Annotated in this window: 51 protein-coding genes (1 of these 51 running past the window's edge); 17 read left to right on the forward strand and 34 right to left on the reverse strand. The window is 68.2% G+C overall.

Annotated features, from left to right (window positions below):
• Positions 1 to 411: 411 nt before the first annotated feature.
• Both tyrS and AB4Z09_RS16585 read right to left on the reverse strand, forming a co-directional pair.
• Positions 412 to 1,689 (reverse strand): tyrosine--tRNA ligase, encoded by a 1,278-nt coding sequence (gene tyrS, locus AB4Z09_RS16580; protein ID WP_254622515.1) that lies wholly within the window; start codon positions 1,687 to 1,689, stop codon positions 412 to 414.
• Positions 1,682 to 2,326 (reverse strand): DNA-3-methyladenine glycosylase, encoded by a 645-nt coding sequence (locus AB4Z09_RS16585; protein WP_254622516.1) that lies wholly within the window; start codon positions 2,324 to 2,326, stop codon positions 1,682 to 1,684. Before AB4Z09_RS16585 ends, tyrS begins: the two co-directional genes overlap by 8 nt.
• A 115-nt stretch (positions 2,327 to 2,441) precedes the next feature.
• Here AB4Z09_RS16585 and AB4Z09_RS16590 point away from each other — a divergent pair, with 115 nt between their 5' ends.
• Genes AB4Z09_RS16590 through AB4Z09_RS16600 form a run of 3 tightly spaced genes read left to right on the forward strand, consistent with a single transcriptional unit; the run spans position 2,442 to position 4,557 of the window.
• Positions 2,442 to 3,188 carry an ABC transporter ATP-binding protein gene (locus AB4Z09_RS16590; RefSeq protein ID WP_174910498.1) on the forward strand — a complete coding sequence of 249 codons (747 nt, stop codon included), beginning with the start codon at positions 2,442 to 2,444 and terminating at the stop codon, positions 3,186 to 3,188.
• Positions 3,185 to 3,946 (forward strand): ABC transporter permease, encoded by a 762-nt coding sequence (locus AB4Z09_RS16595; protein WP_114722872.1) that lies wholly within the window; start codon positions 3,185 to 3,187, stop codon positions 3,944 to 3,946. Before AB4Z09_RS16590 ends, AB4Z09_RS16595 begins: the two co-directional genes overlap by 4 nt.
• Positions 3,946 to 4,557 (forward strand): TetR/AcrR family transcriptional regulator, encoded by a 612-nt coding sequence (locus AB4Z09_RS16600; protein ID WP_174910500.1) that lies wholly within the window; start codon positions 3,946 to 3,948, stop codon positions 4,555 to 4,557. Before AB4Z09_RS16595 ends, AB4Z09_RS16600 begins: the two co-directional genes overlap by 1 nt.
• On the opposite strand, the gene AB4Z09_RS16605 is transcribed toward AB4Z09_RS16600, so the two are convergent.
• The 11 genes from AB4Z09_RS16605 to AB4Z09_RS16655 all read right to left on the reverse strand — a co-directional run bounded on the left by AB4Z09_RS16605 (position 4,554) and on the right by AB4Z09_RS16655 (position 18,146).
• Positions 4,554 to 4,772, reverse strand: a complete 219-nt coding sequence (locus tag AB4Z09_RS16605) for a Trm112 family protein (RefSeq protein ID WP_174910502.1) — start codon at positions 4,770 to 4,772, stop codon at positions 4,554 to 4,556. The genes AB4Z09_RS16600 and AB4Z09_RS16605 overlap by 4 nt on opposite strands.
• A gap of 63 nt (positions 4,773 to 4,835) precedes the next feature.
• Positions 4,836 to 7,823 carry an acyl-CoA synthetase gene (locus tag AB4Z09_RS16610; protein ID WP_442240232.1) on the reverse strand — a complete coding sequence of 996 codons (2,988 nt, stop codon included), beginning with the start codon at positions 7,821 to 7,823 and terminating at the stop codon, positions 4,836 to 4,838.
• A 107-nt stretch (positions 7,824 to 7,930) separates the two neighbouring features.
• Positions 7,931 to 9,352 (reverse strand): argininosuccinate lyase, encoded by a 1,422-nt coding sequence (argH, locus tag AB4Z09_RS16615; RefSeq protein WP_442240206.1) that lies wholly within the window; start codon positions 9,350 to 9,352, stop codon positions 7,931 to 7,933.
• Between the two features lie 2 nt (positions 9,353 to 9,354).
• Entirely contained in the window at positions 9,355 to 10,554 is a 1,200-nt protein-coding gene (locus AB4Z09_RS16620; protein ID WP_114722867.1) for an argininosuccinate synthase, read from the reverse strand.
• A gap of 48 nt (positions 10,555 to 10,602) precedes the next feature.
• Positions 10,603 to 11,121 (reverse strand): arginine repressor, encoded by a 519-nt coding sequence (locus AB4Z09_RS16625; RefSeq protein WP_114722866.1) that lies wholly within the window; start codon positions 11,119 to 11,121, stop codon positions 10,603 to 10,605.
• Positions 11,118 to 12,059 carry an ornithine carbamoyltransferase gene (gene argF, locus AB4Z09_RS16630; protein ID WP_174910511.1) on the reverse strand — a complete coding sequence of 314 codons (942 nt, stop codon included), beginning with the start codon at positions 12,057 to 12,059 and terminating at the stop codon, positions 11,118 to 11,120. The genes AB4Z09_RS16625 and argF overlap by 4 nt, the downstream gene beginning before the upstream one ends.
• A gap of 3 nt (positions 12,060 to 12,062) precedes the next feature.
• On the reverse strand, positions 12,063 to 13,280 hold the full coding sequence (locus AB4Z09_RS16635) for an acetylornithine transaminase (protein ID WP_442240207.1): 1,218 nt from the start codon (positions 13,278 to 13,280) through the stop codon (positions 12,063 to 12,065).
• Complete coding sequence (gene argB, locus AB4Z09_RS16640) at positions 13,277 to 14,224, reverse strand: acetylglutamate kinase (protein ID WP_442240208.1); 948 nt, start codon at positions 14,222 to 14,224, stop codon at positions 13,277 to 13,279. Before argB ends, AB4Z09_RS16635 begins: the two co-directional genes overlap by 4 nt.
• The gene (gene argJ, locus AB4Z09_RS16645) at positions 14,221 to 15,459 is read right to left on the reverse strand and encodes a bifunctional glutamate N-acetyltransferase/amino-acid acetyltransferase ArgJ (protein WP_442240209.1); all 1,239 of its coding nucleotides are present in this window, start codon (positions 15,457 to 15,459) and stop codon (positions 14,221 to 14,223) included. Before argJ ends, argB begins: the two co-directional genes overlap by 4 nt.
• Positions 15,456 to 16,538, reverse strand: coding sequence for an N-acetyl-gamma-glutamyl-phosphate reductase (argC, locus tag AB4Z09_RS16650; protein WP_442240210.1), 1,083 nt, complete (start codon positions 16,536 to 16,538; stop codon positions 15,456 to 15,458). Before argC ends, argJ begins: the two co-directional genes overlap by 4 nt.
• A 57-nt stretch (positions 16,539 to 16,595) precedes the next feature.
• Positions 16,596 to 18,146, reverse strand: a complete 1,551-nt coding sequence (locus AB4Z09_RS16655) for a class I adenylate-forming enzyme family protein (protein WP_442240211.1) — start codon at positions 18,144 to 18,146, stop codon at positions 16,596 to 16,598.
• Positions 18,147 to 18,282: 136 nt separating this feature from the next.
• Between AB4Z09_RS16655 and AB4Z09_RS16660 the strand changes: the two genes are divergently transcribed.
• Positions 18,283 to 19,953, forward strand: a complete 1,671-nt coding sequence (locus AB4Z09_RS16660) for an acyl-CoA dehydrogenase family protein (RefSeq protein ID WP_442240212.1) — start codon at positions 18,283 to 18,285, stop codon at positions 19,951 to 19,953.
• A gap of 303 nt (positions 19,954 to 20,256) precedes the next feature.
• Here AB4Z09_RS16660 and AB4Z09_RS16665 read toward each other — a convergent pair whose 3' ends face one another.
• From AB4Z09_RS16665 to infC, 8 genes are all read right to left on the reverse strand, one after another.
• Positions 20,257 to 20,922, reverse strand: a complete 666-nt coding sequence (locus AB4Z09_RS16665) for a DUF6891 domain-containing protein (protein ID WP_442240213.1) — start codon at positions 20,920 to 20,922, stop codon at positions 20,257 to 20,259.
• Positions 20,923 to 21,135: 213 nt separating this feature from the next.
• Positions 21,136 to 21,573, reverse strand: a complete 438-nt coding sequence (locus AB4Z09_RS16670) for a PspA/IM30 family protein (protein ID WP_114722856.1) — start codon at positions 21,571 to 21,573, stop codon at positions 21,136 to 21,138.
• A gap of 67 nt (positions 21,574 to 21,640) precedes the next feature.
• Positions 21,641 to 24,130 carry a phenylalanine--tRNA ligase subunit beta gene (pheT, locus tag AB4Z09_RS16675; RefSeq protein WP_442240214.1) on the reverse strand — a complete coding sequence of 830 codons (2,490 nt, stop codon included), beginning with the start codon at positions 24,128 to 24,130 and terminating at the stop codon, positions 21,641 to 21,643.
• A gap of 62 nt (positions 24,131 to 24,192) precedes the next feature.
• Entirely contained in the window at positions 24,193 to 25,278 is a 1,086-nt protein-coding gene (gene pheS, locus AB4Z09_RS16680) for a phenylalanine--tRNA ligase subunit alpha (protein WP_442240215.1), read from the reverse strand.
• A 104-nt stretch (positions 25,279 to 25,382) separates the two neighbouring features.
• Positions 25,383 to 26,183 carry a TrmH family RNA methyltransferase gene (locus AB4Z09_RS16685; protein WP_442240216.1) on the reverse strand — a complete coding sequence of 267 codons (801 nt, stop codon included), beginning with the start codon at positions 26,181 to 26,183 and terminating at the stop codon, positions 25,383 to 25,385.
• Positions 26,184 to 26,206: 23 nt separating this feature from the next.
• On the reverse strand, positions 26,207 to 26,596 hold the full coding sequence (rplT, locus tag AB4Z09_RS16690; protein ID WP_114722852.1) for a 50S ribosomal protein L20: 390 nt from the start codon (positions 26,594 to 26,596) through the stop codon (positions 26,207 to 26,209).
• Positions 26,597 to 26,658: 62 nt separating this feature from the next.
• Complete coding sequence (rpmI, locus tag AB4Z09_RS16695) at positions 26,659 to 26,853, reverse strand: 50S ribosomal protein L35 (RefSeq protein ID WP_114722851.1); 195 nt, start codon at positions 26,851 to 26,853, stop codon at positions 26,659 to 26,661.
• A 54-nt stretch (positions 26,854 to 26,907) separates the two neighbouring features.
• A complete protein-coding gene (gene infC / locus AB4Z09_RS16700; protein ID WP_174914743.1) occupies positions 26,908 to 27,558 on the reverse strand; it encodes a translation initiation factor IF-3 in 651 nt (216 codons plus the stop codon).
• 365 nt (positions 27,559 to 27,923) lie between these two features.
• On the opposite strand from infC, the gene AB4Z09_RS16705 reads away from it, so the two are divergent.
• Positions 27,924 to 28,301, forward strand: a complete 378-nt coding sequence (locus tag AB4Z09_RS16705) for a DUF1844 domain-containing protein (protein WP_114722886.1) — start codon at positions 27,924 to 27,926, stop codon at positions 28,299 to 28,301.
• Positions 28,302 to 28,369: 68 nt separating this feature from the next.
• Positions 28,370 to 28,792 carry a DUF1801 domain-containing protein gene (locus AB4Z09_RS16710; RefSeq protein ID WP_442240217.1) on the forward strand — a complete coding sequence of 141 codons (423 nt, stop codon included), beginning with the start codon at positions 28,370 to 28,372 and terminating at the stop codon, positions 28,790 to 28,792.
• Between the two features lie 451 nt (positions 28,793 to 29,243).
• Here the strand turns inward: AB4Z09_RS16710 and uvrA are convergent, their stop codons facing one another.
• Positions 29,244 to 32,201, reverse strand: coding sequence for an excinuclease ABC subunit UvrA (gene uvrA, locus AB4Z09_RS16715; protein ID WP_442240218.1), 2,958 nt, complete (start codon positions 32,199 to 32,201; stop codon positions 29,244 to 29,246).
• Between the two features lie 157 nt (positions 32,202 to 32,358).
• Here uvrA and AB4Z09_RS16720 point away from each other — a divergent pair, with 157 nt between their 5' ends.
• Entirely contained in the window at positions 32,359 to 33,051 is a 693-nt protein-coding gene (locus tag AB4Z09_RS16720) for an MBL fold metallo-hydrolase (protein WP_114722848.1), read from the forward strand.
• Between the two features lie 26 nt (positions 33,052 to 33,077).
• Here AB4Z09_RS16720 and AB4Z09_RS16725 read toward each other — a convergent pair whose 3' ends face one another.
• Positions 33,078 to 33,950 carry an alpha/beta fold hydrolase gene (locus AB4Z09_RS16725; protein WP_442240219.1) on the reverse strand — a complete coding sequence of 291 codons (873 nt, stop codon included), beginning with the start codon at positions 33,948 to 33,950 and terminating at the stop codon, positions 33,078 to 33,080.
• 258 nt (positions 33,951 to 34,208) lie between these two features.
• Between AB4Z09_RS16725 and otsB the strand changes: the two genes are divergently transcribed.
• The 3 genes from otsB to AB4Z09_RS16740 all read left to right on the forward strand — a co-directional run bounded on the left by otsB (position 34,209) and on the right by AB4Z09_RS16740 (position 39,204).
• Entirely contained in the window at positions 34,209 to 37,904 is a 3,696-nt protein-coding gene (otsB, locus tag AB4Z09_RS16730; protein ID WP_442240220.1) for a trehalose-phosphatase, read from the forward strand.
• Positions 37,905 to 38,037: 133 nt separating this feature from the next.
• A complete protein-coding gene (locus AB4Z09_RS16735; protein ID WP_114722845.1) occupies positions 38,038 to 38,877 on the forward strand; it encodes a DoxX family protein in 840 nt (279 codons plus the stop codon).
• Between the two features lie 48 nt (positions 38,878 to 38,925).
• On the forward strand, positions 38,926 to 39,204 hold the full coding sequence (locus AB4Z09_RS16740; RefSeq protein ID WP_114722844.1) for a DUF7218 family protein: 279 nt from the start codon (positions 38,926 to 38,928) through the stop codon (positions 39,202 to 39,204).
• A gap of 180 nt (positions 39,205 to 39,384) precedes the next feature.
• Here AB4Z09_RS16740 and AB4Z09_RS16745 read toward each other — a convergent pair whose 3' ends face one another.
• A complete protein-coding gene (locus AB4Z09_RS16745; protein ID WP_442240221.1) occupies positions 39,385 to 40,836 on the reverse strand; it encodes an NAD-dependent succinate-semialdehyde dehydrogenase in 1,452 nt (483 codons plus the stop codon).
• Between the two features lie 232 nt (positions 40,837 to 41,068).
• On the opposite strand from AB4Z09_RS16745, the gene AB4Z09_RS16750 reads away from it, so the two are divergent.
• Together AB4Z09_RS16750 and AB4Z09_RS16755 are read left to right on the forward strand one after the other, a co-directional pair.
• Positions 41,069 to 43,294 carry a HelD family protein gene (locus tag AB4Z09_RS16750; protein ID WP_442240233.1) on the forward strand — a complete coding sequence of 742 codons (2,226 nt, stop codon included), beginning with the start codon at positions 41,069 to 41,071 and terminating at the stop codon, positions 43,292 to 43,294.
• A gap of 119 nt (positions 43,295 to 43,413) precedes the next feature.
• A complete protein-coding gene (locus tag AB4Z09_RS16755) occupies positions 43,414 to 43,842 on the forward strand; it encodes a DUF732 domain-containing protein (RefSeq protein ID WP_147283541.1) in 429 nt (142 codons plus the stop codon).
• 10 nt (positions 43,843 to 43,852) lie between these two features.
• Here AB4Z09_RS16755 and AB4Z09_RS16760 read toward each other — a convergent pair whose 3' ends face one another.
• From AB4Z09_RS16760 to uvrB, 3 genes are all read right to left on the reverse strand, one after another.
• Entirely contained in the window at positions 43,853 to 44,305 is a 453-nt protein-coding gene (locus AB4Z09_RS16760; RefSeq protein WP_114722840.1) for a universal stress protein, read from the reverse strand.
• A 200-nt stretch (positions 44,306 to 44,505) separates the two neighbouring features.
• Positions 44,506 to 45,378, reverse strand: a complete 873-nt coding sequence (locus AB4Z09_RS16765; RefSeq protein WP_442240222.1) for an SCO6745 family protein — start codon at positions 45,376 to 45,378, stop codon at positions 44,506 to 44,508.
• 21 nt (positions 45,379 to 45,399) lie between these two features.
• Positions 45,400 to 47,556, reverse strand: a complete 2,157-nt coding sequence (uvrB, locus tag AB4Z09_RS16770; RefSeq protein ID WP_442240223.1) for an excinuclease ABC subunit UvrB — start codon at positions 47,554 to 47,556, stop codon at positions 45,400 to 45,402.
• A 191-nt stretch (positions 47,557 to 47,747) separates the two neighbouring features.
• Between uvrB and AB4Z09_RS16775 the strand changes: the two genes are divergently transcribed.
• Positions 47,748 to 48,254, forward strand: a complete 507-nt coding sequence (locus AB4Z09_RS16775; protein WP_442240234.1) for a DUF402 domain-containing protein — start codon at positions 47,748 to 47,750, stop codon at positions 48,252 to 48,254.
• A 10-nt stretch (positions 48,255 to 48,264) separates the two neighbouring features.
• Here the strand turns inward: AB4Z09_RS16775 and coaE are convergent, their stop codons facing one another.
• Positions 48,265 to 49,488: a dephospho-CoA kinase gene (coaE, locus tag AB4Z09_RS16780; protein ID WP_217487222.1), complete on the reverse strand. Its 1,224-nt coding sequence runs from the start codon at positions 49,486 to 49,488 to the stop codon at positions 48,265 to 48,267.
• Between the two features lie 129 nt (positions 49,489 to 49,617).
• Here coaE and AB4Z09_RS16785 point away from each other — a divergent pair, with 129 nt between their 5' ends.
• Positions 49,618 to 49,830, forward strand: a complete 213-nt coding sequence (locus AB4Z09_RS16785; RefSeq protein WP_442240224.1) for a hypothetical protein — start codon at positions 49,618 to 49,620, stop codon at positions 49,828 to 49,830.
• 163 nt (positions 49,831 to 49,993) lie between these two features.
• Here the strand turns inward: AB4Z09_RS16785 and rpsA are convergent, their stop codons facing one another.
• The gene (rpsA, locus tag AB4Z09_RS16790) at positions 49,994 to 51,466 is read right to left on the reverse strand and encodes a 30S ribosomal protein S1 (RefSeq protein WP_013416161.1); all 1,473 of its coding nucleotides are present in this window, start codon (positions 51,464 to 51,466) and stop codon (positions 49,994 to 49,996) included.
• A 289-nt stretch (positions 51,467 to 51,755) separates the two neighbouring features.
• Here rpsA and AB4Z09_RS16795 point away from each other — a divergent pair, with 289 nt between their 5' ends.
• A complete protein-coding gene (locus AB4Z09_RS16795; RefSeq protein WP_174910567.1) occupies positions 51,756 to 52,604 on the forward strand; it encodes a class I SAM-dependent methyltransferase in 849 nt (282 codons plus the stop codon).
• Between the two features lie 9 nt (positions 52,605 to 52,613).
• Here AB4Z09_RS16795 and AB4Z09_RS16800 read toward each other — a convergent pair whose 3' ends face one another.
• The 4 genes from AB4Z09_RS16800 to AB4Z09_RS16815 form a co-directional block, all read right to left on the reverse strand.
• Complete coding sequence (locus tag AB4Z09_RS16800; RefSeq protein ID WP_442240225.1) at positions 52,614 to 53,384, reverse strand: amino acid ABC transporter ATP-binding protein; 771 nt, start codon at positions 53,382 to 53,384, stop codon at positions 52,614 to 52,616.
• Positions 53,381 to 54,364, reverse strand: coding sequence for an amino acid ABC transporter permease (locus AB4Z09_RS16805; RefSeq protein WP_114722883.1), 984 nt, complete (start codon positions 54,362 to 54,364; stop codon positions 53,381 to 53,383). The genes AB4Z09_RS16800 and AB4Z09_RS16805 overlap by 4 nt, the downstream gene beginning before the upstream one ends.
• Positions 54,365 to 54,384: 20 nt before the next feature.
• Positions 54,385 to 55,224: an ABC transporter substrate-binding protein gene (locus AB4Z09_RS16810; protein WP_442240235.1), complete on the reverse strand. Its 840-nt coding sequence runs from the start codon at positions 55,222 to 55,224 to the stop codon at positions 54,385 to 54,387.
• Positions 55,225 to 55,389: 165 nt separating this feature from the next.
• Positions 55,390 to 56,487 carry an isocitrate/isopropylmalate dehydrogenase family protein gene (locus AB4Z09_RS16815; protein ID WP_442240226.1) on the reverse strand — a complete coding sequence of 366 codons (1,098 nt, stop codon included), beginning with the start codon at positions 56,485 to 56,487 and terminating at the stop codon, positions 55,390 to 55,392.
• A gap of 19 nt (positions 56,488 to 56,506) precedes the next feature.
• Here AB4Z09_RS16815 and AB4Z09_RS16820 point away from each other — a divergent pair, with 19 nt between their 5' ends.
• Both AB4Z09_RS16820 and trxA read left to right on the forward strand, forming a co-directional pair.
• The gene (locus AB4Z09_RS16820; protein ID WP_442240227.1) at positions 56,507 to 57,034 is read left to right on the forward strand and encodes a 2'-5' RNA ligase family protein; all 528 of its coding nucleotides are present in this window, start codon (positions 56,507 to 56,509) and stop codon (positions 57,032 to 57,034) included.
• Between the two features lie 123 nt (positions 57,035 to 57,157).
• Complete coding sequence (gene trxA, locus AB4Z09_RS16825) at positions 57,158 to 57,529, forward strand: thioredoxin (protein WP_114722830.1); 372 nt, start codon at positions 57,158 to 57,160, stop codon at positions 57,527 to 57,529.
• A 44-nt stretch (positions 57,530 to 57,573) separates the two neighbouring features.
• Here the strand turns inward: trxA and polA are convergent, their stop codons facing one another.
• A protein-coding gene (gene polA, locus AB4Z09_RS16830; protein WP_174910580.1) for a DNA polymerase I crosses the window boundary here: on the reverse strand, positions 57,574 to 57,671 show its 3' portion. 2,641 nt of this gene lie beyond the right edge of the window; 98 of the gene's 2,739 nt are visible here — the last part of the coding sequence; its start codon lies off the right edge, out of view; the stop codon is at positions 57,574 to 57,576.

The following is a 57,671-nucleotide window of genomic DNA, read 5'->3' on the forward strand; positions in this document are numbered from 1 at the left end:
GAAACCCTCAGGCTCCTCGTTTCGGGGCAACTGTTCCAGCCGAAACCCTCAGGCTCCTCGTTTCGGGGCAACTGTTCCAGCCTAACCGAACCAAGTCTCGGACGCAAATCCGCTACTTTGTCGGCCACCCGAACGCGCTCCACCATCCTACAGGATGTTTCACACTCGGATTTTCAGGCGCTCTCCGTACAACCTCGTTTTCCCTCGCCGAGCTGCGAAGCTCGGCGGCGGGTCGGTGTCCGTGTCGCTCTGACCTGGAATAAGTTACGGGGCTTTGCACCGGAACGCCAAATTGCCTGGTCACAGGGCTTGCCCGGCCACTCTGGATCGAAAAGCCGCAGGTAGACCGAACGGGGCGGGGCGAACCCCGCCCCGTTCGGGCACAACTTGATCTTCGTGACGCCGGACACGTCAGCCGGCGAGCACCTTGATGCCACCGAAGTTCTTCCGTCCCCGTCGGATCACGAGCCACTTTCCGTGCAGCAGATCCGTCGCGCTCGGCGCCCAGTCGTCGGCCTCGACTCGCTGGTTGTTCACGTAGGCGCCGCCTTCCTTGACAGCTCGGCGCGCAGCGCCCTTGCTCTCGCACAGCCCGCTCGCTACCAGGAGATCGATGATCGTGTCCGGCTCACCTGCTCGAACCTCTGCGATCGACGCCTCCTTCAGCGCAGCCGCGAGCGTCGACTCGTCGAGGTCCGTCAGCTCGGCGCGGCCGAACAACGCCTTGCTCGCGAGCTCAACCGCGTCCGTATTTGCCTGTCCGTGGACGAGCGTCGTCATCTCGGCAGCGAGCCGGCGCTGCGCCTCACGAGCCTGCGGGCGCTCCGCCGTCGCGGTCTCGAGCTCCGCGAACTCCTCCTGCGTCAGGAACGTAAACCAGCGCAGGTAACGCATGACATCCGCGTCACCGGTGTTCACGAAGTACTGGTACCAGGCGTACGGGCTGGTCATCTCGGGATCGAGCCACAGGCTGCCGCCACCGGTCGACTTGCCGAACTTCTTGCCGTCCGCAGACGTCACGAGCGGGACCGTCATCGCGTGGACCGAGGCACCGTCGAGCTTCCGGTTGAGGTCGACCCCGGCGATGATGTTGCCCCACTGGTCGGAGCCGCCGACCTGCAACGCGCAACCGTAGTTGCGGCGCAGGTGCACGAAGTCGTTCGCCTGCAGCAACATGTAGCTGAACTCGGTGTAGGACATGCCGTCGGACTCGAGACGCCGCTTGACGGTGTCCCGCGCAAGCATGACGTTCACGGAGAAGTGCTTACCGATGTCGCGCAGGAAATCGATTGCCGTCAGCTTGGACGTCCAGTTGGCGTTGTTCTCGATGACCGCGCCGGTCGGTGAATCGTCGAAGTCGACGAAGCGCTCGAGCTGCGAGCGGATGCGATCGGCCCATTCGGCGACCGTGTCGGCCGAGTTCATAGTGCGCTCGCCGACATCGCGGGGGTCACCGATCATGCCGGTGGCGCCGCCGGCCAGGACGATCGGCCGGTGACCTGCGCGCTGGAAGCGCTTGAGGGCGAGCAGCGGGACCAGGTGGCCTGCGTGCAAGCTCGGCCCGGTCGGATCGAAACCGGCATACAACGTGACTGGACCGGCCTCGGTCTCACGACGCAGCGCGTCCAGATCGGTCGACTGGGCGATGAGGCCCCGCCAGGTCAGTTCGTCAAGGATGTTCTCAGTCACGCACCCGATCATCCCATCGCTCGGTGACCGCAGGTGCGCGCGGGCTGCGGCGGTACGCGGAAACGGCGGCCGAGCCCGGGATCCACAGCCGCCACGGCCGGTCTGCGGCAACGGCGATCCCGACCCGTGGGCCGCTCCGGTAGGGCGTCGGCTCCCCCAGTCCCAGGCGCGTGTCCGGGTGGGTCCCGAACAGGTCGACCCCGTTGTCGTCGAGGGTCAGGCCGAGTGCCGAACCGAGGTTGCCCGGTCCGCGGGCGGCGTCGGGGTGACGACTGATCCCCGGACGGCGTGAGGCGACCAGCTCGTGGCCGTCGATGATCTCGGCAGCGCGCAACAGCACGCCACCGGCGACGCCGTCCGGTCCGTACGAGACGTTCGCGCAGTAGTGCATTCCGTAGCTGCGGTAGACGTACAGATGGCCCGCCTCACCGAACATCACCGCGTTCCGCGGTGTCCGTCCCCGGAAGGAGTGCGACGCCGGATCCGGCCATGGGCCCTGTAAGTCGCCTCCATACGCCTCCACCTCGACTATCCGCGCCCGCACCGCGCCCACGGTCAGCGTCGCGCCGAGAAGGGCCCGGGCCGCCTCGATCGGGTGGTCGGCGTCGCGGAGGACGTCACGTCCAGGAGTGGTCACGGTGACGATTGTGCACCGACGTCGCGCGGTGGCGTCCGGAGCGTTGACGGGCGTCCCCGCGCGGGCAAATAATTCACCGAATGGTGAGTTCATCGCTCGATGAATCGAGGTCGACATGACCGGAACCTCCGCTTCGTCCTCCGCGGCGATAGAGATCCACGAGCTCAATGTCCGACGCGGTGGCGCCCCCGCACTGAGGGACGTGACCCTGGCGATTCCCCGCGGAACGGTCACGGGGCTGCTCGGTCCGTCGGGGTGCGGCAAGACCACTCTGATGCGGTGCATCGTCGGCACCCAGATCGTGGAGTCCGGCACGGTCACCGTGCTGGGCCGCCCGGCGGGCGCGGCGGCTCTGCGGCGTCGGATCGGCTACGTGACCCAGGCGCCGAGCGTCTACCTGGATCTGACGATCAGGGACAACGTGCGGTACTTCGCCTCGTTGTACGGCCGCGGCAACGACGCGGTCGCCGACACCATCGAGGCCGTCGGCCTCACGACCCACACCCACCACCAAGCGGGCGACCTGTCGGGCGGGCAGCTCGGCCGAGTGTCACTGGCGTGCGCACTGGTCGCCCAGCCGGAGCTGCTGGTGCTGGACGAGCCCACCGTCGGGCTCGACCCCGTCCTGCGCGCCGAGCTGTGGGAACACTTCGCCTCGCTTGCCGCTGCGGGCACGACACTGCTCGTGTCGAGCCACGTCATGGACGAGGCCGACCACTGCGAGAACCTCCTGCTGCTGCGGGACGGCCGGCTGCTCGCGCACGTGCCACCCGACGAACTCCGGCGCCGTACCGGCAAGGCAAACCTCGAGGAGGCGTTCCTCTCGCTAATCCGGGAACACCAGGTCGGAGTCCAGCCATGATCATCACGCCCCGTATCTACACCGCGAGTACGACGCGCATCCTGCGTCAGCTCCGCGTGGACCACCGGACCGTCGCGATGATCCTGGTGGTGCCGTCGTTGCTGATGGTGCTCCTGTACTTCCTCTATCAGAACGTCCCGACCCCGCCCGGCCAGACTCCGCTGTTCGACCGGATCGCGATCACGATGCTCGGCATCATCCCGTTCATCGTGATGTTCCTGGTGACGTCGATCGCGATGCAGCGCGAACGCAGTTCCGGCACCCTCGAACGCCTGCTGACCACGCCCCTGTCGAAGCTCGACCTGCTCGCCGGCTACGGCACCGCCTTCTCGATCGCCGCGGCGGCGCAGGCCGGCCTCGCCTGTGCGGTCGCCTTCGGATTTCTGAACCTGACCACCGAAGGCAGCGTGATCTGGGTCCTGCTCATCGCGGTGGTCAACGCCGTACTCGGGGTCGCGCTGGGCCTGCTGTGCAGCGCGTTCGCCCGCACCGAGTTCCAGGCCGTGCAGTTCATGCCGGTCATCGTGATCCCRCAACTCCTGCTGTGCGGGCTGCTGGTTCCGCGGGGTCAGCTGCCGCAGTGGCTGGAGTGGATCAGCAACGTGCTGCCGCTGAGCTACGCGGTGGAGGCCCTGCAGCAGGTGGCCACCAATCCCGGCACGACCACGTTGATGTGGCGTGACCTCGGGATCGTCGTGGCGTTCGTGGTGGTCGCGCTGAGTCTCGGGGCCGCGACACTGCGTCGGCGGACACCGTGATGGCGGAGCCGTCCTCGCCGACCCGTTCCGGGAGGCGTCCCGGGCGCTCGGGGACCCGCGACCGGATCCTGCAGGTCGCTCGAAACCAGTTCGCGAGCAAAGGGTTCGACCACACGACCATTCGCTCGATCGCGTCGGAGTCCGGCGTCGACTCGGCACTCGTCCACCACTACTTCGGCACAAAGCAGCGCCTGCTGGTCGACGCGATCGAGCTACCCATCGACCCCGCGACGATCCTCGGCGCGCTCGAGGCGGCCCCGGTGGACGCACTTGGCGAGACGCTCGCGCGGACAGTGATCGGAGTCTGGGACTCCACGCACCAGCCCGCGGTGGTCGCCGCGGTGCGGTCCGCGCTGACGGGCGGCGACGAGAACCTCGTCCGCAGCTTCCTCCTCGAGGTCGCGCTGAAGGGCATCGCCGCGAGAGTGGACTCCCCGACCGGAACCGGGGACCTGCGCGTCGCACTCGTCGCCTCGCAGATGACGGGCCTGTTCGTCACCCGCCACCTGTTGAGGATCGAAGCCCTGCGGACCTTGTCCACGGAGCAGACCGTCCAGCTGATCGCGCCCACACTGCAGCGCTATTTCACCGGACTGCTGGAACCGGTCTAGTCGGTGTCGGAGGCGACGCCGCGGGCGACGAAATCGTCGTGCTCGGCGTCGGTGACATCACGTGCCTCGTCGACCAGCAGCACGGGGATACCGTTCTCGATCGGGTAGGCCCGGTGCAGGCGCGGGTTGTAGAGCAACTCGTCACCGACCAACAGCAACGGCCCCTTGTCCTGCGGGCACGCCAGAATGCTGAGCAGGGTGGGATCAATAACCACTTCAGTCCTCTCGGGCCGTCCGGGATCTCGGCCGGTCCAGGCTACAAGTCTCCGCGGGAGTGCTCACGCGGGCACCCCACCCGGCTTCGCCGACGGGTCCCCGAACCTCGCCGCCGTCGCCTTGGTGAGGCGCTTGTACCGGCCGGTGTCCACGTCGAGGTACCACGCGCGCACGCTCGGCTTCGGGAGGCCCGCTGCCTGCAACTCGGACGCCCGAGGGCGGTACGAGGCGCCGAGCGGGATGCGGTCGACGACGTGCACGATGTCGGGGCACTGCTCGATCGGCAACTGCCCGAGTGCGGCACCGATCTCCGCCGCGCTGGGGACGCGTCCCTCGTGGACGGTGATCGCCGCGACCGCCACGTGGGACTCCCCCGCGGGCACCGGATACGCGACCGCCAACTCGACCTGCGGCATCTCCCCGAGGGCATCGACGATCGGCTGCGTGAAGACCGGTCCGCGCGCGGCGGCGACCACGGTGCGCTTGTGGTCGACCAGCCAGTAGTCTCCGTCCGCGTCCCGCCGGAAGAGGTTCTCGGTGGGCACCCAGGCGTCGCCGGCAGCGAAGACGCCCCGCATCACGCCGGGAACCGCCTCCGCGCGTGCGCCCGGCCGACCGAGAAGCAGGCCTACTTCGTCGTCCTCGCACTCACGGACGAATCCCTGCGCGTCCTCGAGCAGAAGCCCCTCGATCGGGTCGTACGCGCCCAGTCGAACCTCGGCGCTGCCGGGGAGCGGGCGCCCCTTGGAACCGACCTTCGCGCCGGAGACATTGACCAGCACCACGTCACCCTCGGTGGACGCATAGAACTCGAGCACCTGCGCCGGGGCGAACCGCTCGGTGGTTCGGCGCCACAACCCGGGCGGCATGCCCGAGCCGATGAACAGGCGCACGGGATGCCCGTGCTCGAGCGGCAGCAGCTTGGCATCGAGAATCTCACGCAGCATCGTCCACGTGTAGCTGACGACCGTGACCCCGTACCGGTGGATCTCCTCCGCGAAGCGCTCCGGATCCAGCCCGCGCGACAGCGCGATCCGCGAACCGCCCGCGACCGCGCCGCCGAGGGTGGCCATCAGCCCCGACGAATGATGCAGCGGCGCAAGGCAGTACACCGTGTCGCCGCGACTGAGCGAGGCCGCGGACGCCGTACCGAACGCCGAGAGCGCCCAGCGGTAGTTCGTGATGAACTTGGCCTCGAGGCTGCCGCGCGACCCACTGAAGATCACGAACGCCAGTTCCCGTGCAAGCCCGGGATCCGGGCGATACCAGCCGGGCAGTGTCACCGCATCCGGGTCGACCTGCTCCAGGTCCACCACGTCCGGCCCCAGCTCGACGTCGAGCCCGCGGAATTCGCCGCCGCCGAGCACGAGGACCTTCTTGCCGGTCGCCACCGCGTCTTCGAGGTGGTCCGGGTCGACGAGGATGCGATCGACCCCACCCAGTCGCACCGCTTCGTCGAGATCCCCGCCCGGCGGCAACAGCGCTGCGACGGCACCGAGCCGCGACAGCGCCGCGATCGCGACCAGCGCGCTGGGGCGGGTCTCCATCAGGACACCGACATGGTTGGCCGGCCGGATACCGGCATGGATGAGACCACGGACCACGTTGTCGATGCGCGTGTTGACGGCGGCGTTGGTGTGCACTCGATCGTCGAACAGGAAGAACTCCCCGTTCGCCGCCTTGCGTCCCTGCTCGGCGAGCAACAGCCCCAGTGAGATCCGCGAGTGCGGCTGCAGCTGACCGAGCCGAGCAAGTCTCGGCAACGCACGAGCAGCCTCGACGGAGAGCTCGCGAGTACCACGCACGGTGTCGGTGGCGAGATCCGCGATTCCCTTGCCGACGCCCACACCGACCTCGGCGATCGACGCGACGGTATGGGCCAGCCGGTTGGCGATGCTCACACCGCTGTCGGTGCCGGACGGCTCGTCGTGGATCATCGCGTCGACGGTGTCCGGGCGCGGCCCGGTGCCCTCACGCCATCGAACCCACTGTCCGGTGGTCGGCCACGTCCGGGCTGCCGCGGCGGAGCCGACGACGAGGCCGAAGTGCCCTGCGCGCAACGTCGATTCGAACGCCTCGGCCCGGGGCGCTGCCCGCTTGATCCCGCGCACGGCGAGCGGTTGGCCGATGTCGTCGACCTCACCGACGAACGCAAGAACCGGACACGTGATCTCGGCGAGGCTCACCGGGGTGTCCTTGATGACGAACCCACCGGTCATCATCCGGTTGTGGACGATGAACTGCTTGAGCAGTTCGGCGACCGCGGGGCCGGACCACGCCACCCAGCCGTCCTGCGCCAGGAAGCGGCGCTGCTGCTCGCGCGGCAGCAGCGCTTCGCGGTCGTGCAACTGCCGCAGGAAGTCGAGTCGGGATTTCGCGGTCTTCACCGGATCGAGCAACTGGAAGCCGGTGCGCGCCATCCACCCGGCGATCGACAAACGATTGAACACGTGGTCGGCGAGCACGTCGGCGGCCTTGGTCGCGATGCCCTCGGGGATGTTGAACGGCAGCGCGGCCAGCGTGTCGACGGGCGCACCGAAAGTGATCAGGCTGGCGATGTTCCGGCACCGCCGGAAGGCCGCGGCCTGGTAGCAGAACATGCCACCCTGCGAATAGCCCGACAGGTGGACGTCACGACCGGTGTGCTCGTGGACCAGGTCGATGATCTCGCTGATCGCGACAATGTGATCCGCCAGTGTGCGGTCCCAGCCGCCCTCCTCGGTGTCCGGGGAGCCGAAGTCGACGACCCACGGATCGATGCCCATCTCGTGCAGGATCCCGACGGCGCCCTGGTCGCGGGTGACGTCGTACACGTCCGCCGACATCATCATCGGCGGCACGAGCACGATCGGCGGCCCGGCCTGATCCGGAGCGGTGTCCGGGAAGTATCGGCGCAGTCGATACATCGGGGCGCGCTCGACGATCTGGAACGGCGACGGTGTGGCACCGGTTTCCAGACCGCCGAGGCGAACCACCTCGAGGCCGTTCTGTGCCGTGGCGACGGCTCGCCGAAGCGAACCCACCACGTAGTCGGAGCTCAGACTCACCAGCACTCCCCCAGCAACCCATCGTGACTTGCATCACATCATGTTCGATGAGCTTCCACATTACTGCGTATGTGGGACTGGGGTTACACCGAGTCGATCTCTCATCTCGACTAGGCGCGCGTCCACTCCCGCAACGCGTCCGCCGAACGACGCACGCCGCCCAGTTGTTCGGCAACCCGCACCCCCGCGGTCCCGCCGCGCGCGCTACGCGACGCGATGGATCCGTGGACCGTGAGCACCTCACGCACCGCGGGAGTCAGCGCCGGATCGACCCCGGCGAGTTCCTCGTCGGTGAGCTCGTCGAGACCCACCCCGCGCGCCTCCGCGACACGGACGCACGCGCCCGCCGCCTCGTGCGCAACCCGGAACGGAACGCCCTGGCGGACCATCCATTCCGCGATGTCGGTGGCGAGCGTGAACCCTGCGGGAGCCAGCTCCGCCATCCGATCGGTGTGGAACTCGAGGGTGGAGACCAGACCGGTGATCGCGGGCAGCAGCAGCTCGAGCTGTGCGACCGAGTCGAAGACCGGCTCCTTGTCTTCCTGCAGATCGCGGTTGTACGCGAGCGGCTGTGCCTTGAGCGTGGCCAGCAGACCGGTCACGTTGCCGATCAGGCGTCCTGCCTTGCCACGCGTGAGCTCGGAGACGTCCGGGTTCTTCTTCTGCGGCATGATCGACGATCCCGTCGACCACGCGTCCGCGAGCGTGATGTAGCCGAATTCCGGCGTGCTCCAGATGATGACCTCTTCGGCCATCCGAGACAGGTCCACCGCGATCATCGCGAAGACGAACGCCGCCTCGGCCGCGAAGTCACGCGACGACGTCGCGTCGATCGAGTTCTCGGCGGCCGAGTCGAACTTCAGCTCGGCGGCGATCGCGTCGGGGTCGAGCCCCAGCGACGAGCCCGCCAGGGCGCCGGAACCGTACGGCGACACCGCGGCCCGCTTGTCGAAGTCCCGCAGACGCGCGACGTCGCGCAGCAGCGGATGCGTGTGCGCGAGCAGATGATGCGCCAGCAGCACGGGCTGCGCCGCCTGCAGGTGCGTCTTGCCCGGCATCACGGCATCGGGGTGCGCCGCGGCCTGGGTGGCGAGCGCGTCGACGACGTCGAGGACGCCGTCGGCGACCCGCCGGGCCGCGTCCCGCAACCACATCCGGAACAGCGTGGCCACCTGGTCGTTACGGGAACGGCCGGCCCGCAGCCGGCCACCGACCTCGGGCCCGACCCGCTCGATCAGGCCCCGCTCGAGTGCGCCGTGCACGTCCTCGTCGGACTCGGCCGGCCCGAACGCACCGGAGGCGACGTCGTCGCCGAGTCGGGTGAGGCCGTCGAGCATGGTCGCCAGGTCGGCCTCAGTCAGGAGACCGGCCTTGTGCAGCACCTTCGCGTGCGCCTGGGACGCCCGCACGTCGTACGGGGCCAGGACCCAGTCGAAGTGTGTCGACTTGCTCAGGGCCGCCATGGCGGCGGCCGGTCCCGACTGGAACCGGCCGCCCCAGAGGGCACCTTCGTTGGTGCTGTGCTCGGCCATCGTTACAGGCCCAGATCGCGCTTCGCGGCGACCTTGGAGGACAGGCCGTGGATGTTGACGAAGCCCTTCGCGTACGACTGGTCGAACGAGTCGCCCTCGTCGTAGGTGGCCAGGTTGAAGTCGTACAGCGACTCCGGGCTGCGGCGGCCGTTGACGGTGATCGCGCCACCGTGCAGGAACAGGCGGATGTCGCCGGTGACCCGCTCCTGGGTCTTCGCGACGAAGGAATCCAGCGCGTCCTTGAGCGGCGAGAACCACAGGCCGTCGTAGACCAGCTCGCTCCAGCGCTGCTCCATCTGACGCTTGTAGCGGCCCAGCTCACGCTCGAGGGTGAGGTGCTCGAGCTCCTGGTGCGCGGTGATGAGCACCATCGCGCCCGGGGCCTCGTAGATCTCGCGGCTCTTGATGCCGACGAGACGGTCCTCGACGACGTCGAGGCGGCCGACGCCCTGCGCACCCGCGCGCTTGTTGAGCTCCTGGATGGCCTCTAGCACCGTGACCGGCTTGCCGTCGATCGCGACCGGCTTACCCGCCTCGAAGCTGATGATCAGCTCGTCGGGGCTGTTCCAGTTGAGCGTGGGGTCCTGCGTGTAGTCGTAGACGTCCTTGGTCGGCGCGTTCCACAGATCCTCGAGGAAGCCCGTCTCCACCGCGCGGCCCCACACGTTCTGGTCGATCGAGAACGGCGAACGCTTGGTGACGTTGATCGGGATGTTGTTCTCCTCGGCGAAGGCGATCGCCTTCTCGCGGGTCCACGCGTAGTCGCGGACCGGCGCGATGACCTCGAGGTCGGGCGCGAGGGCGCCGAAGCCGACCTCGAAGCGGACCTGGTCGTTGCCCTTGCCGGTGCACCCGTGCGACACGACGGTGCCGCCGTGCGCGCGAGCAGCCTCGACGATGTGCTTGACGATCAGCGGACGGCTGATGGCCGAGACCAGCGGGTAGCGGTCCATGTAGAGAGCGTTGGCCTGGATGGTCGGCAGGCAGTACTCGTCCGCGAACTCGTCGCGCGCATCCACCACGACCGACTCGACGGCGCCGCAGTCGAGGGCACGCTGACGCACGACCTCCATGTCCTCGCCGCCCTGGCCGAGATCGATGGCGACGGCAACGACCTCCTTGCCGGTCTCCTTGCCGATCCAGCTGATGGCCACGGAGGTGTCCAGCCCGCCCGAGTAGGCGAGTACGACGCGATCAGCCATGGTGTGTGTGCTCCTTAGAAATCGAATTGTTCATGCAGAGTCTAGTGGTCAGGCCAGGCGCTCGATCGCCGCGGCAAGCTCCGCCCCGGTGAGCGGTTCGCGGGCCACGACGAGGATCGTGTCGTCGCCCGCGATGGTGCCGACGACGTCGGGCAGCGAGGCCCGGTCGAGCGCGCTGGCCAGGTAGTGTGCGGCCCCCGGCGGGGTCCGCAGGACGGCGAGGTTTCCGCTGGCATCGGTCGAGACCAGCAGTTCCCCCAGCAGTCGGGACAACCGGTCGGTACCCCCGGAGACACCCCGCACGGGCGAGCCGTCCTCCGGCACGACGTACACCCCGGCGCCACCGTCGGCGGCCCGCAGCTTCACCGCGCCGAGTTCCTCGAGATCGCGCGACAGGGTCGCGTTGGAGACCTCGATGCCCTCCGCGCCGAGCAGCGCCGCGAGTTCGGCCTGGCTGCGGATGTGCCGCTCTGCGACCAGCGCGGTGATCCGCGCCTGCCGGCCGGCGCGCGTGTGCGCGACGGCGGCGGCAGGCTGCGCCGGATGGGGCCCCGGGGCGGTGGTCACGGCCGGGCCCCGGACCGGTGTTCGAGCAGCCAGACGAGCAGTGCCTTCTGCGCATGCAGCCGGTTCTCGGCCTCGTCCCACGCAGCCGACTGCGGCCCGTCGAGGACCTCGTCGGTGATCTCCTCGCCGCGGTGTGCGGGCAGGCAGTGCAGCACGACGGCGTCCGGTGCCGCCTTCGCGAGCAGGTCAGCGTTGATCTGGAACGGCCGGAACGGTCCGACGCGGTCGAGACCGTCCTCCTCCTGACCCATCGACGTCCAGGTGTCCGTCACCAGCACGTCGGCGCCGGCCACCGCGGCCTGCGGATCGTCGGTGAGCGTGACCATTGCGCCGGTCTGCTCGGCCCGCACCCGGGCGGCGTCGACGACCGCCGGGTCGGGTGCGAACCCGAGCGGCGCGGCGATCGTCACGTGCACGCCTGCGGTGACGCCACCGAGCAGCAGCGAGTGCGCCATGTTGTTGGCGCCGTCGCCGAGGTACGTGAGCCGCAGACCCGCCAGTTCACCCTTGCGTTCGGCGATGGTCTGCAGGTCCGCGAGTACCTGGCACGGATGGAACTGATCCGACAGCGCGTTGACGATCGGAACCGTCGCACCCTCGGCCATCTGCTCGAGCCGCTCCTGGCCGAACGTGCGCCACACGACGGCGTCGACGAACCGCGACAGCACGCGTCCGGTGTCCTGCAGCGTCTCGTCACGGCCGAGCTGGGTCTTGCTGCCGTCGACGACGACCGCGTGCCCGCCGAGCTGCGCGATGCCCATCTCGAACGAGAAACGGGTGCGGGTCGAGTTCTTGTCGAAGATGACACCGACGCCGCGCGGGCCCTCGAGCGGCCGTCGCGAGAACGGATTCGCCTTGAGCTCACGGGCGAGCGACAGCACCTCGGCCTGCTCGGCCGGGGTCAGGTCGTCGTCCCTCAAGAAGTGTCGAATCGTCATGTACTACTTGCCTCCTGCCGGTTCCGCCGCAGCCGCATCGAGAATTCCCGGCAGCGCCGCGACGAATCCTTCCGCCTGCTCCTCGGTGAGGATCAACGGGGGTGCCAACCGGAGCACGCCCGGCTGCGCCGCGTTCACGAGGTACCCGGCGTCGCGGGCCGCGGTCTCGACCGCGGGGGCCACGTCCTCGGTCAGAACGACGCCCAGCAGCAGCCCGGATCCGCGCACGTGATCGACGAGCGGGTGCCCGAGTCCCTCGATGCCGGTGGAGAGCACCTTGCCGATGTTGTCGGCATGCGACAGCAGGTCTTCGGACGCGATCGTCCGCAACACGGCGAGCGCGGCCGACGCGCACACCGGGTTGCCGCCGAACGTGGTGCCGTGCTTGCCCGGACCGAAGAGTTCGGCCGCCGCGCCGGTCGCGATGCACGCACCGATCGGCATGCCACCGCCGAGACCCTTGGCGAGCGTCATGACGTCAGGCACGATGCCCGCGGCCTGGTGCGCGTAGAACCAGCCGGTCCGGCCGATGCCGGTCTGCACCTCGTCGAGGATCAGCAGTGCGCCACGGTCGGCCGTGATCTTCCGCGCGCCGGCGAGGTAGCCCTCCGGCGGGACCACGACGCCGCCCTCACCCATGATCGGCTCGAGGAACACCGCCGCGGTGTCCTCGTCGACCGCCCGGTCGAGCGCCTCGAGGTCGCCGTAGGGCACGTGCTCGACGCCGGGGGGCATCGGCTCGAACGGTGCCCGCTTGTCGGGCTGGCCGGTGAGCGCGAGGGCGCCCATCGTCCGGCCGTGGAACGCCTTCTCGGCGGCGATGATCTTGCGGCGTCCGGTCGCCCGGGCCAGTTTGAAGGCGGCCTCGTTGGCCTCGGTTCCCGAGTTGCACAGGAACACCCGCCCCGTCACGGTGCCGGCGGTCTCGCCCGCACCCAGGTGCTCGAGCAGGTGCTCGGCCAGCGCGACGGCAGGCTCGCTGGCGTACAGGTTCGACACGTGTCCGAGCGTGGACAGCTGGGTCGTGACGGCCTCGACGATCGCCGGATGCGCATGGCCGAGGATGTTGACGGCGATGCCGGCGAGCAGATCCAGGTACTGCTTCCCGTCGGCGTCGGTCACGACCGCGCCCTCACCGCGGACCAGCGCCACCCGCGGCACGCCGTAGGTGTTCATCAGCGCGCCGGACCAGCGCTGCTGCAGATCCGTTGTGGCAGTCATTTCCGTCCTTCCGGGGTAACAGAGTTGGGTGCGGGAGCGGGGGTCACCATGGTGCCGATGCCCTCGCCGGTGAAGAGTTCGAGCAGAACCGAGTGCGCGACGCGGCCGTCGATGACGTGCGCGGTGGGCACGCCACCCTCGACGGCGCGCAGGCAGGCCTCCATCTTGGGGACCATGCCGGAGTCGAGGCTCGGCAGCAGCTGACGCAGTGCGGCCGTGTCGATCTCGGAGGCGAGCGAACTGCGGTTGGGCCAATCGGTGTAGAGCCCCTCGACGTCGGTGAGGACGACCAGCTTCTCGGCGCCGATCGCCTCGGCGATGGCCGCGGCCGCGGTGTCGGCGTTGATGTTGTGCACCACGCCGTCCTCGTCGGGCGCGATCGTGGAGACCACGGGGATGCGCCCGGCGGCGATGAGGTCGAGCACCGCGTCGGGGTTGACCGTGGTGACGTCGCCGACGAGGCCGATGTCGGTGGCCTCGCCGTCGACCTGCACGGTGCGCCGGGTCGCGGTCAGCAGCCGCGCGTCCTCGCCGGAGATGCCGACGGCGAATGGGCCGTGCGCGTTGATCAGGCCGACCAACTCGCGGCCGACCTGACCGAACAGCACCATCCGCACGACGTCCATGACCTCGGGGGTGGTGACCCGGAAACCGCCCCGGAACTCACCCTCCATGCCGAGCCGCTTGAGCATCGCGTTGATCTGAGGGCCGCCGCCGTGCACCACGACCGGGTGGATCCCGATGGTCCGCAGGAACGCCATGTCCGCGGCGAATGCGCTCTTGAGCTCGTCGTCGATCATGGCGTTGCCGCCGTACTTGATCACGACGATCTTGTCGTGGAAGCGCTGCAGCCACGGCAGCGCCTCGGCCAGGACGAACGCCTTCTGGCTCGACGTGAGGTTCTCGATGCTGGCGGCGGTGCCACTGTCGGTGTCGGTACTCATGACGAGTACGCCGAATTCTCTTCGACGTACGCGTGCGACAGGTCGGTGGTGCGGATGGTGACGCTGTGCTCGCCGACGCCCAGTTCGATGTTCAGGTCGATGTCCATGCCGGACAGGTCCACCTCGCGGGCGCCGGGGGCGCCGACACCGTCGATGCACACGGGATTGCCGTTGAACGACACCGTGATCCGGTCCGGGTCGAGCGTGATGGGAGCGATGCCGACGGCGGCGAGCACGCGGCCCCAGTTTGGGTCGGAACCGAACAGCGCGGTCTTGACCAGGCTATCGCGGGCAACGGTGCGCGCAGCGACGAGCGCCTCCTGCTCGGAGGCGGCGCCGCTGACGGTGACCCGCACCCGCTTGGTGACGCCCTCGGCGTCGGCCATCATCTGGTCGGCGAGGCTGTCGCACACCGCGAGCACGGCGGCGTTGAGCTCGTCCTGCGACGGGGCGACTGAGCTGGCGCCCGACGAGAGCAGCAGCACGGTGTCGTTGGTGGAGGTCGCGCCGTCGACGTCGAGTCGGTCGAACGACATCCGCGTCGCGAACCGCAGCGCCTCGTCGAGCTGCTCGGCGGTCGCGACGGCGTCGGTGGTGATGACCGACAGCATCGTCGCGAGCGACGGCGCGAGCATGCCGGCCCCCTTGGCCATGCCGCCGACGTTCCACTTGTCGGCGTGGTGCAGTGCCGCCTGCTTGGGGACGGTGTCGGTGGTCATGATGGCGTGCGCGGCGTCGGTGCCGCCGGAGATACCGCCGGCCAGTTCGTGCACGATCTCGGTGACGCCCGAGAGGATCTTGTCCATCGGCAGCCGGTCACCGATCAGACCGGTGGAGCACACTGCGACCTCGATCGCGCCGGTCTCGGTGCCCCAGTCGCTGAGCGATGCGGCCACGTGCTCGGCGGTCTTGTGGGCGTCCTGGAACCCGGGGGCTCCGGTGCACGCGTTGGCGCCGCCGGAGTTGAGGACCACGGCCCGCAGCCGGCCGGTGGTGAGGACCTGCTGCGACCACAGCACGGGCGCGGCCTTGACCTTGTTGGCGGTGAATACGCCCGCGGCAGCCAGCTCGGGTCCCTCGTTGAAGACCAGTGCGAGGTCGGAGCGACCGCTGACCTTGATCCCGGCCTTGATGCCGGCTGCGCGGAAGCCCGCCGGCGCGGTGACGCCCTGCGTGCGGATCAGCCGGCCCCCGGCGATCTCGATGGCGTCGGCGAAGTCGGATTCGGTTGTCACGGAGCAACTCCCACGGTCGAGAGACCATCGGTCTCGGGCAGGCCCAGGGCCAGGTTCATGGATTGGACGGCACCGCCGGCGGTGCCCTTGGTGAGGTTGTCGATCGCCGCGATGACGACGAGGACTCCGGCGTCGGCGTCTACGGTGACCGCGATCTGCACGGCGTTGGAGCCGACGACGGCGCCGGTCTGCGGCAGCTGCCCCTCGGGGAGCACGTGGACGAACGGCTCGTCCCGGTACGCCTTCTCGTAGACGGCACGGATCTCGTCGACGGAGGACGTGGTGGGCGCGGTGCAGGTAGCGAGGATGCCACGCGGCATCGGCGCGAGGACCGGCGTGAAGGAGACGGCGACGTCCGTGCCGGCGGCCGCCGACAGGTTCTGCTTGATCTCCGGGGTGTGCCGGTGCGCGCCGCCGACGCCGTACGCCCGGACCGAGCCCATGACCTCGGAACCGAGGAGGTCGGCCTTGGGCGCCTTGCCCGCGCCGGAGGTTCCGCTGACCGCGACGATGTTGACCCGCGGCTCGACGACACCGGCTGCGACGGCCGGGGCGAGCGCGAGCGACGACGCGGTCGGGTAGCAGCCGGGCACCGCGATGCGGGTGGCACCGACGAGCTTGTCCCGGCCGCCCGGCAGCTCGGGCAGCCCGTACGGCCAAGTGCCGGCATGCGGGCTGCCGTAGTACTTCTCCCACGCCTCGGCGTCGGCGAGCCGGAAGTCGGCACCGCAGTCGATGATCACGGTCGACTCGGGGAGCTGCCGCGCGATCTCGGCCGAGTTGCCGTGCGGCAAGCCGAGGAAGACGACATCGTGACCGGACAGGGTCTCGATGTCGGTCGGCCCCAGGACGCGATCCGCGAGCGGCAGCAGGTGCGGGTGGTGCGACCCGAGGGTCGTGCCCGCGTTGCTGCCCGCGGTCAGCGCACCGATCACGAGCGAACCGTCGCGATAGGCAGGATGACCGAGCAGCAGGCGCAGGATCTCGCCACCCGCGTACCCGCTCGCGCCCGCAATCGCGACCTTGATCGGAGACCGGTTACCGGTCTCCGAAGCTCCAGCGTCTCCAGATGTACCCATACGGATGATTATGCACCATCATGCAAACTCGTTCATAGTGGGTTTTCGACACACGAATCACTGGGGAAACACGGCGTCGCGCAGCACGTGCTTGGTCAGCTTGCCCGACGGGTTCCGCGGCAACGTGTCGACGAGCACCAGCTCCCGCGGCATCTTGTAGCGGGCGAGCTTGTCCGACAGGTACGCGCGCAGATCCTCGAGTTCCAGTGTCCTCCCCTCGACCGGCACGACGACGGCTACCACCGTCTCGCCCCACTCCGGGTGCGGCCGGCCGATCACCGCGACGTCGAGGATGTCGTCGTGCGGCCGGATCGCCTCCTCCACCTCCTGCGAGTAGACGTTCTCACCGCCGGTGATGACGACGTCCTTGAGTCGGTCGACGATGAACAGGTACCCGTCGGCGTCGATCCGCGCGACGTCGCCGCTGCGGTACCAGCGCCCGTCGAACACGTCCTCGGTCGCGGCGTCGTTGTCGAGGTAGCCGCGCATCCGGGTGTCGGCGCTGAGCCAGATCTCACCGGTCTCCCCCGGCCCGGCGTCCGCGCCGTCGGCGCGGACCACCCGCAGGTCCACGCCGGGCATCCCGCCACGGCCGATCGACCCCGCCTTCTCGATCTGCTCGTGCGGGTAGAGCGCGGTGCCGACCGGCCCCATCTCGCTCATCCCGTACACCTGATAGAAGTCCTCCGAGCCGTAGACGCGGGCGAGGAGCTGCGCGGTCTCGGCACCGATCGGCGCGCCGCCGTAGAGCCAGCGCCGGACCGAACTCAGGTCGTACGACGACAGATCGAGACCCTGAGCCTTCGCGATCTGCACCGGGGCGAGGTAGGCGATGGGCGCGCCGAAGAACGCGGTGATCCGCTCGCGTTGCACGGTCTCGAGGAACTGGATCGGGTGGTATTCGCGCAGCAGCACCACGGTTCCGCCGAGGAACAGCGTCGTCAGCATCCAGTTGTTCAGCGGCGATGCGTGCCAGATCGGCATGGCGAGCAGGAAGCGGTCGTCGCGCTCGAGGCCGACAGTCGCGACGATCAGCGGCGGCACCGAGGCAATCGACCGGTGGGTGTGGACGCACCCCTTGGGCGCGCTGGTTGTACCGGAGGTGTACAGGATCTGCGCGACGGCGTCCTCACTACCCTCGCCCCCATCGACACCCTCCCATTCCGGTGCCGCATCGACAGCGGCGTCGAAGTCGTCCGCCGCGTCCCCGCCGGCACCACCGTGCGTTGCCATCTCCGTCAGCAACCACCGGGTCTGCGGCGCTCCACCGCGGGCCGCGTCGACGAGGTCCGCCGAGACGACGCCGACGCGCGCACCGCTGTGGCCGATCGTGTACTCGACCTCGGGTGCGGTGAGCTTGTGGTTGACGGGGACCAACACACCACCGGCGCGCCAGACACCGAATGCGGCAATCACGAAGCCCGGCGAGTTGTACGTCATGACCGCGACCCGATCGCCGGGCCGGACGCCCTCGCGGCGGAACACCTCGGCCGCCCGCCGGGACGCGGATTCGAGTTCCCGGTAGGTGATGCGGCGCGATCCGTAGACGAGCGCTTCCTTCTCGGGGAACTTTCTGCGGACACTCTCGAGCAGCACGTTCAGATGCACCGGGTTCTCCTCAACTCTTCGACGGGTAGCGACCGGACGTGCGTCCGGCGCGACCGTTGCCCGTCACGCAAATCCGTTCTACAGTCACCAGAAAGAATTGAATCACGATTCATAGCTTGGCGGAAGGGTCTAGGAAATGACGACAACACAGGACTCCACGAACACTGCGCCCGGTGGACATCGCACGCACGAGGTGTTCAACCAGGCACCACCGCGGATCGACGTCAACGATTTCACCGCCAACAAGGCACTCGTCGAGGGCATCGCACGCTACGACGCCGGCTGGTCCGCGGAGCACCTGTCGGAGGTGGGCGCACTCGTCGGCACCGCCGAGTTCCAGCACGCCGCCGAGCTCGCCAACACCGAGATTCCGCGTCTGCACTCGCACGACCGCTGGGGCCACCGCATCGACGAGGTCGAGTACCACCCCGCGTACCACCGGGTGATCTCGGCGGCCGTCGAGCACGGTGCGCACACCGCCGCATGGGCGGAGCCGCGCGCCGGGGCGAACGTCGCCCGCGCCGCCACGTTCATGCTCTTCGCGCAGGTCGAGCCCGGACACGCGTGCCCGATCTCGATGACGCACTCGGCGGTGCCGTCGCTGATGCTCGAACCGGAACTCGCGCAGCGCTGGCTGCCCCGCCTGTACTCGCGCGGCTACGACGGCGCCCTCGCGGCGCCCGGCGACAAGCCCGGCGTGCTGTTCGGCATGGCGATGACCGAGAAGCAGGGCGGCTCCGATGTCCGCGCCAACACGACGACCGCACAGCCCCTCGCCGATCGCACCTACCTGCTCACCGGACACAAGTGGTTCTGTTCCGCACCGATGTCCGACGCGTTCCTCGTCCTCGCCAACGCACCCGAGGGGCTGTCGTGCTTCCTGGTGCCGCGAGTCCTCGAGGACGGCACCCGCAACGTGTTCCGCATCCAACGGCTCAAGGACAAGCTCGGCAACAAGTCGAACGCATCGTCGGAGATCGAACTCGACAACACGATCGGTCACCTCGTCGGCGAACCCGGCCGCGGCGTGCGCACGATCATCGAGATGGTCTCCCGCACCCGGCTCGACTGCGTCTACGGGTCGACCGCGGGCATGCGGCAATCGGTGGCCGAGGCGCTGTGGCACGTCCGGCACCGGTCCGCGTTCGGTGCGACGCTCGTCGATCAGCCGGCGATGACGGCGGTGGCCGCCGATCTGGCACTCGAGTCCGAGGCCGCGACGGCGACCGCGCTGCGCCTGGCCCGCGCCCACGACGACGATGCATCCGAGTCGGAGAAGGCATTCCGCCGGCTAGCGACCGCGGTCAGCAAGTACTGGATCTGCAAGCGGGGACCGCACCACGCGTACGAGTCCCTCGAGTGCCTGGGCGGTAACGGTTACACCGAGGCGTTCCCCCTGGCGCGCCGGTTCCGGGAGCAGCCGGTGATGGCGGTGTGGGAGGGATCGGGCAACGTCATCGCGCTCGACGTGCTGCGCGCGATGACCCGCGAACCGGAGTCGGTGCAGGCCTTCGACGCCGAACTGAACCTCGCACGCGGCGCCTCGTCGGTGTTCGATGCGCACCTCGATCGAGTCCGCGCGATGCTCGCCGAACTCGCGACCCTCGACCCCACCACCGCCCAGTTCCGGGCACGCCCGGTCGCGGCGGCCATGGCTCTCGGTCTCCAGGGTTCGCTGCTGCTGCGCGAGGCCCCCACCGCCGTCGCGGAGGCCTTCATCACCGCCCGCCTAGGCGCCGATCGCGATCTCGAGTACGGAACTCTCCCCGCGGGAACCGATTTCGCGGCGATCCTCGAGCGCCACTGACCCCGCCCACCCCAGTCACGCCCCGCAGCCCCAGCCCGGAATCACCGCGGCTGGGGCGGCGGCACCGGTGAGCCAGACGTCGAACGCACTCGAGAGCCACCGGTCGAGTCGTGAAGCGCCTGGTTCGACGAGGTTTCCCGCCGCTCAACGGCCCCGGCGCACCCAACGACGAGCAACTCGGCGCAGACACGAGCCTCGAGGGACGTCTCACCGACTACAGCATCGGAAGGGCAATCATCTACGCCTGCTTCGGCTGGTCACAGTCCGAGCGCGCCACGCAGATGTTCCGCGACCTCGCCGCCGCTATGCCTCGATCGGGGCGTACCAGTCGGCGTTCTCGAGCAGCACCCGCGTGCCCAGGTCCCGATTCCATTCCGGCTCGATGCCGTGCCGCCGCAGGACGGGGAACACCACGTCGCCGAGTAGGCGCGTCACCTCGGCCGCGTAGAGGTCTTCCTTCGCGTCTTCGCTGAGCGCGTCGTAGGCGGCCTCATCGAAGTTCTCGGGCGGAAACGCGCCGTAACCGATGTAGGTCTCCCCGGCCTCGACGAGACGGTCGGTGTCCTGCTGGTGGAAGTACACGTAACCCGTCCAGTGGCGGCTGTCGTCGCGCTCGCCCCAGATCTCGCCGGACGCGCAGCTGCCGCAGCAGGAGAAGTCCGCGCGGGCGACCACACCGTTTGCATTGAGCTCCTCGAACGCGGCGATCGTGCGGGAGGTGTACGCGCCGATCTCCGTCTGCTGGCGCAGCCGGGCGGTGCGGAGCGCGGCGAACGCCGCCCCGAGCTGCTCCTCGGTGAGGTCGTAGTCGTCGCCGTAGAAGTCGATGAAATCGTCGGCGTCACCTCGGCCGGAGATCAGCTGATCCCAGATCTGCCGGGTCACCTCGGCACGGCCGTCCTCGTCGAGGGGCAGGTCGGGAAGGACGGCGTAGGGCGGGATCGCGTTCGGATTCGACAACGCGCTCACAGCGCCACCTCCATACAACGAGCGGAACCGGGCGAATCACCAGGCAGCGACGATGGTAGCTCCGTCGACCGACAGATCGGTACGCAGGCCGCGACACGCGCCGACTGAGCTGACCGCCACCGACGCGATCCGTTGACGCCAGGCGCAACGACATCGAGGTCGACGATCGGCTTCGCGGCGTCGGCCGCCCGTCGACCACGACCCGGCCTTCGGCTACTCGTTCTTCATGGACCGGCGGATCTCGTCGAGCCGGTCGTGGGCGGCCTTCTCCCGCGCCTGCCACTGCTCGTCGAGGTCGCGGCCGACCTGGCTGTCCCGCTCGAGGTCCTCCGAGCCCAGCGCGGTCCCGAAGCGGTCCTCGATCCTGTCGCGGACACGATCGAACGTCGGGACGCCGCCGTCGGTGTAATCGGGCGACGGAGTCGCGGCGGTGCCCATCGTCATCGGGGGCGGAACCTCCGGTGGAGCGGTGGGCCGGGACGGGTCCGGCGGGATGTCGGGCGTGTAGCCGCCGCCCGCGGAGAGCGCGGCGGCGGCCGCGTGCACCGGTGCCAGTCCGGGGCGAGCCGTCGTCGCCGCGAGCACGACGGCCAGCAACTGGACGTCGTCGAGGCCACGCAGGTGCGCGAGTGTCTCGTCCATATCGACCATGAGGGGCTCCTCCTGATAGCACTTTCCAGGCTACCGAGAGGAGCCCCTCGTCGGTCGATCTCCGATATCAGCCGCGGAGCACGGCTCCCACCGAATCCGCAGCGGCAGCGACGGCTGCGTCACGTGCCGCGCTGGCCTCGTCCTCGGTAAGCGTGCGATCGGCGCCACGGAAGCGCAGCGCGAACGCCAGCGACTTGCGGCCCTCGCCCACCTGCTCGCCCTCGAACACGTCGAACAGGCGAATGTCCTCGAGCAGCTCGCCGCCACCCGAGCGGAGCGCGGCCTCGACGTCCGCGGCCGGCACCGACTTGTCGACGACCACCGCGACGTCCTGCAGGACGGCCGGGAACGGCGACACCCGCGGCGACGGCAGCACCTCGGCGATCGGCAGGGCGTCGAGATCGACCTCCACCGCGCACGTCCGCGCCGGGAGACCTGCACGCTCGAGCACCGCCGGATGCAGCTCACCGGCATGGCCGACGACGGCGCCGTCGAACAGCACCTCGGCGCAGCGACCCGGATGCCACGGCAGGTATTGCGCGGCACGCAGTTCCACCGTGACGCCGGCGGCGTCGGCGATCGTGCGGACCGCGGCGAACGCGTCCGACGCGTCGGCGGCGCGACCTGTGCCCCAGGGACCGGACGGCTCCCGCTGACCCGCCAGGACGACGGCCACATGCAGCGGCTGCGCCGGCAGCGACTTCAGCAGTTCGGCGATCTGCTCGTCGGTGGGACGACGGTCCACCGGGAGCGCCTCGACCGGCTTGGTGTCCGGACCCGGCTCGACGACCTGCGCGATGCCGTACAGCGCCAGGTCGCGCTGGCCGCGAGAGGTGTTGCGCGCCAAGACCTCCAGCATGCCGGGCAGCAGCGTGGTGGCCAGTTCGGGGCGATCCGACTCGAGCGGGTTGAGCACCTTGGAGGTGTTGCGACGCGGGTCGTCGGCGTCGAGTCCCCATGTGTCGAACACCGCGTGCGGCAGGAACACCGGCGGCAGGATCTCCACGTACCCGGACGCCGCCAGGGTGCGTCCGACGGCGCGGCGACGACGCTGCTGCGGGGTCAGTCCCCGGCCCGCGGGTGCCTGCGGCAGCACCGACGGAATCTGCTCGAGACCCTCGAGGCGCAGCACCTCCTCCACCAGGTCGGCGGGCTGTGCCAGGTCGGGACGCCACGACGGCGGGGTCACGACCAACTGGCCGTGTCCGGTCTCGCTGACGCCGACCTCGACGGTGCATCCGATCTGCGTCAGACGACGTGCGGCGGTGCCGTTCGGGTAGGTCACGCCCGCGACGCGGTCCGGCAGATCGATGTCCATGCGGATCCGACCCGCCGGGGTCACGCCGCCGACATCGCTGAGGACGGGCTCGATGGTGCCGCCCGCGATCTCCACGAGGAGCGCGGCCGCGCGATCGAGTGCCGGCAGTGCCACCTCTGGGTCGACGATCCGCTCGTAGCGCTTGCTGGCCTCGCTCGTCAGCTTGTGACGGCGCGCGGTCTTGAACACCGCCAGCGGATCCCACGTCGCCGACTCCAGCAGGATGTCGGTGGTGCCGTCGTGGACCTCGGTGCTCGCACCACCCATGACACCGGCGAGCGAGATCGCGCCGGAGTTGTCGGCGATGACGACGTCCTCGGCGTCGAGGGTGCGCTCCACACCGTCGAGGGTGGTCAGCTTCTCCCCCGCTTCGGCACGGCGGACGACGAGACCGCCGTCGACCTTCGTGGCATCGAACGCGTGCAGCGGCTGGCCGAGCTCGAGCAGGACGTAGTTGGTGACGTCGACGGCCGGGGAGATCGGACGCACGCCCGACAGCAGGAGTCGCCGTTGCAGCCACCACGGGCTGACGGCCTTGGGGTCGATGCCGGTGATCCGGCGCGCCGTGAACCGGGTGGCCTTCGACTCGGGCTGCAGCTCGATCGGCCACGCCTCGCCGCCCTCGGCGGGCAGCGCAGGGACGACGGCCGGGTCGGCGAACTCGAGGTCGAACCCACACGCGAGCTCACGGGTCAGACCGCGGACCGAGAAGCAGTAGCCGCGGTCCGGGGTGATGTTGAGCTCGATGATCGTGTCGTCGAGATCGAGCAGCTCGTTGGCGTCGGTACCCGGCTCGGCGGTGCCCGGCTCGAGGACCAGGATCCCCGAGTGGTCCTTACCGATGCCCAGCTCGGACGCCGAGCACATCATGCCGTTGGACACCTGGCCGTACGTCTTACGGGACGCGATCGCGAAGCCACCGGGCAGCACGGCGCCGGGCAGGGCCGCAACGACCAGGTCACCCTCGGCGAAGTTGCGTGCACCGCAGACGATCTCCTGCGGCGCGTCGGCACCGACGTCGACCTTGCAGAAGCGGATCGGCTTCTTGAACTCGGTGAGTTCGGTGATCTCCAGGACACGACCCACCACCAGCGGACCGGATACCGGCTCGAGGGTGTCGACCTCCTCGACCTCGAGACCGACGCGGACGAACCCGGCGTCCAGTTCCTCGGCGCTCACCTGCCACTCGGGGGTCGCCCGCTGCAGGATCTCGGTCAGCCACGATTGCGCTACTCGCACGTCTTCTCAGCTCTCTCGCTCGTGAAGTCTGTGTTCTCTGGGCATTCCGCAGGCTCCACGCCTCATGCCTGCACACCGAAGGGCAGCGTGAATCGCACGTCGCCCTCGACGATGTCCCGCATGTCCGGGATGCCGTTGCGGAACTGCAGGGTCCGCTCGAGACCCATACCGAACGCGAAACCGGAGTACTCGTCAGGGTCGATCCCACACGCGCGCAGCACGTTCGGGTTCACCATGCCGCAGCCGCCCCACTCGACCCAGCCGGCGCCGCCCTTCTTGTTCGGGAACCACACGTCGACCTCCGCGGAGGGCTCGGTGAACGGGAAGTAGTTGGGGCGCATACGCGTCCGAGTCTCCGGACCGAACAGCGCGCGGGCGAACGCGTCCAGCGTGCCGCGCAGGTTCGCCATCGTCAGGCCCTTGTCCACGGCGAGACCCTCGACCTGCGAGAACACCGGGGTGTGGGTGGCGTCGAGTTCGTCGGTGCGGAACGTGCGGCCCGGGCAGACGACGTAGATCGGCACGTCGCGCTGGAGCATCGTGCGCACCTGCACCGGCGAGGTGTGCGTACGGAGCACCTGGCGCGAGTTCGGCGGAGCGATGTGGAAAGTGTCCTGCATCGTGCGCGCCGGATGATCGGGCAGGAAGTTCAGCGCGTCGAAGTTGAAGTGCTCGGTCTCGACCTCGGGACCCTCGGCGACCTCCCAGCCCATCGCGACGAAGACGTCGGCAATCTGGTCCGAGATGATGGTGATCGGGTGCCGCGCACCCGCCGGACGACGATCCGATGGCAGGGTGACGTCGATGGCCTCCGCGACCAGCACGGCGGCATCGCGCTCGGCGAGCAACACCTCACGGCGCGCATCGAAGGCGGTCGTGACCCGGGTACGCGCGACGTTGACGCGCTTGCCGGCGTCCGCCCGCTCGTTGCCGGGCAGCGCGCCCAGACCACGCTTCGCGAGCGCGATCGGCGCCTTGTCACCGAGGTGTTCGATCTTCGCCTTGGCGAGCGCATCGAGGTCCGCGGCGGCCGCGAAGGCCTCCTCTGCCGCGAGCGCCGCGGCGGCGAGCGCCTCCTCGGTGAGCGCCTCCTCGGTGAGCGCGTTCGCATCGACAGTCGGCGGGGCTACGCCCTCATTCTTGGCCACGACCGGTGCAACTCCTTGTCTATCGATGGATATAGCGCGCACGAGCACAACACTCGAATCCTAGGCGATTGCCCCAGGACGATTCGAACGAGTTCGAAGACCGGTCACGAGTCCCGATGCTGGACGCGCGCGCTGGCGTACAGGCAGATGGAGGCGGCCGTCGCGAGGTTGAGGCTCTCGGCGCGCCCGCGAATGGGGATCCGCACACGGTGATCGGCCCGCGCCGCGACCGCGGGATCGAGCCCGTGCGCCTCGTTGCCGAACAACCAGGCAGTGGGACGGGCCAGCAGGTCGTCGGCCTCGTCGAGGTCGACCTCACCGTCGGCGGCGGTCGCGAGGATCTGGATGCCGGCGCCCGACAGCGTGTCCAGCACCACGTCGGTGTTCCGCTCGCGCACGATCGGCAGGTGGAACAGACTCCCGGCGGAGGAGCGCACACACTTGCCGTTGTGCGGGTCGACGCTGTCGCCGGCGAGGATCGCCGCGTCGGCGCCCACCGCGTCGGCCACCCGGATGACGGTGCCCGCGTTGCCGGGTTCACCGATCGCCACCGGCACCGCCAGCAGGCGTGTCGTGGAGGCCAGCGCGGCGTCCAGCGGCACGTCCAGCAGATCGCAAACCGCGACGACACCCGGCGGGGTGACGGTGTCGCTCAGGGCACGGATCGCACGATCGGTGACGAGCGAGCTGCGGACGCCCGCGACGCGCGCCTTCTCGATCAGATCGGGGTATCGCGGGGCCGCGTTCTCGGTGTAGAAGAGCTCGTGCACCGGCACGGACGCGAGCGCCTCGGTGACCGCGTTCTCACCCTCGGCGAGGAACCGGCCCGCCTTCCTGCGCTCTGCGCCGCGCAGGAGCTTGACAGCAGAAACGACCCGTGGAGTCCGTTCGGTGAACGGATCCACGGGTCGATCCCGGAACTGCTGACTCAGGCCGCTTCTCCGGCCGGAGCGTTGACGTCTGCCGGCAGAGCAGCCTTCGCGACCGCGACCAGGCCGGTGAACGCCTCGGCGTCGGAGACGGCGAGCTCGGCGAGGATCTTGCGGTCGACCTCGACACCCGCAGCCTTCAGGCCCTGGATGAAGCGGTTGTAGGTGATGTCGTTGGCGCGAGCCGCAGCGTTGATACGCGCGATCCACAGCTTCCGGAAGTCGCCCTTGCGCGCGCGACGGTCACGGTATGCGTAGGTCATCGAGTGGAGCTGCTGCTCCTTGGCCTTGCGGTACAGGCGCGAACGCTGTCCGCGGTAGCCGCTCGAGGCCTCGAGAATCGAACGACGCTTCTTCTGGGCGTTGACTGCCCTCTTTACGCGTGCCACTGCAAAATCCTGTCAATCTTCGGGGCGCTGGTGCTGCCCCGTGTGGTCAGTAGGGGAAGAGCTCAGATGCCGAGCAGGCGCTTGATGCGAGGAGCATCGCTGTCGGCGACGACGGCCTTGCCATCGAGGCGACGGGTCACGCGGGAGCTCTTGTGCTCGAGCAGGTGGCGACGTCCGGCCTTCTGGCGCAGGATCTTTCCGCTACCGGACACCTTGAATCGCTTCGCGGTGCCGCTATGGGTCTTCGACTTGGGCATGGAGTCCTCAGTTCTTGTGTTCTCTGTACTTCGGTCTTGCGTGAAGTGGTCTGGCTAGCTGCTCGGCGCGGGAGCAGCGCCACCGTCACCGGTCGCCGGCTTCGGCGGAACGGCCTGGGCGCCTTCCTGTGCCTTCGCGCGCGTCTTCGCACCCTTGTGCGGGGCCAGCACCATCGTCATGTTTCGACCGTCCTGCTTCGCGGAGGTCTCCACGAAACCGAGGTCGGCGACGTCGGCGCCGAGACGCTGCAGCAGACGGAACCCGAGCTCGGGTCGAGACTGCTCGCGACCACGGAACATGATCGTGACCTTGACCTTGGATCCGGCCTCGAGGAAGCGAATGACGTTCCGCTTCTTGGTCTCGTAATCGTGATCGTCGATCTTCGGGCGGAGCTTCTGCTCCTTGATGACGGTCTGCTGCTGGTTCTTGCGCGATTCGCGCGCCTTCTGCGCCGTCTCGTACTTGAACTTGCCGTAGTCCATGATCTTGCAGACCGGCGGACGGGCATCGGGAGCCACCTCGACGAGGTCGAGGTCTGCCTCGAGGGCGACGCGGAGCGCATCTTCAACACGCACGATCCCAACCTGTTCACCGCCGGGTCCGATGAGGCGAACCTCGGGAACGCGGATGCGATCGTTGATGCGGGTCTCAGTGCTGATGGGGCCTCCTAGGTTGAGCGGTGCAGTCCGGTGACCGCGCCGCAGCCCGTGCGCCCTCTACCCCAACAAGAAAGCCCCGCGTCAGCGACAGAGTCGCCGTGCGGGGCCCGATGTCGACCGGTCACACACCAGCCCCGAGATTTCGGGCCTGCCGTCCCTTCGTGAGATCGAAGGAGCCGCTCGGGAACCGATCTGAACGATCAGCACTGATCCGTGCGGCGACCGGACCACTGAACTGCACCTGACGGCGCCGCGCAGAGGTGGGAGTCGGACTCCACTTTGCTGCCCTGGCCGAGGCCGAGGGCGGTCGTGACGAACAGCGTAGCACCCATCGAGACGCCGATCGAATCGCGCCCGCCCGCGTCACCCTGTCGCGGCGGCCCCCGCACGCGGATGGAATCCTCTTCACCATGACGCAGAACCCCGATCCGGCCGATTCCGTCCAGCACGCCGAGGACGATCTCGACGACGTTCGCGAACTCGCCGAGGTTCCCGCGATCGAGGTGATCAGCCGCGCCGCCGTGATGCTGATGAGCTCGGCCGCCGAGAAGCTCGGCCTGTCGGACGCGGACCCGGACAACAGCCCCCACCTCGACCTCGACGAAGCACGCCGCGTGATCACCGCACTCGCCGGACTGGTCACCGCCTCGGTCGAGTACCTCGGCCCGCACGCCGGCCCGATCCGCGAGGGCCTGCAGGCCCTCCAGCGCGCCTTCCGCGAGGCGTCGGCGCACCCCGACGAGCCCGGCAAGGGCCCGGGCGAGAAGTACACCGGACCGGTCTACTGAGCACCCGCCGGCCCCCGGCCGGCACCGACACCCGGTCGCCGACACGGCACGCGCCCTAACCTGCACACATGGCCGCAACGAACAAGACCCAGGCAACCGACGCGAGCGTCGCAGAGTTCCTCGACAAGGTCGCGGATCCGACCCGGCGGGCCGACGCACTCGAGCTGCGGTCTCTGATGGAGTCGGCGACCGGGGCGCCGGCGACGATGTGGGGCACGAGCATCGTGGGCTTCGGCACGCGGTCCTACCGGTATGCGAGCGGCCGATCGGGCCGGACGCCCCTGATCGGCTTCTCCCCCCGCGCCTCTGCGCTGACTCTGTACCTGACCCTCGACTTCGACGCCGAGGCCGCCGCTCTGGCAGGCCTGGGTCCTCACAAGCTGGGCAAGGGCTGCCTGTACGTGACCCGCCTCGATCGAGTCGACAAAGCGACCCTGGTCGACCTGATCGCACGTTCGGTGACTGCAGGTCGCGAACTCGACGAGAACTGAAAGCCCGTCGCCGGGCGGCGCTTTCATACGTGCGGCCCGCGCGAACTGGTCAAACGCTCAATTCCAGCGGGCCGCCGAACCGATTCGGCGCAACACGAAGAATCGGTCAGCGGACGTCACACCCGTAACGCCCGTCACATTGGCAGCGTCCACCTCGTGTGATCGAGATCATATACCCTCCCCCACCGGGCCCTCGAGCCTCGAGGGCAGAACCGAAGGAGCTACCCATGGGATCCATCTCCACCATCCTCGGCGGCCTGCTCGGTGCACTCAGCGGCGGGCAGTTCGACATCGCGGCACTGCTGGGCTCCCTGGCCGGCGGATCGGGCCAGCAGCAGCCCGCTTGATCGAGCGTCGGCTGACAGCTTGACGGCGGTGGGGACCTCGGTCCCCACCGCCGTTCGTGTCTCGAGACCGCCACACGGTTCCTCGGCGACGGAGTCGCGCCGTTCTATCCGACGGCGGCGGCCTTCTTCACCCGCTTCCGGGGCGCCGCTCCAGCCTTGCGGGTGGCCGCCTTGGGCGCCGCCGCCCCGTTGCCGGCCGCGGACGGCGTTTCCAGAACTTCCTTCAGGAACCGACCGGTGTAACTCTCCGGCACTGCCGCAACAGCTTCCGGAGTTCCCTCCGCGACCACCGTCCCGCCACCGGAACCACCTTCGGGTCCCATGTCGACGATCCAGTCGGAGGTCTTGATCACGTCGAGGTTGTGCTCGATCACGATCACCGTGTTGCCCTTGTCCACGAGCCCACCCACGACCTTGAGCAGCTTTCGAATGTCCTCGAAGTGCAGGCCGGTGGTCGGTTCGTCCAGCACGTACACCGTGCGGCCCGTCGACCGCTTCTGCAGTTCGGCGGCGAGCTTGACCCGCTGCGCCTCGCCACCGGAGAGGGTGGGCGCGGGCTGCCCCAGCCGGACATAGCCGAGGCCGACCTCGACGAGCGTCTTCAGGTACCGGTGGATGGACGTCACCGGTTCGAAGAATTCGGCGGCCTCCTCGATCGGCATGTCGAGGACCTCGGCGATGGTCTTGCCCTTGTAGTGCACCTCGAGCGTCTCGCGGTTGTACCGAGCGCCGTGACACACCTCGCACGGAACGTAGACGTCGGGCAGGAAGTTCATTTCGATCTTCAGGGTGCCGTCGCCCGAGCACGCCTCGCAGCGACCGCCCTTGACGTTGAACGAGAACCGGCCCGGCTGGTAGCCACGCACCTTCGCCTCGGTGGTGGCGGCGAACAGGGTCCGGATCTTGTCGAACACGCCGGTGTACGTGGCTGCGTTGGACCGCGGCGTGCGACCGATCGGCGACTGGTCGACCTGCACCAGCTTGTCGAGCTGGTCGAGCCCGTTGATCCGGGTGTGCCGGCCGGGCACCTGACGGGCACCGTTGAGCTTGTTGGCCATCACGGTCGCGAGAATGTCGTTGACCAGTGTCGACTTCCCCGAACCAGAGACGCCGGTGACCGAGGTGAGCACGCCCAGCGGGAAGCTCACATCGATGCCCTTGAGATTGTTCTCGCGAGCGCCGACCACGGTGACCTGACGCTTACGGTCGACGACCCGACGCACGGCCGGCACGTCGATGGTGCTGCGACCGGAGAGGTACGCACCGGTGAGCGATTCCTGGTTGGTCAGTAGTTCCTTGTAGGTACCGCTGTGCACCACACGGCCGCCGTGCTCACCCGCGAGCGGTCCGATGTCGACGACCCAGTCGGACGTGCGGATGGTGTCCTCGTCGTGCTCGACGACGATGAGCGTGTTTCCGAGGTCGCGGAGACGCGTCAGGGTTTCGATGAGTCGCCGGTTGTCGCGCTGGTGCAGACCGATGGACGGCTCGTCGAGCACGTACAGGACACCGACGAGGCCGGAACCGATCTGCGTCGCCAACCGGATGCGCTGGGCCTCGCCGCCCGACAACGTCCCGGCTGCGCGGGCCAGCGACAGGTACTCGAGTCCGACGTCGAGCAGGAATCCGAGCCGCGCCTGGACCTCCTTGAGGACCTGACCGGCGATGGCCTCCTCGCGGGAACCGAGGGTGAGGCTGTTCAGGAAGGCGGCGCAGTCCGCGATCGACAGCTCGCAGACCTGCGCGATCGACTTCTTGCCGTACGTCGCTGACGCGATCGTGACGGAGAGGATCTCCGGCCGCAGGCGGGCGCCGTTGCACGCGGGACACGGGATGTCGCGCATGTAGCCGTCGTAGCGCTCCTTCATCTGCTCCGACTCGGTCTGTTCGAGCCGACGGTGCAAGAACGGCATGACGCCCTCGAACTCGGCGTAGTACGAGCGGGTGCGGCCGTAGCGGTTTTTGTACTTGACGTGGACCTGCTCGGTGCTCCCCTCGAGGATCGCCTTGCGCGCCTTGGCCGGGAGTTTGTTCCACGGCGTGGTCATGTCGAAGCCCATGATGTCGCCGAGCCCGGACAGCAGGCGCCCGAAGTACTCGGCACTCTGCCCCATCGACCACGGCGCGATGGCGCCGTCCTCGAGCGAGAGCTCGGGATCCGGGACCACCAGGTCGGGGTCGACCTCCTTGCGGATCCCGAGTCCCGTGCACTCCGGGCAAGCGCCGTACGGCGAGTTGAAGGAGAACGAGCGCGGCTCGAGGTCGTCGATCGCCAGCGGGTGGCCGTTGGGGCACGCGAGCTTCTCCGAGAACCGGCGTTCGCGATCGGACGCATTCTCGTCGCGATCGACGAAGTCGAGCACGACGATGCCCTCGGCCAGGCGCAGCGCCGTCTCGACCGAGTCGGTGAGCCGCTGCTTGGAGCTCGCCTTGACGGTCAGGCGGTCGACGACCACCTCGATGTCGTGCTTCTCCTGCTTCTTCAGCTTCGGAGGATCGGTGAGGGGATGAACCACACCATCGACCCGCACCCGCGAGTAGCCCTGCGAGTTGAGCTGCTCGAACAGGTCGACGAACTCGCCCTTGCGGGTACGGACCACCGGTGCGAGCACCTGGAAGCGGGTACCCTCCTCCATCTCGAGGACTTGGTCGACGATCTGCTGCGGCGTCTGCCGCGCAATCTGCTCGCCACAGACCGGGCAGTGCGCGGAACCCGCGCGCGCATACAGCAGGCGCAGGTAGTCGTACACCTCCGTGATGGTGCCGACGGTCGACCGCGGGTTGCGGTTGGTCGACTTCTGATCGATCGACACCGCGGGCGACAGGCCCTCGATGAAGTCGACGTCGGGCTTGTCCATCTGGCCGAGGAACTGACGCGCGTACGCGGACAGCGATTCGACGTAGCGTCGCTGCCCCTCGGCGAAGATCGTGTCGAACGCGAGGCTGGACTTGCCGGAGCCCGACAGACCCGTGAAGACGATGAGGCTGTCCCGGGGCAGATCGAGATTGATCCCTCGCAGATTGTGCTCACGCGCACCTTGCACGATCAGGCGATCCGCCACACGTAGTCCCTTCTCGGTTTCGACCTTGGCGCGGACACACTCGTCCGGGCGCAGCCCATGGTAGGCGTGGGCACCGACAAACTCCCCGACCAGCAGATTTCCCGGTGATCGGCGGCGGCGATCCGCAACGCCCCGATTCGACGGTAGCCTCCCGATCATGGAGCAGCAGCGCATCATCATCGACGACGACTACACCGGCGACCTGTCCGCGGCCTCGGGCGCCCAGCGTCGTACCGTGCCGGGCGCGACGATCGTCAAGATGTCGGTGGGCCCGATGGACAACAACACGTACCTCGTCACGTGTTCCGAGACCGGAAAGTCGCTGCTCATCGACGCGGCGAACGACGCCGAGCGGATCGCCGCGCTCATCGCGCAGCAGGCGCCCCAGCTCGAGCTGATCGTCACGACCCACCAGCACCACGACCACTGGTTCGCGCTCGCCGAGGTCGCCGGCAGCACTGGTGTTCCCACCGCGGCGCACCCGCTGGACTCGGAGATCCTCTCCGTCACCCCCTCGCGTGCGCTGAACGACGGCGACCTCGTGACGGTGGGCGATCTCACGCTCGAGGTGATCCATCTGGCCGGGCACACGCCGGGTGGGATCACGCTCGCCCTGACCGAGAAGAACGACGGCGGCCGCGTCCACCTGTTCACCGGAGACTCGCTGTTCCCGGGCGGCGTCGGCAAGACCCCGGACGCCGAGCGGTTCACGTCGCTGATGGACGACGTCGAGACCAAGCTGTTCGCCCGTTTCCCCGACGACACCGTCTTCTACCCCGGCCACGGCAAGGACTCCACCCTCGGCGCCGAGCGCCCGCATCTCGACGAGTGGCGCGAACGCGGCTGGTAGCCAGGAGCAGGTGGGCGCTGCGCCGGTCAGCCCTCTGTACCGTCTTGCGTGCCCGCACGCAGAAACTCGTCCAGGACCCGGAAGAACCGGTCGGGCTCGTCCAGATGCGGGAAGTGACCGGCGTCGGGGAAGATCTCGATCCGGCTGTTCGGCACTTCCTGTCGAACATTCTCCGTGTGGTGCGCTGGAATCATCGTGTCCTTGCCGCCCCAGACGAGCATGGCAGGCAGAGTTTCGAACCGCGGAAAGTGCTGCTTCGCGCTGACGGTTTGGCCGCGCGGACCCACGACCGCACGGACGGACGCCAGAAACGCTTCCCGGGTGGCCTTGTCGGCAACGGTGCCCAGCGAGCGCCATGTCTCGACGGCACTGGGGCTCGGCTGCACGGGCAGACCCAGGCGACCCAAGTGCCGGAGCGCGGACTCGGTGTTTCGGCGCACCCAGCCGGACGCGAGAATCGGCAGTACCAACTCACTGCCCGGCAATGTCGCCGCCTTGAGATACGTGCTCACCTCGGGGCCGAGTCCACCGCTGCTCACCAGGCACAATCGCTCTACCCGCTCGGGAAAGAGGTACGCCATCTGCATGACGATTCCACCGCCGAGCGAGTGGCCCACCAGTGGCGCCGATGCGATCTTCAGGCATTCCATGAGATCACGCACTGTCGCGGCGTGAGAGCTGAGCGAGTAGTCACCGCGCGGCTTGTCCGAGTCGCCATGCCCGAACAGGTCAGGCGCAACGACACGGTACTTCTCGGCGAGCATGTCGATCTGCGGACCCCACGACTTGTGCGAGCCGAGCAGTCCGTGCACGAGGATCACAGGCGGGCCCTCGCCGAGGTCGACGTATGCGAGAACGTCCTTGTGGAAAACTACGGACTCGAGCTCGTATTGCGGCATTGTCGCCCTTCCGTAGCTGGGTCAGCCGACGCATCCCAACCTACAAGCGGATCGGACGCGACGACCAGGGCCGCCACGAAACCGGTCGGGCCCCGGGTGCTCGGGGACCRGCTGCCGGTCGATCCGAAGTTCGGCAAGAACACCATCGGGCGGATGCGAACGGCGTAGGTTTGGTTCATCGACGAGACGCCCTCGACAGTGGGCGCCGGCGATCGGGGAGCAGACGGCCATGGACACGTCACGAGAGCCCAGTCGGCGATGACGCGCTTCGAGATCGACCCGCGTCGTATCGACGCGGTGATCGTCGATTTCGACGGCGTCACACCGCCACGGCGTGAGTCCGCTGTCGGCACGGACCAGACCACAGCGCTCGAATCCACCGTCGCCCTTGTCCGAGGGCTACAAGCCATCGGAGTCGGCACTGCGGTGGTTTCGTCCGGGCCCCGCTGGGCGCAGGTCCTGGATTCCGGCGGGCTCGGCGACCTGGTCTCGGTCGGGACCGACACCGCGACCACCGGCGGGGCCACGCCGCCCGCGCCGGCCGCGGCAGCCCGCCGACTCGGCAGCCCTCCCGCCCGCGCCGCGGTGATCGTCGGCTCCGCGGCGAGTGCCAGCGCGGCACGCAGCGCTGGATTCGCACTGGTGATTGGAGTGGCTCCCGACAGCCGCTCTGCAGAGTTGCACCGTGCCGGCGCGAATGTGGTGGTGGCAGAGACGGACCAGATCGGCATCCGCACCCACGACCGCCGTATGTCGGAGATCCCCAATGCTCTGACCTCACGGCACCAGGCGTCCGCCATCCTGCGGACCCGGCGCCCAGCCGTGTTTCTCGACTTCGACGGCACCCTGGCACCCATCGTGAATGATCCCGCGGCGGCTGTCCCGGTCGCGGGGATGACGACGGAACTCACCAGGTTGGCACGCTATTGCCCGCTTGCAGTGATCAGCGGCCGCGACCTGTCCGACATCCAGGCGCGGGTCGGTGTGCCGGGAATCTGGTACGCGGGCAGCCACGGGTTCGAGCTCACCGGACCGGATGGACAGTACTACCGGAACGAGGCGGCCTCGGCAGCTGTCGCCGACCTCGAGCGGGTCGCCGAAGCTCTGCGGAAACGCATCGGTGCCGTTCCCGGAATTCTTGTGGAACACAAACGTTTCGGTGTGGCGGTGCACCACCGAAACGTCGAGTCCGACCGGGTAGAAGAGGTCGTCGCCGCGGTACACGAGGTCGCGGCCAGCGAAAGCCGCCTCCGAATCTCGAACGGACGCATGGTGACCGAGCTCCAGCCCGATGTCGACTGGGACAAGGGGCAGGCCCTCCTCTGGGTGCTCGAGCACATCGAGGGCGCAACGGAGCTGCTACCGGTGTTCGTCGGCGACGACCTCACCGACGAAGACGCATTCGACGCCGTAGCCGATACCGGGGTCGGGATCGTGGTCCGCCACGGCGAGCACGGGGATCGGCGGTCGGCGGCGCAGTTCTCGGTGGACAGCCCGGAGGAGGTACGCGAACTACTGCAACGACTGGCGGACCTGCTGGGCAGCGATCCATCGACGACGCCGCCACCAGGAGACCCGTGGACGGTGTTCTTCGAGGGGTACGACCCATCCACCGAGAAGCTGCGCGAGGTCATGTGCGCCGTCGGCAACGGATACTTCGCGACCCGAGGGTGTGCACCCGAAACCGCCGCCGGCGTCGTGCACTATCCGGRCACCTACGCTGCGGGAGTCTTCAACCGTCTGCGGGACGACATCGGGGGAAACCTGATCGAGAACGAGAGCATGGTGAACCTGCCGAACTGGCTCCCCGTGACGTTCCGGATCGAGGATGGGCAGTGGTTCGACATCGACACATCCGACCTGCTCGAGTATCGCCAGTACCTCGATCTGCGCCGTGCGGTTCTGACCCGGAGGTTCCGATTCCGGGRCGAGGCCGGCCGGGTCACGTCCGTCGTCCAGCGGCGATTCGTCGCCATGCACTTCCCGCACGCGTGTGCGCTCGAGACGACGATCGTGCCCGAGAACTGGTCCGGCCGAATCGAATTCCGATCGGCTCTGGACGGAGCAGTCCAGAACACCCTCGTCGAGCGCTATCGGCGTCTCGACGGCAAGCACCTGACACCGATGCACGCCACCGCCGTCTCGGACGACACGGTGCTGTTGGTGGTGCAGACCAATAAATCGCGGATACCGGTGGCGATGGCGGCCAGGAGCACGGTGTGGCGCGATCACGAGCGCGTCGAGTCCGTGTCGCGCCGCCTCGACGTCGACGGTCGAATCGGGCACGACATCGCCGTCGAAGCCGCATCGGGTGAGCCGGTGACGCTGGAGAAGATGGTGACGGTCTTCACCGGCCACGATCATGCGACGTCCGAACCGGGGGACGCCGCCATCCGCTGGCTCGACCGTCTCCCCCGATTCGACGCAGTGCTCGACGGCCACGTCATGGCCTGGGCGCACCTGTGGGACAGCGTGGGTATCGAGCTCGAGGGCCACGGTCACGCTCTGCGGATCGTCCGGCTTCACCTTCTCCAGATGCTGCAGACAGTCTCCCCCAACACTGCAGACCTGGACGCCGCCGTGCCTGCGCGCGGGCTCCATGGAGAGGCGTACCGGGGTCACATCTTCTGGGATGAACTTTTCGTTTTTCCGGTGCTCAACCTGCGCCTACCGACTTTGACCCGGTCGCTGCTCCGCTACCGCCACCGGCGTCTGAGGGAGGCAAGGAGGGCGGCGATCGAGGCAGGCCGAACAGGCGCCATGTTCCCGTGGCAGTCGGGCAGCGACGGCCGTGAGGAGAGTCAGCAGCTACACCTCAACCCGATCTCCGGTCGCTGGATCCCAGACCCGAGCCGACGCCAGCACCACGTCGGAATCGCCATTGCCTACAACGTGTGGCAGTACTACCAAGTCACCGGCGACCTGGAGTTCCTCATCGCTTTCGGCGCCGAGATGCTGATGGAGATCGCCCGCTTCTACGCAGGGCTCGCGTCGTACGACGGGGCACGCGGCCGGTACACGATCCGCGGCGTCATCGGCCCCGACGAGTTCCACTCCGGCTACCCGGGGGCGCCCTTCGACGGTGTGGACAACAACGCGTACACCAACGTCATGTCGGTCTGGGTACTTCTGCGAGCTATCGAGGCACTCGAGTTGCTCCCGTTGCAGATCCGGTCGGATCTGATGCAAGCCCTTGGACTGCACACACAGGAGATCGCCCGTTGGAAGGAGATCAGTCGCAGAATGTTCGTCCCCTTCCACGACGGAGTCATCAGCCAGTTCGAGGGGTACGGCCAGCTGGCCGAACTGGATTGGGAACGCTACCGCCGGCGCTACCCTGACATCCAGCGCCTCGACCGCATCCTCGAGGCGGAGGGCGACGACGTCAACTGCTATCGCGCTTCCAAGCAGGCCGACGTCCTCATGCTGTTCTACCTGCTGTCCGCCGACGAGCTACGCGAGCTGCTCGAAGGACTCGGATACGAGTTTCCCGGCGAGAACATCCCCCGGACCATCGACTACTACCTGACGCGCACGACGCACGGCTCGACGCTGAGCAGCGTCGTCCACTCGTGGGTGTTGGCTCGAGCGAATCGGAGCCAGGCAATGGAGTTCTTCGACCGAGTACTCAAATCGGATATCGCGGACATCCAGGGTGGTACTACGTCGGAGGGTATCCACCTCGCCGCGATGGCCGGCAGCGTCGATCTGGTCCAACGCTGCTTCTCCGGGCTGGAGACCCGCGGTGATCGACTCGTGTTCTCCCCGCTCTGGCCCGAATCCCTCGGCACACTGGAGTTTCCCGTCTTCTACCGCGGGCACCGTCTGCTGGTGCAAATCAGTGGGCGACGGGTGCAGGTCAGCGCTGGGGCCGGCACCCAGCCTGCGATCGAGATCGAGTGCCGCGGCCGGGTGGCGGAACTTCATCCAGGATCCACTGTCACATTGAGTTGAGCCCGCACGCTGGAGAACCCGGTAAACAGGTGCTCGGCGACAACCGAACCCGCCCGGCGGCCCGCCGACTTTCCATGCCGGATGGGAGCAGTCTGGCTACGGTGGAAGTCGAACCTAGGTTGGGAGGCCGTCCATGATCGTTCGCCGAATTGCCCGCCCGTTGCTGTCCACCGTGTTCATCGCCGGTGGAATCGATTCCCTGCGAAGCCCGGCACCGAAAGCGCAGGCCGCCGGCCCGTTTCTGGAGAAGAGTGTCGAGACGTTGCCGGCCGCGGTGACCCAGCGGGTCCCGTCCGACCCCGAAACCCTCGTGAAGATCAACGCCGCGGTCCAGATCGGTGCCGGCGCGATGCTGGCGCTCGGCAAGGCGCCACGGGCGTCGTCGCTCGTCCTCGCCGGAACACTGGTCCCGACGACGCTCGCCGGACACGACTTCTGGAACGTCGACGATCCGCAGCAGCGCGCGATGCAACGCATGCAGTTCTTCAAGAACATGACGATGCTCGGTGGGCTCCTGATCGCGGCCGTCGACACCGAGGGCAAACCGTCGCTCGGGTGGCGCGGACGTCGGGCGGCCCGAAAGGCGCAGGCCAAGGTCGCTGACGCCGTCTCGACCAACGGCGACGACCACGCCCTGGCCGTCGTGTCGGACCGAGCCCGGACCGCGGCAGAACAGGCCGGCGAACGCAGCGGTGAACTGCTCGACGCCGCCCGTCAGCGCGGCGCGGTGCTTGCACACCTCGCCAAGGAGCGTGGCACCGAACTCACCGAGGTCGCCCGTGAACGGGGGCCCGTGCTCGCCGAGTTGGCCAAGGAGCGCGGCACCGAGCTCGCCCAGCTTGCCCGCGAGCGCGGCACCGAGTGGGCCGCGACGGCCAGCGAGCAGGGTGAGGTTCTGAGCCGGCGGGCACGGAAGCAGGCCGAGCGGGCACTTGCCACCGCGCGGGCGAAGGCCGCCGAACTCCAGGACTGACCCAGCACACCGGCTCGGAAACTCACACCGTCAAGCGAGGTGATGACTATGCCCACGAATCGCGCGAACGATTCGGACCCGCATCTGAAGGACCAGGAGCTGTACGAAAAGCTCAGGGACGAAGGCGAATCCAAGGAGAAGGCAGCGCGGATCTCCAACGCCGCCGCGAACGAGGGCAGGTCCTCGGTGGGCCACAAGGGTGGCAAGGCCGAGAACTACGAGGACCGCACCGTCGACGAGTTGCGGGAGCGTGCCAAGGAACTCGGGATCACCGGATACTCGTCGATGAACAAGCCCGAACTGATCTCCGAGCTCCGCAACCACTGACGCCCGCAAGTAGCGGGAAGCGAACTCTCGTCGGATGGGCGGCGAGAAGGTCGTCGCGCAGGTCCTTGTCCAACGTGACACGGACGAGCGCCGACGCCGGCGGCGCCGTCTCACCGCCCGGCGCGAGCTCGCCCAGCCGCGCCACATCCGCGGGTTCGACGGCCTCCCGATCCGAGCCGGTCACCCGCGCGGGCCGTTCTCCGCCGGCGCCGTGCGGATCAGCTTCCGATTTGCGAACTCGAACATTCCGAGGTCGCCCAACTCCCGCCCGAATCCGGAACTCTTGACGCCGCCGAACGGCAGTTCCGGTTCGGTCGAAGTGGGGCGGTTGATCCACACCATGCCGCTGCCGATCCGGTCCGCGACCGCGCGGGCGCGATCAGGATCCGATCCGAAGACGGCGCCACCGAGCCCGTATCGGGTCGAGTTGGCGAGTTCGACGGCCTCGTCCTCGTCGGCCACGCGATAGACCACTGCGACCGGACCGAACAACTCCTCCTCGAAGGCACGCATTCCGCGCGTCACATCTGTGAGCACCGTCGCCTCGACGAAGGCTCCCTGTCCGTCCGGTCCACGGTTCTCGGGGCGGCCGCCACCCGCCGCGACGGTGGCCCCCTTGTCCAGGGCGTCGTCGATCTGCCCGAGCAGTGTCTGTGCCGCGTCCTCCGACGACAGCGGCGCCAGCGTGGTCCCCGGGTCCGACGGATCCCCGACCACGAGGTCATCGAAACGCCTGGCCAGTCCGGCGACGAAATCGTCGCAGATCGCGTCCGGGACGATGAACCGCTTCGCCGAGACACAGCTCTGACCGGCGTTGAGGATCCGGGCGGCCGCCGCGGCGTCCAGGGTGCCGCCGAGGTCGTCGGCGTCGAGGACGACGAACGGGTCGCTGCCACCGAGTTCGAGGACACACTTCTTGAGGTGCCGTCCGGCGATCTCCCCCAGCGACGCCCCGGCAGCCTCGCTGCCAGTGAGCGAAGCACCCTGCACCGCCGGGTGCGCGATCACACGTTCCACGTCCGAGACGTTCAGGTAGAGGTTGGTGTAGACGCCCTCGGGTGCACCGGCGTCGGAGAGCAACCGCTCGAGTTCGTGAGCGGTCTGCGCGCACGAACTGGCGTGCTTGAGCAGCACCACGTTGCCGAGGAGCAGATTGGGGGCCGCGAACCGCGCGACCTGGTAGAGCGGAAAGTTCCAGGGCTCGATTCCGAGGAGCACCCCGATCGGCTCGTTCACCACCTCCGCCGTGCCGTCCGCGACGTCGATGCTGCGCGAGCGGAGGAAGCCTGGACCACGCTGCGCGTAGTAGTCGACGATGTCCGCCGCGATGTCCGCCTCGGCACGGCTTTCTTCGATCAGTTTGCCCATCTCCCGGGTGACGAGTCCGGCCAGTTCGTCCTTTCGTTCGCGCATCAGCTCGGCGGCACGGGTCAGGACCTGCGCTCGTCGTTCGACCGGCAGCGCGCGCCACCCGTCGAAGGCGTCGGCCGCCCGGTCGACGACCGCGTCCACCTGTTCACCGGCCAGATACGGGTACTCGGCAATCGTCCGGCCGGTGTACGGGTCGACGGTGTGGAACGGCCCTGCACCGGGCCCGGATGTGCCGGTGTGCTGGGTGCTCGTCGAGGTCATGGCCTCTCCTTCTGTTCGACAGCTACGACAGCAGTACCCCCGAACACGGTCCGCTAAGCCTCGAGCACAGACGGGCGCGACACCGGCCCGATCTCACCTGGGATTCTGCGGCGGACGAGCGGGCGCACTAGACTGCTTGGGCGCTTTTCTGCCGTTCCCGAACCTAGGAGACCTCTTGTCGGACGAGGCCCGTGTGCACCCCGAACTCGAACACGAGCAGGGGTACGTGACGATGCTCTACGAACGTCTCGACGGTCTCCGCGAATACGCGTCGAACCGCCTCGGCCGGGTTCTCCTCGAGACCGGCGGGACACCGCAGGCTCGCAGCGAACGCGAATCGTTCACCCAGATGTACACCGAGGACATCGCCCGCTACGACGCCGCCGAGAACGGTCTGTGTTTCGGTCGCATCGACGTCGACGACGAGCCGCGGTATGTGGGTCGCGTCGGCATCCTCGACGAGGCCGACGACTACGAGACCCTGCTGCTCGACTGGCGTGCTCCCCTCGCGCGTCCCTTCTATCTCGCCACTCCGGCGGCGCCTGAGGGGGTGACGCGGCGACGACACATCCGCAGCCGCAGCCGGACCGTCACCTCCATCAACGACGAGTACCTCGACCTCGCCGCCGCCGAGGCGAACGGTGACGGCGCGGGGGCCGGTGGTGTCGCCGGCGAGAGCGCGCTGTTGTCCGCGCTCAACGCCGCGCGGACCGGCCAGATGCACGACATCGTCGAGACCATCCAGAGCGAGCAGGACGCCATCATCCGGTCGACCCACAAGAGCGTGCTCGTCGTTCAGGGTGGTCCGGGAACCGGCAAAACCGCGGTGGCGCTGCACCGGGCCGCGTACCTGCTCTACACCTATCGGCAGCAACTCGAGAAGGCCGGTGTCCTCATCATCGGCCCCAATGCCACGTTCCTCGACTACATCAGCCAGGTGCTGCCGTCGCTCGGCGAAACCGGCGTACTGCTCTCGACGATCGGCGACCTGTACCCCGGCGTCCGGGCCACCCGAGAGGATTCTCTCGACGCGGGCGCGCTCAAGGGCTCGCTCGCGATGATCGACGTGCTGAAGAAGGCGGTCCGCGACCGCCAGGAGGTTCCGACGGCACCGATCGAACTTCGCTTCGACACCTACCCGATCACGCTGGACCGCAAGATCGTCACCCGCGCCCGYGGACGGGCCCGGTCCTCGAGGCGCCCGCACAACCTGGCGCGTCCGATCTTCGTGTCCGCGGCCATCGAGGCACTCGCCGATCAGCTCGCGGCCACCCTCGGCGCCAACATCGTCGACGGCGGCAACCTGCTCAGTCGCGACGACATCGCCGACATGCGGGACGAGATGCGTGAGGACCCGTCGATCATGTCGGCGATCGACGGACTGTGGCCCGACCTGACGCCGCAACAGGTGCTGACGGACCTGCTCCGCTCCCCCGAGCGGTTGGCGTCGGCGGCACCCGAGCTCACCGACGACGAGCGGGCGGTCCTCCTCCGCACCGAGGGCATCGGGTTCAGCGACGCGGACGCTCCGCTTCTCGACGAGCTGGCCGAACTGCTCGGTGTCGACGACGCCGCGGAACGCGAACGCGCGCAGCGACGCTGGCGGGCGCAGATCGCCGATGCACAGGGTGCGCTGGACATCCTCACCGGCTCCGCGCCGCAGGACCTCGAGGATGATCTGGACCCCGAGATCCTCATGGCCTACGACATCATCGACGCCAGCCAGCTCGCGGAACGCCAGGATCGCGGCCATCACCAGACCACGGCCGAGCGCGCCGCCGGCGACCGGACCTGGACGTACGGACACGTCATCATCGACGAGGCGCAGGAATTGTCGGAGATGGCGTGGCGAATGCTCATGCGGCGCATCCCGAACCGGTGGATGACACTCGTCGGAGACACCGCACAGACCGGCGATCCGGCGGGCAGCTCGTCGTGGCAGGACGTCCTGGGCCCCTATGTGGCGCAGCGCTGGAAACTGACCGAACTCACCGTCAACTACCGCACGCCCGCCGAGATCATGGAACTGGCCCACCGGGTACTCGAGGAGATCGACCCGAGCCAGACCGTGCCGCGGTCGGTGCGCGAATCGGGGTTCGCCCCGTGGGCCGAACAGGTTGACGAATCCGATCTCGTCGATGCGGTGCGACGCCGTGTCGCCGAGGAGACCGGACCCGGACTGACGGCGGTCCTCGCCGGACACCGCTTGGTCGAGGAGCTCGCCGACCTGCGGTCGGATTCGGTCAGCGTCCTCACGGTCAAGGACGCGAAGGGGCTCGAGTTCGACGCGGTCCTCATCGTCGAGCCCGAGGATCTGCTGGACGAATCGCCGCGCGGACTGAACGACCTCTACGTCGCACTGACGCGTGCGACGCAACGACTCGGCATCGTGCACGCACGGCCTCTGCCGGCCGTCCTGGGCCCCCTCGACGCGTCGATCGTCATCTCCGGAAGCTGATCGTCGAACCGGCTCTCCCCGACGGAACCGAAGCGGTACGGTGCCTAGGGCGCCGAGCCGCTCGGCGCCGTCGATGCAACGGCGGATCCCATCAGACGGCCCAGTAGACGGGAAGAATCGTGTCCACTCCGACCTCGCTCCGACGCGGTCTGCGCTCGGTGACGGCAGGTGTGATCGGAGCCGTCGGGATCGTATCCTCGGTCACCGCGTGTGGGGCGCCGGCGGCCTCCGACAGCGCAGCGGCGGCAACGGAAACGGTCACGACCACACCGGCGTCGGAACCCGCGACGACCGCTTCCGACGCCCGCACGGCCCGCTATGCGCGGGCGGTCCTCGCCGGCGGGTTTCCGCCGGTGGTCCCGGATCCGACGCTGTTCGCCGTCGGCGAGGGGGTGTGCCGGCAGCTGGCCGCCGGCACACCCGACGCGGTGGTCCTCGAACAGCTCCGCCCGGTGAGCGACTATGCCGCCAGCCTCTCCGGCGGTGCGCTGACCGGCGAGAGCGCCGCGCAACTGCTGCTGAGCGCCGCTCGCACCGACTTCTGCTGAACGCGGCCGATCAGCGCACGGTGTGCACGATCAGGACGTCCGACGTCGACTTGCGTGCGGCGTCGGACGGCACCGATCCGAGCAGGCGACCGGTGATGGTGTTGAGTCCGCGGTTGCCGACCACGAGAAGGTCTGCCTCGACCTCGTCGACGAGCGCGAGCAACGAGTCGACCGGCGCACCGACGACGGCGCGTTCGACGATCTTCTTCGCGCCGGCCGCGACGGCCCGCTCGCGCGCGGTTCGCAGAATCTCGTAGGTGGGCGCCGATCCAGTCACCTGGTAGGCGTCCTCACGCAACGTGTCCTGCGCCGCCTCTGTGTCCTTCGGATCGGCCGGGTAGTACGCGCACGCGATCACCAACTCCGCATCGGCAGCGCCCGCGAGAGCCGCAGCCTTGTCGACAGCACGAAACGACGAATCCGATCCATCGGTTCCGACGACGACGGTCCGGTAGGCGGTCATTCATTCCTCCATGTGTGCAGTTGATCGAGGACGGTGGCTGCAGTGCCCTGTTCGACCGAGATCACCGTTCGCTGCGCTGACACTAGCCGTATCGACGCAGAACCAGGTGGAATTGCGGCACAACATGCTTCATCCCCCGGTGGACGATCCACCCCTGGAACTCATTTCACCACGGGCGCCGTCGAGCACGCGCCATCCGGTCAGCGCGGCTCGCCGTAGCGCGGACCGAACAGGGTGTCCGGGAAGAGCCCGGACTCTCGGACGGTTCGTCGCCACGGCGCCGCGAGCTCGGCCAGCCGTGCCGCGCCGTCCTCGCCCAGGTGGGTCCACGGCGCCGAGGCCAGTTCGTCGGTGAGGTCCTCGACCACCTGACGTAGTTCTCGGCCGTCCTCCGTCAATCCGCCACGCTCGTCGAGCAGTTCGCGATCGCGCAGGCTCGACGCGGCGGCGTCCCACTGGCCTTGCGACCATCCGCGCCGGTTCTGGGCGAACTTCTTCTGGAATCCGATGCCGGTGGCGGTATGCGTGATCAGCGCGTCGAGGCCCCCGAGTCCGGCGGTCTGCAGTGCCGCCACGTGGCCGTCGCCGCGGTACTCGCGTAGCAACGTCAGTGCGTGCCACAGGACGAGGTGGGGCGTGTCGGGCCATTCGAGGGCCGCGTAGCCCGCGTACAGGGGCCGTCCGTCGACGCCCGGGATCCCCTGCGCCGCAATGGCCGCCAGCTGGGCCGCCTCCGACATCTCCGGGGATGCGGTGACCGCTTCTCCGAAGATCCTCCGGTAGGCGGCATCGACGCCGCGGTACCGCGCGTCGGTGATCTCCTCCGGGGCGGCGAGGGTCCAGGCCCGGGGGACGGCGTCACCGATGAGTTCGGGGTTGAAGTTGTAGAAGGTCGCGGCCACGACTCCGGCACCCACCGCCCCCATCGGTGCCGCGCGGCCCGCGAAGTAGGTCATTCGGCCGGATTCGAGCCCGACTCCGACGAGTTCCTGCTCCACCTCGGGGGCGAAGTAGGCGAGCGAGTGCAGCAGTTCGAGTGAGCGGGCGGTGCGTCCGGCGGCATGTGGGTCCATGACCGAGAACGTTAGCGGGCGTTATTTCAGGCCGGCCGCGTCCATCCCCCGCAGTTCCTTCTTGAGGTCGGCAATCTCGTCGCGCAGGCGTCCCGCGAGTTCGAACTGCAGGTCCCGCGCCGCATTCATCATCTGGTCCGTCAATTCCTTGACCAGGTCGGCCAGCTCGGCCCGCGGCATCGACTTCACGTCCCGGCCCTCGTACACCCCGGCGCTGACCGCGCGGCCCGCCTCACCCTGAGCGCGTCGGCCACGGCTGACGTTGCGGCCCGAACCACCGATCTCGACCTCGGTGTCCTCGGCCTCCTCGTAGACCTGGTCGAGGATGTCCGCGATCTTCTTGCGGAGCGGCTGCGGGTCGACGCCCTTCTCGAGGTTGTAGGCGACCTGCTTCTCGCGGCGGCGTTCGGTCTCCTCGATGGCCCGCTGCATCGAATCGGTGATCTTGTCCGCGTACATGTGAACCTGGCCGGACACGTTGCGCGCGGCACGGCCGATGGTCTGGATGAGGCTCGTGGTGCTGCGCAGGAAGCCTTCCTTGTCGGCGTCGAGGATCGCGACGAGCGAGACCTCGGGCAGATCGAGACCMTCACGTAGGAGGTTGATGCCGACCAGGACGTCGTACTCTCCGAGCCGCAGTTGCCGCAGCAACTCGACCCGCCGCAACGTGTCGATGTCCGAGTGCAGGTACCGCACCCGGATGCCGAGCTCGAGCAGATAGTCGGTCAGGTCCTCGGCCATCTTCTTGGTCAGCGTCGTGACCAGCACCCGCTCGTCCCGCTCGGTGCGTTCCCGGATCTCGTGGACGAGGTCGTCGATCTGTCCCTTCGTCGGCTTCACGACCACCTCGGGATCAACAAGGCCGGTGGGCCGGATCACCTGTTCGACGAATTCGCCGCCCGCTCGACCCAGCTCGTACGGTCCGGGGGTGGCCGACAGGTACACCGTCTGGCCGATCCGATCCGCAAACTCCTCCCAGGTGAGGGGCCGGTTGTCGACGGCGGACGGGAGGCGGAAGCCGAACTCGACCAGGTTGCGCTTGCGGGACATGTCGCCCTCGTACATCGCGCCGATCTGCGGGACCGTCACGTGCGACTCGTCGATGACGAGGAGGAAGTCCTCCGGGAAGTAGTCGATCAGTGTCGCGGGCGCGGAGCCCGCGGGCCGGTTGTCGATGTGCCGCGAGTAGTTCTCGATGCCGGAGCAGAATCCGACCTGCTTGATCATCTCCAGGTCGTACTGGGTCCGCATCCGGAGCCGCTGCGCCTCGAGCAGCTTGCCGCGGTTCTCCAGGTCCGCGAGCCGCTCCTCGAGCTCGGCCTCGATGCTCTGGACGGCATGCTCCATCCGCTCCGGACCGGCCACGTAGTGCGTTGCCGGGAAGATGCGCACGGTGTCGACCTGCCGCACGACGTCACCGGTGAGTGGGTGCAGGTAGTAGAGCGCCTCCACCTCGTCGCCGAAGAACTCGATCCGCACCGCCAGTTCCTCGTAGGACGGGATGATCTCGACGGTGTCGCCCCGCACCCGAAAGGATCCGCGGGTGAACGCCATGTCGTTGCGGTTGTACTGGACATCGACCAACAGGCGCAGCAGGGCGTCGCGGTCGACCTCGACGCCGACCTCGAGCTCGATCGACCGATCGAGGTACGACTGCGGGGTGCCGAGGCCGTAGATGCACGACACCGACGCCACCACCACGACGTCGCGCCGGGACAGCAGGCTGGACGTGGCGGAGTGGCGCAGCCGTTCGACGTCGTCGTTGATGGACGAGTCCTTCTCGATGTAGGTGTCCGTCTGCGCGATGTACGCCTCGGGCTGGTAGTAGTCGTAGTACGAGACGAAGTACTCGACCGCGTTGTTGGGCAGCATTTCCCGCAGTTCGTTGGCGAGCTGCGCCGCTAGCGTCTTGTTGGGCGCCATCAGCAGGGTGGGGCGCTGCAGCTTCTCGATCAACCACGCCGTGGTGGCCGACTTGCCGGTGCCTGTGGCGCCGAGCAGCACCACATCCTTCTCCCCCGCGCGCAGTCTGCGCTCGAGTTCCGCGATGGCCTCCGGCTGGTCACCGGCCGGCTCGTACTCGCTGACTACCTCGAACCGCGCGTCGGATCGTTCTATCTCGCTGACCGGCCGAAACTCGGAATGCGCGACGACGGGGTGCTCGGATGCAAACGCCATGCGTCCAGGGTATGCGCCGCTTCCGACAAGTTCTGATAACGCCTCGGCGCTCCCCCACCGATCGCCGCTGCCGGACCACCCGATTGCCTGTAATTTCTTGCTGTATGGAGAACGTCGAACAGCACGCGGCCCGAGCCACCTCGGCCGCCCCCGCCGCACCGTCAGGTCCCGTGTTCGTACCGGCGCTCGACATGGTTCCCGCACACCGCCCGAAGATCGAGCACTTCAACATCGCCGAGCGCACCAACACCGACCCCAAGGGATACGTCCGCCCCGTCGAGCACTACCGACTCGAGCCCTGGGGGCTCTACATGGCGCGGACGGCGGATCACCCCACCTTCCACTACCTGGAGTCATGGCTGATTCCGGATCTGGGGATCAGGGCGTCGATCTTCCATTTCCACCCATATCACCAGCGTGATCAGGACCGCTACATCGACATCGGCGATTTCACGTCCGGCCCGGACGTGTGGAAGTCGGAGGACCACTATCTGGACCTCGTCGTCCGCACCGGCCGGGAAACCGAACTCCTCGACGTCGACGAATTGATCTCGGCCACCGCGCACGGTCTGATCTCGACCGGCACCGCCGACCGCGCCGTCCAGAAGGCCATGCGCGCGGTCGACGGGATCGCCGCCCACGGGCACGACATGGACGCGTGGCTGGCGTCGAAGGGGATGCCGGTCTCGTGGCGCTGACGCGGCCCGGTCAGCCCCGTTCCGACCAACCGCTCCGCTCGGCCCACTCGCAGGCCCGCTGGTAGCCGAGATCGAACCACGGCGCGAGCGCCGCGGCATAGGTCACGGTGGCCTCGCCCGTGTGCGCGTCGGCGGCGGCCCAGCGGACCGCAACCCTCTTGGCCTCGAGGAATTCGGCCCGAGCAGCGGCGTCGGCGCGCAGCCAGTCGCGCAGCAGGAGCGCGAAGCGCTGGCCCGGCCAGCCGTCGACGCGCAGGCTGATCTCCACGGGCCTGCCGGGATCGGCGCCGCCGTGGGTGCGCTTGTCCCACAGCGCCGGGTCGGCCTCGCCGCCGACGCCGTACGCCGGCTTCGGCTCGTCGCGATTCGCATCGACGATGGGCGGAAAACCGGCCGCAGCGAGTGGTTCGGCCAGCGCATCCGCGGTGGCGAGATCGGGAACGGTGATCTGCACGTCGATCAGATCGCGCGCATCCAGACCCGGGACCGCGGTGGAGCCCACATGGTCGATGCGCACCGCACGATCGCCGCACACCGCTCGCAGTCGCGCGACCAGGCGCTCGCCCTGCGCCGCCCACTCCGGATCGGCTGGCCGCACGATCGGCGGCACCGCCACCACCGTCCGCGTGCGCACGTTCGCCTCGAACGGCGCCAGACGGTCCGCGTACAGCGCGCGAACCTGCGCGTCGATCAGTTCCGGGGCGCCGCTGTTGTCGAGCCAGACATCGGCGGCCGCACGACGCTGATCGTCGGTCGCCTGCGCCGCGATCCGGGCGCGCGCATCCGCCTCCGGCATGCCGCGCAACTCGACGAGCCGGCGCACGCGCTCGACCTCGTCGACGTACACGATGACGACCAGGTTGAACGCCGGTCCCATCCGCCCCTCGACGAGCAGCGGGATGTCCTGCACGACGATGCCGTCGGCGGGCGCGCCGTCGACGAGTTCCGCGGTGCGGGCACCGATACGAGGATGCAGGATCGAGTTCAAGAGCAGTCGCGACTCGTCACTGCCGAACGCCCGCTCAGCCAACACCGGGCGGTTCAGCGAGCCGTCGGGATGCAGGACGCCGTCGCCGAAGGCGTCGACGAGGGCCGCGAGCCCCGGGGTTCCCGGTTCGACGACCTCCCGCGCGATCAGGTCCGCGTCGACGATCACCGCACCCAACTCCGCGAGGACCTTCGACACGGTCGATTTACCGGCTCCGATGCCTCCGGTGAGGCCCACTCTCAACACGCCGACCAGTGTCGCACTAAACACGCCGAAGATCATCAAGCGGCCAAATGTCGTGGTTCCACGACCTGGTCGGATAGCCTTCAATCAGCCGTCCGACCAGCCGATTCGCGATCCGAGTAGGAGAAGCTCATGCGCAGCAATCCCACCCGTCCCGGTCGGCACCGTCTCGGCATGGACAACGGCGTCCACGCCATCCTCATCCCCGAGGTGGCCACTGCACTCGCGGAACACCGCCGCAACTGGTTCACCAGTGTGCTCACGCCCGCCCGCCACAGCKTCGCCTCGATCCGGAAGCGCACGGCGACCATGCCGACCCGATGGGTGCCTGCCGCGGCGAACTGACCGCCCGCGTACGACACACACTGTGGCCCGATCCGACTCGGATCGGGCCACAGTCGTATGCCCGGACGCACCCAGCGCGGGAACACCGCATACACGAAAGACCCCGGCCCTGTGGGGCCGGGGTCTTTCGGTAGATCAAGCCTGAGTGATCAGGCCGCTGTCATCAGGCGTTGCCCGACAGCTTCTCGCGCAGCGCGGCGAGCTGTGCATCGCTGGCCAGCGAGCCACCAGCGGACTCGGTGGACGCAGCAGCACCCTCGTCGGAGCCCGACTCGGAGGAGTAGTTGGTGCCGGAAGCGCCGGCAGCAGCCTCGGCAGCCTCGTCGGCAGCCATCTTCTCCATCTGAGCGGTGTGCATCTTGTGGCGACGCTCAGCCTCGGCGTAGCGGGACTCCCACTCCTCACGCTGCTTGTCGAAGCCCTCGAGCCATTCGTTGGTCTCGGGATCGAAGCCCTCGGGGAAGATGTAATTGCCCTGCTCGTCGTACGAGTCGGCCATGCCGTACTTGGACGGATCGAACTCGGCGTTGTAATCCTCGTTCGCCTGCTTCAGCGACAGCGAGATGCGGCGACGCTCCAGGTCGATGTCGATGACCTTGACGAGCGCATCGTCGCCGACGCCGACAACCTGGTCCGGAACCTCCACGTGGCGCTCGGCCAGCTCGGAGATGTGCACCAGGCCCTCGATGCCCTCCTCGACGCGAACGAACGCGCCGAACGGAACCAGCTTGGTGACCTTGCCGGGCACGATCTGGCCGATGGCGTGGGTGCGGGCGAACTGACGCCACGGATCTTCCTGGGTCGCCTTCAGCGACAGGGAGACGCGCTCGCGGTCCAGGTCGACGTCGAGAACCTCGACGGTGACCTCGTTGCCGACCTCGACAACCTCGGACGGGTGGTCGATGTGCTTCCAGGACAGCTCGGAGACGTGAACCAGGCCGTCGACGCCACCCAGGTCCACGAAGGCACCGAAGTTGACGATGGAGGATACGACGCCCTTGCGGACCTGGCCCTTCTGGAGCTGGTGCAGGAACTCGCTGCGGACCTCGGACTGGGTCTGCTCGAGCCATGCGCGACGCGACAGGACCACGTTGTTGCGGTTCTTGTCGAGCTCGATGATCTTGGCCTCGATCTCCTTGCCGACGTACGGCTGCAGATCGCGGACACGACGCATCTCGACGAGCGACGCGGGCAGGAAGCCGCGGAGACCGATGTCGAGGATGAGGCCACCCTTGACGACCTCGATGACGGTGCCCTTGACGGCCTCGTCCTTCTCCTTGAGCTCCTCGATGGTGCCCCAGGCACGCTCGTACTGAGCGCGCTTCTTCGACAGGATCAGTCGACCTTCCTTGTCCTCCTTGGTGAGGACCAGGGCTTCGACCTCATCGCCCACGGAGACGACCTCATTGGGGTCGACGTCGTGCTTGATGGAGAGCTCGCGGGAAGGGATGACACCTTCGGTCTTGTAACCGATGTCGAGCAGGACCTCGTCGCGGTCGACCTTGACGATGGTGCCTTCGACGATGTCGCCATCGTTGAAGTACTTGATCGTTGCGTCGATGGCGGCGAGGAAGTCCTCGGCGGAGCCGATGTCGTTGACGGCTACCTGCGGCGARGTCACGGTGTTGGAGGGCATGTGTTGAGTTGCTCCGGACGGGTTGATAGTCGGTTGATGGTGTTCTGTCAGACAGGTGGACCGGCATGCCGTAGATTCCGGCGAGCGCCGAAATCGACCCGACTTCCAGTCCCCCACGAGGCTCCTGCGCCAACCCGTCCGGTCAATCCTGCAACCGGCCGGGCGTGCGCCGAAGACACTCGCGAGCAACAGGGTACGCGACCTCGAGCTAGCTGGGCAAACTCTCACATCACCCGGCCGATTCACCTGGCGGTTCGGCGCGGAGAGCCGGTCTCTACCCTTGATACCCATGTCCGACGATCGCCATGCCGCCGCAATTTCCACTCTCGGTACCAGCGGAGTGAGCCGCACCCGGATCGGCACCGAGGCCAGTGAACGCGCGAGCCGCGCGTGGTGGGACGCCGACGCCGACGACTACCACCGCACCCACGGCGAGTTCCTCGGTGTCGACTCCGCTGCCGGTGAGTTCATGTGGTGTCCGGAGGGCCTGCACGAAGGCGATGTGCACCTGCTCGGCGACGTGGCCGGCAAGCGGATCCTCGAGGTCGGCTGCGGCTCGGCGCCGTGCTCGCGTTGGCTGGCCGGCCAGGGCGCGGACGTCGTCGGGCTCGACATCTCGATGGGCATGCTCGCGCGCGGCGTCGCCGCGATGGAACAGGGTGGCCCGTCCGTTCCGCTGATCCAGGCGGGCGCCGAGTCCCTGCCGTTCCGTGACGCCACTTTCGACATCGCGTGCTCTGCGTTCGGTGCGGTGCCGTTCGTCGCGGACTCGGCGCGGGTGATGTCCGAGGTGGCGCGGGTGTTGCGTCCGGGCGGTCTGTGGGTGTTTGCGGTGAACCACCCGATCCGCTGGATCTTCCCCGACGATCCGGGTCCGCGCGGGCTCACCGCCGCGCTTCCCTACTTCGATCGCACACCGTATGTGGAGGTCGACGACGAGGGCGTGCCCACGTACGTCGAGCATCACCGCACGATCGGCGACCGGGTCCGCGAGGCCGTGGCCGCCGGACTCGCGGTACGCGACATCGTCGAACCCGAGTGGCCCGAGTGGCTCGACCGGGAGTGGGGTCAGTGGAGCCCCCTGCGCGGCCAACTGTTCCCCGGCACGGCGATCTTCGTCACCCGCAAACCGAACTGAGGGCCCCGCTCACAGCAGCTTGGACAGGAACGCCTTGGTGCGTTCCTGTTGCGGGTTCGCCAGCAGCCGCCTCGGATCGCCCGCCTCGACCACCACCCCGCCGTCCATGAACACCAACTGGTCGGCGACCTCGCGGGCGAACCCCATCTCGTGGGTGACGACGACCATCGTCATGCCGTCGTTCGCGAGCTGCTTCATGACCCCGAGCACCTCACCTACGAGTTCGGGATCGAGGGCCGACGTGGGCTCGTCGAACAGCATGAGCTTGGGGTCCATCGCGAGCGCCCGCGCGATGGCGACGCGCTGTTGCTGSCCGCCCGACAGCTGCGCCGGGTACGCGTCCGCCTTCTCCGCGAGCCCCACCTGGTCGAGCAGGTCGCGAGCGCGTTGGATCGCCTTGGCCCGGGGCACCTTCTTCACCTGCATGGGCGCCTCGATGATGTTCTCGAGGGCGGTGCGGTGCGGAAACAGGTTGAAGTGCTGGAACACCATCCCGATGTCACGGCGCTGGCGGGAGGCCGCACGGGCGCTCAGTTCGTACAGTTTGTCGCCGCGTTCGGAGTACCCGACCAGCTCGCCGTCGACGTACAGCCGGCCGGCGTTGACCCGTTCGAGGTGGTTGATACAGCGCAGGAACGTGGACTTGCCGGATCCCGACGGGCCGATCAGACACAGGACCTGACCCCGTTCGATCTCGAGCGAGACACCGCGCAGCACCTGGAGGGCGCCGAAGTTCTTGCAGACACGGTCGGCCTGCACCATCGGAGTGGTCGATGTCATTTGCGCTCGCCTCCCGGGGTGTCCGGCAGCGTGTCCGCGTCCGGCGTGACCGTCACCGGGCGCCCCTGCGCGTCGGCGAGAGCCTGCAACTGCCCAGCGGTGAGGGTTCGCGAGGCGCCCTTCGAGTAGTACCGCTCGAGATAGAACTGCCCGACCATGAGGATGCTCGTGATCGCCAGGTACCACGTGGACGCGACCAGCAAGAGTGGCACCGGGTAGAAGTTAGCGCCGGAGATGTCCCGGGCACGGCCGTACAGTTCACCGCTGTAGGGCACGGCCACGACGAGCGACGTGGTCTTGAGCATGCTGATCAGCTCGTTCCCCGTCGGCGGGATGATGACGCGCATCGCCTGCGGCAGCACAGTGCGGCGCATGGTCTGCGCCCACGACATGCCGAGCGCAGTCGATGCCTCGGTCTGGCCTTCACTCACCGACCCGACACCCGCCCGGACGATCTCGGCCATGTACGCGGCCTCGTTGAGGGCCAGGCCGATCACCGCGAACGTGAAGGCCGCTTCGAGCGTCTTGATGTCGATGTGCACGAACTGGGGCCCGAACGGGACGCCGAGATCGATCGTCTGGTAGATGACCGGGAACAACCCCCACAGCACCAACTGGACATAGACGGGCGTTCCGCGGAACACCCACAGATACACCCAGGCCGCGGATCGTAGGACGGGGTTGGGCGACAGCCGCATCACGGCGAGGAGTACGCCGAGCACGATCGCGATCGCCATCGCCAGCACCGTGAGCTGAATCGTCTTCCATGCGGCTGCGGTGATCCTCTTGTCGAAGAGGTACTGGCCGTAGACGTCCCAGTGGAATGCTTCGTTGGTGGCGGCGCCGTAGACGAACAGCCCGAGCAGCCCCAGCACCACGATCGCCCCGACCCAGCGCCAGGGATGCCGCAGCGGGACCGCCTTGATCGGCTCCGGTTCGGAGGCCGCCACGTCCGGTGGCCGGCTCTCGTTGGCTGGCATGGCTGTTCCCTCTCCCGTGCTCACTGCGTTGCGCCGTTGATGACCGACGTTTCGATGATTCCCGCTTCGACTCCCCACGCTTCGGCGATCGCGCGGTACTGGCCACCATCGATGAGGTACTGCACTGCCTGCTGCAGGACGGGCCCGAGGGGCGACCCCTTCGCGATCACCCACCCGTAGGGGCTCGCGTCGTATATGCCACCGGCAGTCACGAGGCGCCCGTTGCTGCGCTTGATCGCGTACGCGGTCACCGGCGAGTCGGCCGACAGGGCATCGACGCGGCCGAGGATCAACGCATTCGCGGCATCGTCCTGGCTGTCGTACTTGATCTTCCGGATCGGCGGTTTGCCGGCGGCGACACACGCCTCGCTCTTGGCCGGAACTTCCTCGATGTCCTCGATGGTGGTCGTCTGCACGCCCACACGCAGCCCGCAGGCATTGTCGGGGTCGACGTCGTCGCCCGCCCGTTGCACCCACTGCACGCCGGCGCTGTAGTAGGTGACGAAGTCCACGGACTTCTCGCGTTCGAGGGTGTCGGTGAACGACGACATGCCGACGTCCAGAGTTCCGGCCTGCACGGCGGGGATGATCTTGTCGAAGTCGGTCTCCTTGACGTCGAGGGTCAGTCCGAGAACCGCTCCGACAGCCTCGAGGAGATCAACGTCGAATCCGACGATCGTCCCGTTCTCGTCCTTGAACTCGTTGGGCGCGTACGGCGGATTGCTACCGACCCGGAGGCGCCCGGACGCGGCGATCGCGGGAGGCAACTGATCGGCGATCGCGTCGACACGCTGGACCTCGATCGGCGGCAGCACCGGAACGAGCCCCTCGTTGTTCGTCACGCAGCCCGTGGCCGTCATCGCAATCGACACCAGCAACGCCCCGACGACAATCCGGAACGACCGTGTTCGCCGACCGCCGGTCGCGGCGGCCACTCGTCCGAACATCGGTCATTCCTCCCATCTCCGGCCGTTGGACCCCGAAACCCTACTGGCTCGATACCCCCGGGCGGAAGTTGATCATGGTCATCGCCGAATCACCCGAGCGATCACCGATTCCGTGAACTCACTCGTCGACGCCAGCCCACCCATATCCGCCGTGGCCACGCCCGCTTCCACGGTGCGTTCGACGGCGTTGCGGATCCTCGCCGACGCGGCGGACAAGCCCTTGTCGTGTCCGGCGGATGCCAGCCAGTCGAGGAGCATCGCCGCGGACAAGAACAAGGCGGTCGGGTTCGCACGGTTGCGGCCGGCGATGTCCGGGGCGGCTCCGTGTGCGGCCTGCGCCATGGCCTTCGATCCGGACGCGTTGATCGACGCCGCTGTGCCGAGCGATCCCGCCAACTCCGCGGCCAGGTCCGACAGGATGTCCCCGAACATGTTCTCGGTGACGATGACGTCGTACTCCTCGCCGCAGCGCACCAGATACGCGGCCATCGCATCGACGTGCTCGTCGTCTACCCGGACGTCCGGATAGTGCTCGCCCACCTCCCGGCAGACGTCCCGGAACAGGCCGGTGGTGGTCGAGAGCACGTTGGCCTTGTGTACCACCGTGACTCGCTTGCGTCGGCGGCGCGCGAGATCGAAGGCGGCGTGCGCGATCCGTTCGCACGCCTGCCGGGTGACCACCGCGACCGCCATCGCGACGTCCGGGGTGGGCATGAACTCGCCGCTGCCGGCGAACATGTTCCGGTCGGCGTAGAAGCCTTCGGTGTTCTCCCGGACGATGACGAGATCCATGTGTGGCGACACCGCTCGCACACCTGGCAGTGCGCGCGACGGTCGGATGTTCGCGTAGAGGTCGAACCGTTTGCGGATCATCCCGCCGGGGGTCAACTGCATCTGGAACGGATCGGGATACGACGCGCTGTCGTGCGGGCCGAGGATCCACGAATCGAGGTCGGCGAGCGCGACGAGGGTGCTCTCGGGTGTCGGCGACCCGTGGGTGGCGATCGCGTCGTGGCCGATCGGGAGCGGCACCCACTCCACCTCGGCAAGCCCCACCGCAGCCACTGCAGCGTCGACGACGTCCCGGGTGGCCGGCACGATTTCGCGTCCGATTCCGTCGCCCTGCAACAGACCGATCCGCGGTTTCGGCAAATCTCCTGTACGCGCGCTCCCCATCAGGCAATCATTACTCACGATGGTCCAGTCCGTGGAGTTGCTTCTCGACCGGGATATCGACGCGACCGTACGAGCCGAATGGCGTCGACTGTCGTCGGCACGTCTGCCGAGCCAGGACCGCATCACCGCCGAATCCAATCGGCCGCACGTCACGCTCGGCGTCGCGCACCATGTTCCCCCCGACGTCGAGGTCGCACTGGTTCGCGAGCTGCCGTCGGCCCCGCTGTCCCTGCGCCTGGGCGGTGTCGTGGTGTTCGGTGGGCGCCGGCTCACCCTCGCCCGACTGGTGGTGCCCACCACCGAGCTACTGACCCTACAGCGGATCGTCTACGAACTGATGGTCGACTGCGAGGGCGTGCCGTCGCACATCGTTCCGGGCGAGTGGACCCCGCACGTGACGCTGTCGCGCCGGATCCAGGCCATGGATCTCGGCACTGCGATCGTGGTGACGAGGGCCGGAGCCCGTGACGTCGTCGGCAGGTCGGACGGCATCAGGCGGTGGGATTCGGATGCCAAACGTGAGTGGCTGATCACACGGCGCCCCTGATGCGACGCCGCATGCGATCTCGCGCTTTCCGCATACGGAAGAATTCGCGGGACGGGAGCGTTGAACGGGCCAACGGACCGATCATCCTGACGACTCCCCGACGACTTCCCCGAAAGGACCCCTGTGGCTACCCAGACTCTGACCCAGCAGAACTTCAAGCAGATCGTCGACGACAACGACATCGTCCTCGTCGACTTCTGGGCTTCGTGGTGCGGACCGTGCCGCTCCTTCGCCCCCACCTTCGAGGCCTCCTCGGAGCAGCACGCGGACGTCGTCCACGGCAAGGTCGACACCGAGGCGGAGCAGGAATTCGCTGCTGGTGCGGGGATCCGTTCGATCCCGACCATCATGGCGTTCCGCGAGGGTGTGCTGGTGTTCAACCAGGCAGGCGCGCTGCCCCCAGCCGCGCTCGAAGACCTGATCACCCAGGTCAAGGCCCTCGATATGGACGAGGTCCGCAAGCAGATCGCCGCTCAGGCGCCGTCCGGTAACTGACCGACGCCTGACGCAGCAACCTCTGGGACGCCGACCGGCTCACGTCAGTGCGCCGCGGCGTCCCAGCTTCGTCCGGTGCCGACCGACACCTCGAGCGGCACAGACAGTTCGATGGCCGAGGCCATCTTCTCCCGCACCAACT

Origin of the sequence: Rhodococcus sp. TAF43 (assembly GCF_052113525.1) — a bacterium.
Lineage (GTDB): Bacteria > Actinomycetota > Actinomycetes > Mycobacteriales > Mycobacteriaceae > Prescottella.

Excerpts from the sequence above, each read along its gene's own strand:
- AB4Z09_RS16590 (WP_174910498.1), top strand. The coding sequence starts at position 2,442 with ATGACCGGAACCTCCGCTTCGTCCTCCGCGGCGATAGAGATCCACGAG.
- AB4Z09_RS16600 (WP_174910500.1), top strand. The coding sequence starts at position 3,946 with ATGGCGGAGCCGTCCTCGCCGACCCGTTCCGGGAGGCGTCCCGGGCGC.
- argH (WP_442240206.1), bottom strand. The coding sequence starts at position 9,352 with ATGGCCGAGCACAGCACCAACGAAGGTGCCCTCTGGGGCGGCCGGTTC.
- AB4Z09_RS16620 (WP_114722867.1), bottom strand. The coding sequence starts at position 10,554 with ATGGCTGATCGCGTCGTACTCGCCTACTCGGGCGGGCTGGACACCTCC.
- argF (WP_174910511.1), bottom strand. The coding sequence starts at position 12,059 with ATGACGATTCGACACTTCTTGAGGGACGACGACCTGACCCCGGCCGAG.
- AB4Z09_RS16635 (WP_442240207.1), bottom strand. The coding sequence starts at position 13,280 with ATGACTGCCACAACGGATCTGCAGCAGCGCTGGTCCGGCGCGCTGATG.
- argB (WP_442240208.1), bottom strand. The coding sequence starts at position 14,224 with ATGAGTACCGACACCGACAGTGGCACCGCCGCCAGCATCGAGAACCTC.
- argC (WP_442240210.1), bottom strand. The coding sequence starts at position 16,538 with ATGGGTACATCTGGAGACGCTGGAGCTTCGGAGACCGGTAACCGGTCT.
- AB4Z09_RS16660 (WP_442240212.1), top strand. The coding sequence starts at position 18,283 with ATGACGACAACACAGGACTCCACGAACACTGCGCCCGGTGGACATCGC.
- AB4Z09_RS16670 (WP_114722856.1), bottom strand. The coding sequence starts at position 21,573 with ATGGTCGATATGGACGAGACACTCGCGCACCTGCGTGGCCTCGACGAC.
- rpmI (WP_114722851.1), bottom strand. The coding sequence starts at position 26,853 with ATGCCCAAGTCGAAGACCCATAGCGGCACCGCGAAGCGATTCAAGGTG.
- AB4Z09_RS16705 (WP_114722886.1), top strand. The coding sequence starts at position 27,924 with ATGACGCAGAACCCCGATCCGGCCGATTCCGTCCAGCACGCCGAGGAC.
- AB4Z09_RS16710 (WP_442240217.1), top strand. The coding sequence starts at position 28,370 with ATGGCCGCAACGAACAAGACCCAGGCAACCGACGCGAGCGTCGCAGAG.
- AB4Z09_RS16720 (WP_114722848.1), top strand. The coding sequence starts at position 32,359 with ATGGAGCAGCAGCGCATCATCATCGACGACGACTACACCGGCGACCTG.
- AB4Z09_RS16725 (WP_442240219.1), bottom strand. The coding sequence starts at position 33,950 with ATGCCGCAATACGAGCTCGAGTCCGTAGTTTTCCACAAGGACGTTCTC.
- AB4Z09_RS16735 (WP_114722845.1), top strand. The coding sequence starts at position 38,038 with ATGATCGTTCGCCGAATTGCCCGCCCGTTGCTGTCCACCGTGTTCATC.
- AB4Z09_RS16740 (WP_114722844.1), top strand. The coding sequence starts at position 38,926 with ATGCCCACGAATCGCGCGAACGATTCGGACCCGCATCTGAAGGACCAG.
- AB4Z09_RS16745 (WP_442240221.1), bottom strand. The coding sequence starts at position 40,836 with ATGACCTCGACGAGCACCCAGCACACCGGCACATCCGGGCCCGGTGCA.
- AB4Z09_RS16760 (WP_114722840.1), bottom strand. The coding sequence starts at position 44,305 with ATGACCGCCTACCGGACCGTCGTCGTCGGAACCGATGGATCGGATTCG.
- AB4Z09_RS16765 (WP_442240222.1), bottom strand. The coding sequence starts at position 45,378 with ATGGACCCACATGCCGCCGGACGCACCGCCCGCTCACTCGAACTGCTG.
- AB4Z09_RS16775 (WP_442240234.1), top strand. The coding sequence starts at position 47,748 with ATGGTTCCCGCACACCGCCCGAAGATCGAGCACTTCAACATCGCCGAG.
- AB4Z09_RS16795 (WP_174910567.1), top strand. The coding sequence starts at position 51,756 with ATGTCCGACGATCGCCATGCCGCCGCAATTTCCACTCTCGGTACCAGC.
- AB4Z09_RS16805 (WP_114722883.1), bottom strand. The coding sequence starts at position 54,364 with ATGCCAGCCAACGAGAGCCGGCCACCGGACGTGGCGGCCTCCGAACCG.
- AB4Z09_RS16810 (WP_442240235.1), bottom strand. The coding sequence starts at position 55,224 with ATGACGGCCACGGGCTGCGTGACGAACAACGAGGGGCTCGTTCCGGTG.
- AB4Z09_RS16815 (WP_442240226.1), bottom strand. The coding sequence starts at position 56,487 with ATGGGGAGCGCGCGTACAGGAGATTTGCCGAAACCGCGGATCGGTCTG.
- AB4Z09_RS16820 (WP_442240227.1), top strand. The coding sequence starts at position 56,507 with ATGGTCCAGTCCGTGGAGTTGCTTCTCGACCGGGATATCGACGCGACC.